A 47,226-nucleotide genomic window follows, 5' to 3' on the forward strand; every position below is an offset into this window, starting at 1 on the left:
CGTCAAACTCCTCGTCCTCGAAGTCTTCGTCAAATTCTTCTTCTACAAAGTCTTCGTCAAACTCCTCGTCCTCGAAGTCTTCGTCAAATTCTTCTTCTACAAAGTCTTCATCGTCGGCTTGGGCGATCGAACGACTCTCTCGATCGATCTCTGCCGTGCGATCGCGTCCAGCCATGGCCGGTTGAATCCCGAGTGCTAACACAAACGAAGCGAGGGTTAACACAGAAGTTATTAAAGTTAGGTTTTTGGCATTTTTTATCACAAATCTATCCTCACAAACGAGAAATAAATTAAAATTTCATTGAGTCTAATCGAGAAAACTCAGTTTGACAAGAGGGGTTCAGAAAGACTCGATCGAGCCTTCAAATCTTTCTCGAAATCCGGACTTTGTTATCAAGATAGAAAACACTTAACCGTCGAACAAACGGCTTTCCGTGACAGTTGAGGCGGTCGATCGACCCCAGTTCGAGTTTTGTCTTCCAAAAGCGACGAGGGGGGCATGGGGCGAGTGAGTTCGAGGCGATCGGTCTCCCCGACCGATTCTCCCTAGATTACCCTAGAGGGTGTTACCCCTTAATTGCAGATGATTTGCATCGACGGTGGACGATCTTCGCTCAGAAGACGGATACGCCGGGAAAAGCTGGGAAACAGCGCGAGCGATCGCAGTCATGGAGCGAACATCTTCGTCAGGTACTATGACCCACATCCCCCCAGACTCGCCAACTGAGCCAAAAGCCACGTTGTTACTCGTCGACGATCGACCGGAAAATTTACGGTTGCTCTCGCGTATGCTGGCGCGGAAAGGCTACGAAACCCGCAGCGTCACGACGGGAAAAATGGCGTTGGTGGTAGCCGAAACCGAACCGCCAGATCTGATTTTACTGGATATCAATATGCCGGAAACGGATGGGTTCGAGGTCTGTAAGCGTCTGAAAGCCAATGCCAAAACCGAAGGTATTCCGGTAATTTTCATCAGTGCGCTGGACGACGTAATGGATAAAGTCAAAGCCTTTTCCTCGGGGGGCGTCGATTATATTGCGAAGCCGTTTCAGTTTGCGGAAGTGTTGGCGCGGATTGAAAATCAGCTCAAACTCAAACGACTGCAAGAACAACTGGCCGAACAAAACGCCAAGCTGCAACAGGAAATTCACGATCGCTCTCGCGCGCAGGCGGCTTTACGGGAAAAAGAACAGTATTTACGACTAATTCTCGATAACATTCCCCAACAGGTGTTTTGGAAAGATACCAATTTAGTCTTTCTCGGTTGCAACCAAAACTGGGCTGACGCGGCGCAACTGAGGAGTCCCGATGATGTGGTGGGAAAAACCGATTACGATATGTTTGCCGATCCTGCGATCGCCGAGCAGTTTCGCGAACAAGACCGCCGGATTATCGAGTCCGACACGCCAGAACTGCACGTGGTCGCCACCAAGCAAAAAACTGGCCCCGACGGTAAACGGGTGTGGCTGGATATTAACAAACTGCCCATTCACAACGAAAGAGGGGAAGTAATCGGGATTTTAGGAGTTCTTGACGATATTACTCAGCGGAAATTGGCTGAAGAAGCTCTAAAAGCGGAAAAGCAGAAATCCGAACATTTACTGCTCAATATTTTGCCGCGAGCGGTGGTCGATCGCCTCAAACAACTCGAAAGTGCCATTGCCGATCGCTTTGACGACGCCACAGTGTTGTTTGCGGATATCGTGGGATTTACAGCCCTATCCTCCCGAGTTTCTCCAGTGGAAATTGTCAATCTGCTCAATCAAATTTTCTCGATTTTCGATCGACTCGCCGAAAAACATGGGTTAGAAAAAATCAAAACCATCGGCGACGCTTATATGGTAGCCGGAGGACTTCCCGTTCCCCGAGACGACCACGCTGAAGCGATCGCTAACATGGCTTTAGATATGCTCGACGCTATCGAAGCCTTTCAGCCCTATGCCGATACGCCAATTCAAATTCGCATCGGTATCAACAGCGGCGCAGTGGTGGCGGGGGTCATCGGCATTCGTAAGTTTATTTACGACCTTTGGGGGGATACCGTCAATGTGGCCAGTCGCATGGAATCGACAGGAATTCCGGGGCGCGTTCAAGTGACGGGGGATACTTACCGTCGTCTGGTCGATCGGTTTATTTTTGAAGAGCGAGGTTTAGTCTCTGTTAAAGGAAAAGGAGAAATGACCACTTATTGGCTCGTCGGACGGAGATGAGGAGATAGGGAGAGGGGGAGAAAATATCCACGATCTCGATCGTACCATCATCCCATCAGCGAGTTAGTATAGTTCGATTGCGGCGATTTTCGTGGCAAATTCCTGGTTTATCGATCGATGACTCTCGAACCCCAACCCACTGCGGTCGTTCTCATCGTAGACGACAATCCCACGAATCTTAGTGTTTTGGCGGCTCATTTAGAAGCGGCGGGATTTTCGCTGCGCGTAGCTCAAGATGGGGAAAGTGCGCTGCGCGTGGCGGCGTTACAGCTTCCGGATTTAATCATTCTCGATATTCTCATGCCGGGAATCGACGGGTTCGAGACCTGCCGTCGGTTGAAAAACAATCCCCTGACGCGGGAAATTCCCGTGATTTTCATGAGTGCGCTTTCCGATTCTGTCGATAAAGTCAAAGGTTTGTCATTGGGGGCGGTCGATTATATTACGAAACCGTTTGAACGGGACGAAGTGCTGGCGCGGTTACAATTGCATTTAAAAATGCGACGCTTGACACAGGCGCTGGCTGATCGAAACCGTCGTTTACAGGAAGAAATTCGCAACCGCCGCCAAGCTGAAGGGGCTAGCCGCGCCAAAAGCCAGTTTTTAGCGAAAATGAGCCACGAACTGCGAACCCCGTTAAACGCGATTTTAGGGTTTAGCCAGTTAATGGAACGGGACGAAACACTGACGGCGGAACAGCAAGAGTATTTACGGATTATCTGCCGCAGCGGCGAACATTTGCTGACGTTGATTAACGACGTGCTGGAACTGTCGAAAATCGAGGCGGGGAAAGTGTCGTTGAAGGAAGCCCCCCTGGAGATCGATCGACTGTTGCAGGGGTTACAGGAGATGTTGATGTGGCGTGTCCAAGCCAAGGGGTTGAGTTTCGAGGTGTTCTGTAGCGACGACGTACCGTCTTGCGTGCGCACGGACGAAGGGAAGTTGCGCCAGGTGTTAATTAACTTACTCAGTAACGCCATTAAGTTTACGGAATCTGGGGGTGTGACGTTGCGGGTGGGGGCGACGCCGCAGAGTGGCGATCGAGTGCAGTTGTATTTCGAGGTGGAAGACACCGGCCTCGGTATCCCCCCGGAGGAGTTAGACATGATTTTCGAGGCGTTCGTGCAAACGCAAACCGGGTATCGATCGGAGGAAGGGACGGGGTTGGGGTTGCCCATCAGCCGCCAGTTGGTGCAGTTGATGGGGGGAGATATCGCCCTCGACAGCGTTCGAGGCGTGGGGACGATCGCCCAGTTCGATATTGCGGTGACGGTGGAAACTCAAGCCATATCGATCGAGGAGGATTCCGAAACGCCAAAACGCCGCGTTGTCGGTTTGGCGGTCGATCGCCCGGCGCCGCGTTTGTTAGTCGTCGACGATCGCCGAGAAAGCCGCCAGTTTTTGGTGAAATTGCTAGAGTTGACGGGGTTCGAGGTGCGAGGGGCTGAAGACGGACAGGCGGCCATCGAACAATGGAAAGCGTGGCAACCGGATTTAATTTGGATGGATATTCGGATGCCCGTGATGGACGGTTACGAGGCCACGCGGCAGATTAAAGCGCAACAGAAGGCAACGGGTTCGGCGAGTCCGAGAGCGATCGTTGCACTGACGGCTAGTGCGTTTGAAGAAGAGCGAGCGTCGGTTTTAGCAGTCGGTTGCGACGATTTCGTTCGCAAGCCCTTTCGGGAAGAGGAAGTTTTCGAGAAAATCGCCCGATATTTGGGGGTTTCTTATCTGTACGAGAGGGTAGATGACGATCGATCGGACGTCGCGCAGAAGATACCGGAACTGACAGCGGAGGATTTGGCCGCGATGCCGCCTCAGTGGTGCGCCCAGTTGCGACAGGGAGCGATGTCGGCTAACGAAGCGGTCGTTCGGGCGTTAATTGGAGAGATTCCGGAAGAGTTGGCATTTTTAACGGAGACGTTAACGGTTTGGGTGAACGATTTTCGCTTCGATAAAATTTACGACCTCGTTCCCGAGGAAGAAGGTGAACCGGAAACCGACAGCGATTTTACGAAAAAACGCGCAACTTAGAGAATTCTGGCAATTCCGTAAGATTTCGGTTTGCCGGAGGTCGATCGATCGGGTAGGGTCGGCTCAAATTGTTTGACCCGTCTCGGGGTTGCATCTATGTCGATCGAGCCACATTGTCAGGGGGCGTCCGGATTTACCGTTGTTGAAACATTGGTGGTGGTGACGCTGATTGGCATTCTCACAGCCATCGTCGCACCGGGTTGGCTGGCGTTCGTCAACCGACAGCGACTCAGCGACGCCAACGAAAGCGTCTACCTGGCCTTCCGTACTGCCCAAAACCGCGCGACAATGCAGAAAAGCATTTGGCAGGTTAGTTTTCGAGAACGGGAGGAACGGATCGAGTTTTCCGTTCATCGGGCCGATGGCGATCCCGTTTATTGGGACAGTTTGTCGCCGCAGGTTCGTTTTGACGAAGACAATACGACTTTACGGGAATCTGGAGGCTGGCGGCGGGTTCGCTTTGACGAACGGGGTCGCACTCACGGACAACTCGGCCGCGTCACCCTCGTGAGTCGAGACGGCGATCGAAACAAACGCTGTACCATCGTTTCGACTTTGTTGGGGGTGGTGCGGAAGGCGCAAGACGAACATTGCGATCGATAGAACCCCTCGCAGCGTCCCATAACAACGCCGTTACGGGAAATTATACGGAATCCGAATCTCAAACATTGAGGGCGTTTCCTTACGCCATCGGTGCAATCTCTCGAATTTCTATCGAATGGATTTTTATCATATTTTTGGCTTATTGTCAAGATTTTGCCAGTCAAAAAATCCCCTAGCGATCGCACGATCGCTAGGGGATCGAAACAGTAGATTAAGCCTTCGGTTCGCCGTTGATGGTTTCAACTTTTAAGACGGCTTCTTCTTGAGAATATTCCTCGAGTTCGATGGGGGTAGGTTGGACGCCCCAAATTTGCTCGCAGTATTCCTTAATGGTTCGATCGCTGGAAAATTTACCCATGCGAGAAGCGTTGAGAATCGACATTTTCGTCCAACTCTCTACATCGCGATAGGCTTTACTGACCTGTTCTTGGCATTCAATATAAGACTGATAGTCTGCCAACAGAACATAGGGATCGCGACCGAGTAAATCGTCCACAATAGGTTTAAAGCGATCGCGCTCTCCCGGTGAAAAATCGCCTTTCGCAATTCGATCGATCGCCCAACGCAGCTCCATATTATTGTCATAATACTCCATCGGATCGTAACCGCCGGCCTTGAGTTCGTAAACCTCTTTCGCCGTCAATCCAAACAAAAAGAAGTTCTCTTCTCCCGCTTCTTCGCGAATCTCAATATTCGCACCATCGAGAGTTCCAATCGTCAGCGCCCCGTTCATCGCAAACTTCATATTACCCGTTCCCGAAGCTTCTTTTCCAGCCGTAGAAATCTGCTCCGACAAATCCGCCGCCGGATAAATTCGCTGACCCAGAGAAACATTGAAATTGGGCAAAAACACCACCTTCAACCGTCCGCGAACGTCAGGATCTTTATTCACCACTTCCGCCACGGCGTTGATGAGTTTAATGACGAGTTTCGCCATAAAATAACCCGGCGCAGCTTTCCCGCCAAAAATAAACGTGCGCGGCAAAATATCGATATTAGGATTGCGTTTAATGCGGTTGTAGAGCGTGATGATGTGCAGCACTGCCAAATGCTGGCGTTTATACTCGTGAATCCGTTTCACTTGCACGTCGAACAGCGAATTCGGATCGACATCAATATTGCGCGTCGCTTTAATATAACTCGCCAAACGCTGCTTGTTGATGTGTTTGATTTCCCGCCACCGCTGACAGAATTCCGCATCGTCGATGAAGGCTTCTAACTTGCGGGTTTCATCTAAATCCTTCAGCCAGCCTCGGCCGATTTTATCCGTAATCAACGACGCCAGTTCCGGGTTGCTCAAGAGAATCCAGCGGCGAGGGGTGACGCCGTTAGTTTTGTTGAAGAATTTTTCCGGCCAGAGAACGGCGAAATCGCGCAGGGTGTCGCTTTTGAGCAGTTCCGTATGTAACGCCGCCACGCCGTTGATGGCGTGAGATCCCACACAGGCTAAATGCGCCATGCGAACTTGTTTTTCGTAGCCTTCCTCAATAATCGAGAGACGCGACGCTCGTTCGTCGTCGCCGGGGAACCAAGTGCGCACGTCTTCGAGGAAGCGGTGGTTGATTTCGTAAATCAGTTGCAAGTGACGGGGAAGCAGACGCTCGAACAGCTTGACCGACCAGCGTTCGAGGGCTTCTGGGAGTAAAGTGTGGTTGGTGTAGGCGAAGGTTTGTTGGGTGATGTTCCAGGCGGTATCCCAGTCTAAGCCGTGTTCGTCGAGTAACAGGCGCATGAGTTCGGCCACGGCGACAGCGGGATGGGTATCGTTGAGTTGGATGGCGAACCGTTCGTGGAAGTTTTCCAGGCTGTCTTGGGTTCGCAGGTGAATGCGAATCAAGTCTTGCAACGAGGCTGAGACGAAGAAGTACTGTTGCGCCAGACGCAGTTCTCGTCCTTGGGGGGTGTTGTCGTTGGGGTAGAGAACTTTGGAGATGGTTTCCGAGTCGATTTTTTCGGCGACAGCGCGATCGTAGTTTCCGGCGTTGAAGGCGTCGAAGTTGAATTCTTCGCTGGCTTCTGCTTTCCAGAGGCGCAGGGGGTTGACGGTGTTGGTGTCGTAGCCGGGAACGGGGGTATCGTGGGGAATGCCGATGACGGTGCGATCGGGAATCCAGCAAACGCGATAATTTCCTTTGGGGTCGTGGTAGATTTCGGTATGGCCGCCGAGTTTGACTTCAACGGTATCTTCAGGACGGGCGATTTCCCACGGGTTGCCGAACCGCAGCCAGTTATCGGGGACTTCTACTTGCCATCCGTCTCGAATCATTTGATGGAAGATGCCGAATTCGTAGCGGATACCGTAGCCGATGGCGGGAATTTCCAGGGTGGCGAGGGAGTCGAGGAAACAGGCAGCCAGACGCCCCAAACCGCCGTTTCCGAGGCCGGGGTCTTCTTCTTGTTCGATGAGTTCGTCGAGGTCGAGGCCGGAGTCTTCGACGACTTGACGGACTTTTTCGTCCAAACCCAGGTTGACGAGGTTGTTACCGAGATGTCGCCCCATGAGGAATTCGGCGGACAGGTAACAGACGACTTTTACGTTTTCTTCGCGGTAGGTGCGGGTGGTTTTGATGAAGCGGTGGAGGAGTCGATCGCGCACCATGTAGGCGAGGGCGCAGTAGTAGTCTTTAAGAGTGGCGATCGATTCGTCTTTTCCTTGTAGGTAGAAGAGATGGTCGGCAAAAGCCCGTTTGAGGGTTTCCAAGCTCATGCCCGTGCGATCGTCTTCGATGCGGACTTGGGCGTTATCTGTAGAATAGATGACTTTATTCATAGTTGCGTGAGAGTTCGATCGACAATCGTTAGCGGTTCGAGTCGGAGATTATTATAAAGTCGCCCGTCAAGTAGGAGATTCCTTCGATGGAAAGTTAATAGGAACTTCAGACTTGGCGCGAATCTGCTGGGCGAGATCGGTTGTACCCAGTTCCATCCATCCCGAAGCTTCTAGGGGCGTTGCCGCCTCCGAAGACACCGAACCCGACCGCAAGGCTTGCCAACTTTGATGTACCACGGGAAAGGCACTGACAGCAATTAGGGCAGAAATGCCGAACCCCACAGCCGTATCGACCCAATGCCAATCAAAACAGTAAATGGCGATCGCGGCGGCGATCGCCCCCACCGACCCCAACAGATCGGCGACAATATGTAAAAATGCCCCCCGTAGGTTCAAATCGCGCTGGCTGTCGCGGTGCAACAAGGCTGCACTGATGCCGTTTACCATCAAGCCTAAGATGGCAACGCCCAACATGGGCAAACTGAGAATCTCTGTCGGCGGGGCGTGCCAGTGATGTAAGGCTTCGACGGCGATTAAAGCAGCCATGACAAACAGGCTGAGTCCGTTAACCAAAGCCGCCCAGATTTCCCGTTTTCCGGGGGATTGCGTCGGTCGTCGCAGCTTCCAAGTCGCCCACAGTGCCAACGCCAAGGCCAAACCATCGATCGCCATATGACCGGAATCCGCCAGCAGAGACAGGCTGTGACTGAGGCGACTGGTTATCCATTCGAGGAGGGCAAAGCTCAAGGCTAGGGCGATCGATACTTGTAGGGTACGGCGTTTTGTCGTGACGGAAACGGGCAAACAACAGGCACAAATGGATGGTAAATCGTTCATGGATGCTGGGCGGGGGGAGGGAATCGGAGAAGTCGAGGTTGTATGGTTCTCCTCTGTTCTCGATCCCCAGTTCGATCGAAAAGTTCCGGACAATTGCTGTTTTTGAGATCGCGGCTTTCTGGCGAAAAACTTGGGAGATCCCCGGCATCTTGGAGATGCCGGGGATCTCGATAGAGAACCAAACCGCCGAAACTATTCCCGTTGCGTGCCTTCCGGCAGCGACGGACGACCCTGATAGGGCATGGGAATATATTGCACCGACGGCCGCCCCGTCATCGGTTGCGGGTACAAATCCATCAAACTGTAGATTTCCGAGGGAAGTCCTTCCGTCACGGGCAATCCCATTTCTTTAGCTTCTTCGACGGAAATGGGGTAATCGTGGGTGACGACTCCCGTAGTCAGAGTTTCGACGATTCGATCGATCTTCTCAGGATCGACTTTCTGCTTCGGAAAATTGTCTTCGAGGAGAGTTCTCACGAATTTCTGCACCTGGCGAATCGCCTTTCTCGCCATATCCGCCGTCATAAGGGTTTGGTCGTCTACTGCGTTGATGGGTTTGTCGTCGAGAACCTTCAACACGCTGGCCGCCGCCACATTTCCCAACTGAGGATCGACCGGTCCCAACACCGCGTTTTCGTCCATTACGATTTCGTCGGCAGCCATGGCTAACATGGTACCGCCACTCATGGCATAGTGGGGAACGAAAACCGTCACTTTTGCCCGGTGACGCACCAACGCTCTGGCAATTTGTTCGGTGGCCAAAACCAAGCCTCCCGGTGTGTGCAGAATCAAATCGATGGGAACGTCGGGAGGCGTCAGGCGAATCGCCCGCAGCACTCGTTCGGAATCTTCGATATTGATGAAGCGAGAAATGGGAATCCCCAGCAAACTAATGGATTCCTGGCGATGAATCATCAAAATGACCCGACTGCCCCGCCGTTGCTCGAATCCTTGAATTGCCGCCAAACGGCGAGCTTCGGTAATGCGTCTTTGGACGAGGGGTTGCAGCGACGAGATAAAAATGAAGATTAAGAACAGGTTGAAAAACATAGATGTCTTGACTGTTGCCAGGGGCGGTGAGACTTTCCCGATTGGCTTGATTCTATCGTGTCTGCACGAAAAAGGGGCGATGCCTTGCGATCGCCCCCGAGATGCAAAGATTGAGATTTGATAGGCGTTCGGGTTTGCCGTTTAGAAGGTCGGACCGAGGCTAAAGTAGAAGGAAAAATCGCCTCGATCGCTCACCCCTGCCGTCATGCGAACGGTTTCGACAATCGGAACGATGGGAAAATCCACGTTTAAGAAGTGAAGTCCCACGCTGAAACCGAAGCCGTCGCCGGGTTTATCGCGGACTTCGGCCGGTTCGCCGATGACGTTTCCACCCGTACCCAAATCCGAAGCGTATTGCACCGCCACCAAACCGCGCATTTTCTCAAACAAGCCGTCTTCCCAGGAGAAAATAGGAAAGCGGTATTCCAGGCGACCTTGGAGGAAACTTTCCGCCGTTCCCACGTCTCCCGTAGTGAAGCCGCGCACGGAGTCGAAACCGCCCAAGTTGAAGGCTTCGTAGCCCGGTACATCGCCAATGATGGCGCCGCCTTGAAGGCCCAGAATCAGGGTGTGGGGCGCGTCGTCGTTGAGGGAGATGTATTGAATGTACGCGCCGCTGAGACGGTTGAAATCGACGCTGGAATCTCCGATGGAAACGGACTGTTCGGTGCCGAACTGGAACAGGTTGCCTCGGATGGGAAATCCGTATTCGTCGCGGGTGGTGTTGTCTTGCTGGGCGAAGAGACTCAGTAACAGCAGGTCGTCTTTACCGTTGTCGCTGACAGAGAGACGGTTTCCCTCTTCGTCAACGGCGTAGAGGTTATCGGTAAAGGCTCGGTTTTGAATGCGAATTTTTTGATAGCTGATTCCCGGCATCAGGACGGTATCGCCGTCGCTGCTAATGGGGATAAAGACTTGTCCTTCAAAGCCGAGGCGGTTGACCCAGGGTTCGTGTTCGTCGCCGATGGGAAGGTAGACTTCCCGCACGTCGTCGTCGTCTTCGTCGCTGAGGAAGGCGTTGTCGCGGGTGTTGGTAAAGCCACCCCGCAGGCGATATCCCACTCGGTACTCGTCGCCGACCAGTGCCGCTTGGGTGTAGGTGAGAGCGCCTCCGGCGATGTATTCGCCCCCTTGACCGGACAGGACGAGCGATCGACCCCCTGCGGTACGATAGCCCAGTTGCAGGCCGCCGTAAACGCCTGGGGCGTTGGAGATTCCCACGTCACTACTCCCGAGGAGCAATCCGTAATCGATGCTTTCGAGGAGTTCTGTATCGTAGACGATGGGCGATTGGTTGGGAATCGGCCCTTTGAACGATTGAATAATTGAAGGTTCGTTAAATTCAAAGAACAGACCGCCTGTGGTTCGTCCCCGTCTCGTCTCGTCGCCACTTTGAGCGACGGCTTCGCTCTCGGTTTCGGCTTCGGCGAGAGATTCTTCTGGATTCGGTTCGGATTCAGGTGTAGATAGGTTCAGGGCGTCGGCGCGGCGGAGGTCGCCGGGATTGGCGCCTTGTTGCTCGAAAACGCTTTCTAACTGTTTGGTTGTCAGCGTTCTCTGGATGTTGGAAGCGGGTTTGACATCGGGTTCGATCGATTTGGCTTCTTTGGCTTCGACGGGACTCGTTAGGGCTGTCCCTAACGCAACGGCGAGATAACCCCAGATTGGCGGCGATAATGGTCGGCTTTTCATGATTGCACTCCCCTAACCGTGGCTAATATGGCTCCGTAACGCTTTTTACGCGCCCGTGGTTCGATAACTCTATTCACGATATTAACGGGTCTGCGTCGTTGGGGAAACAAATTGAAAGATTCGGTAAAGTTTTCGCCTCCAGGCGATCGCCACAATTGTTGGCGAATTATAAATATTTATAACAATCTCCAAAATTCAAAGCTTTGGTTTTGCGATCTAAAAATTATATTTTTTATGCATAAAAATACTATTTTTTGTTATATAAAATCGCTTTTATTAAGCAATAGAAACAAAATTTACCCAAAAAACACTAAATAAAAATTTGCAAAAAAAGTCAGCACAAAACCCCGAACTTCTTAATAGCTCGGGGTTTTGAGTGCGTTTAAAGTCGTATTCCAAATCGGAGTTCTTGTCAGATTGCAATCCTTGAAGGAGAGGTTCTCAATCCCAAAAGTTCAAAGGCGATCGCTCTTTTGGCCTTTTGATAAATCGGTCGATTTCTGCGTTTTTTGACCGCAGGATTTTAACAGACTATCAATGAGAAATTAAATGGGAGAGTCGATCGAAAATTTCTTGCAAGCGGGATCGATCGGTTTGACCCAATCCCATTTCCAGCAGAGAAACCCCCAGTTCGACGGCGTCGTCGGCTTCGAGGATGAAATCGAGTTCCTCCGCGCCGCAAGCCATGTCCGACGTTCCCGATTGCGGTTGCACTTTAAATTCCAAGTGAACCGAGGATTCGCCGGGATCGGGAGAGGTTTCGAGGCGGGAAATTCGATCGCCCGTCACCGTGGTACTCGTGATGTTACTGGTTAAGGTAATCCCGTGGGTTTTTAACGGATGGGTCGTCGCGCGAACAGTCATAGTGACTTTTTCTCCTAACGCTCTCAATGCCACTATATAGCTAGTCAGTAATATTGGGTAGAATTTGTTAGGAATCTTTAATCTCCGATCGAGCCTCAGAGAAGTTGCGCTGTTAGGACGATCGCGGAAAGGCTTCGACGGGATACCCTTTGGGAATCGAGGCGATGAGTTGCTGGGTATAGGCTTGCTGGGGTTCCCGGTACACGCGATCGGCGGCACCGATTTCCTCAATTTTGCCGCGATTCATGACCATAATTCGATCGCTCATAAACTTAACCACGCTCAAATCGTGGGAAATAAAAATATACGTCAGTCCGAACTCCCCTTGAAGTTCCTTCAACAAATTCAACACCTGCGCCTGCACCGAAACATCGAGGGCGGACACCGACTCGTCACAAATCACGAACTTCGGATTCAACGCCAACGCGCGAGCGATACAGACTCGCTGTCGCTGTCCCCCCGAAAACTCGTGAGGATAGCGGTTCGTGCAATCGGGACTCAACCCCACCCGTTCCAACAACCACGCCGTTCGTTCCCGCCGTTCCGTTTCGCTGCGTCCGAACCCGTGAATCCTCATCGGTTCCAGAATCGCCGCCCCCACGCTCATCCGGGGATTGAGGGAACTAAACGGATCTTGAAAAATCACCTGCATATCCCGACGCAAAAACCGCAACTGCTTCTGCGTCAACTTCGAGACATTGCGCCCTTCAAACAACATATCGCCGCTCATGGGTTCCACCAAGCGCAGCAAGGTACGAGCGAGGGTGGTTTTCCCACAACCGGACTCGCCCACCAAGCCCAAAGTTTCCCCCGGATACACCTGAAACGAAACGCCGTTGACGGCCATCATGTACCGTCGCGCCCGTCTGAACAAGCCTCGAACGGGGTAGCCCACTTGTAAATCCTTGACTTCTAACAGGGGCGTTTGACGTTGCAGGTGAGCCAGTCGTTGCGCCATTTCCAAATCCGACACGATCGCCTCTTGGGGAACGGGGGATTGAGACGAAGGAGGCGTCGTCGCCTCAGCCGAAGACGGTTGCGTTTCCTGGGATTCCTCGCGACGAGCTTCGGGAATGTCCGATTCTGTAGCGGTTGACGCTGAAGGGGTTTCTTGGGTTTCTCGTAAATTGGCTTCGCCGTTTTCCACAGCCAGACTTTCCATAAAATCCGCCACGGTGGGAAGAAAGCGCAGGCGTCGCTCGGGCTGGGGACGACAGGCGAGGAGTCCTTTGGTGTAGGGATGTTGGGGACGGGTAAAGATGTCGCGCACCGACCCCGTTTCGACGATTTTTCCGCGATACATTACCGCCACCGTATCGGCGATTTCTGCAATCACGCCCAAGTCGTGGGTAATGAAAATCATCGACATTTGATGGCGTTGGCGCAGTTCCCGCAACAGGTTGAGGATAGTGGCTTGAACGGTCACATCGAGGGCGGTGGTGGGTTCGTCGGCGATGAGGAGTGCGGGATCGCAGGACACGGCCATGGCGATCGTCACCCGTTGCAGTTGTCCGCCGGAGAGTTGGTGGGGATAGCGATCGAGCATCGCCTGTTTGCGCCGTTCGATCTGTTTGAGAACGTCCCGTTTGGGAGGTTTATCCCCGGCGGTTTGGCGCAATTCTTCGATCGCTTGTTCTCGCAAGCTGTCCTCGTCGGGGAGAAGTTGCACTTCTTGCAAACGGGCGATCGCCTGTTGTTTGGCTTGTTCGGTCGTAACCTTTTGATGGAGTCGAATCGCCTCAATCATTTGAAAACCGATGGTATACACCGGATTGAGGGCGCTCATGGGTTCTTGGAAAATCGTAGCGATGCGCCCCCCTCGGTAAGATTGCAGGCGTTTCGGTGACAGACGCAGCAAATCGACAGGGGGAAGATTGGGAAACAGGGGGTCGGAAAACCAAATTTCGCCGTTCGTCACGCGGCCGGGGGGCGTCGGAACCAGTCCCATGACGGCCAGAGACGTGACCGATTTACCCGATCCCGACTCGCCGACAATTCCCAGGGTTTGACCTCGTTGCACTTGTAGGTCGATCCCGTCCACCGCTCGAACGAGTCGATCGTCGGTTTGAAATTGAACTTGTAAGTGGCGAACGTCGAGGACGGTATCGTTCATGGGAAACTTTTGAGATGAAACGGTATTGAGAGTTCAGGAAAATGATAAAGAGGCGGTTAAATGTCCAGTATCGCAAACTCTCTCATCTTTATCAGCCACTTCCATTACATCGGTTTTTGAGATACCCGTGGGTGATGCAAGAGATCGGTGGGGGTGGTGCGTGACGCGGGAATTCCATTTTCCGGATTTCCGCCACATTTTTGCGCCCGCGTCACAGCACCCTACGATTCATCACCCTACAATTCATCCCCTCGTCCCATCGTCCCATCATCACCCGGGGTCTCACTGTTCGCTGTAAAAGTCGAGTACACTAGAAATCGAGTTCGATCGCACGGTTTGTTAGCCTTAACCGGTATGTCTACTCTCATTGGTTTAGTTCTCATCGCGGTTTATGCGGGCGGAGTCTGGAAATTCTGGCAAGGATTCCACCGCACCAATTTCGAGCGGGGGTTGGGAAACCAAATTACCCTGTCCCTGTTGTGGCCGGTTCTCGTCGTCGCCAATAAGTCCTATCGCCAAAACTTTACCAAAGCTCTGAAAGGGGGACGGTAAGAGGTGGGTTGCTGAGCTGGTTTACAAAATTGTCTAATGTCTTTGTCCGATCGCATCGATCGCGTTGCTAAACGCTACAACCGAGAATACAGCGGCGAAGCTGTCGATCTTCCTGATGAAGTGGAAGCGATGCCCGTTTTTCGCGAGTGGACGACGGGAAAACTTCAACAGCGTATCGCCTCGCCGTTTTGGGAAATTGCCAAACCGAAGAAAAACCAACGCTGTCTCGATCTCGGCTGTGGCGTCAGTTTTTTGATTTATCCCTGGACGAGTTGGCAAGCCTTATTTTACGGACGGGATATCAGTTCGGTGGCTGGCGACGCCCTCAAATCCCGCGCCCCCCAACTCAACTCTAAACTCTTCAAAAGCGTTACCCAAGGCGGCGCCCACCATCTTGAGGATTACGAGGACGATTTCTTTGATTTGGTGATTTCTACTGGGGTCAGTTGTTACTATCCTCTCGAGTATTGGGAACGGGTGATTAACAGTGTGCGCCGCGTCCTCAAACCCGGCGGACAGTTTATTTTCGACGCGATCGATCCCGATTCGGAACTGGCGGAAGACTGGGCGATTCTGGAAACCTATCTCGGGGCGGAAGTGTTTCTGGAACCGTTGAAGGATTGGGAAAAATTGGTGCGATCGACCGGAACTTCCCGGCTGAGAACGAAACCGGGAGAACTATTTACGCTCTACGGGGCGCGATGGTAGCGAGCTTGAGAAACCGGGTATCTCTACAATACCCGGTTTTTGAGAGTTAACGGGAGACAGTTAACCGGAAACCAACTGTTCGATCGCTTCGGCTTGCGTCGGTAAGGTGGCGGTGATGACTTCGCACCCCTCTTCGGTTACGAGAACATCGTCTTCAATGCGAATTCCGCGCACGTCGGCGAAAGTCGCTAACCGTTCCCAGTTGACCGCATCTTTGTATTTTTCCCGGTTCGCCGAATCGTTGAGAATGCCGGGAACTTGGTAGAATCCGGGTTCGATCGTCACCAGCATGGACGGTTGCAGGGGACGGTGCAAGCGCAGGAAACACAAACCGAATCGATCGCTTCGCGCCCGGTTTTTCTCGTATCCCGCGTAATCTCCCAAATCCTCCATATCGTGAACGTCCAACCCCAGTAAATGACCGATCCCGTGGGGGAAAAACAGAGCGGTGGCGTCGGTTTCCACTAAACTCTCAGGATCGCCTCGAAGAATACCCAAATCAACTAAGCCTTCGGCGAGGGTTTTGGCGGCGAGTAAGTGAACGTTGCGATATTCGACGCCGGGACGAACCGCTTCGATGGCGCGATCGTGGGCGGCCAGCACCACATCGTAAATCGCCCGCTGCGTGGGGGAAAAGCGCCCGTTGACCGGCCAGGTGCGGGTAATATCAGACGCCCAACCATAGCGGGTTTCCGCCCCCACGTCCGCCAGTAACAAGTCTCCGGCGTCGATGGGATTGTGATACGCCTCGTTGTGCAGCACTTCGCCCCGTACTGTGACGATACTGTTGTAGGAACAGGTCATGTTGTGGCTGAGGATGACCCCTTCCATCGCCCCCCGCACCTGGGCTTCCCAATGGGCGGTTTTGGTGGCGGCCATTCCCGCTTTGTGGGCTTCCACCGCCACAGCCGCCGCCTGACGCAACTCCACCAACGCCCCCGCATCGTGAGTCAGGCGCAGTTGGACGATGGCGCGGACGAGTTGACGATCGATCCCTTGCAGTGAGTCGAGAGGGGAGATCGATCGCTCTAACACCAAAGCTTGCTGCTGTCGTACCGAAGCGTCCAGAACGGCGATCGTGGCGGCGTTTTGGGCGCGGGCGGGCAGTTCCGACAGGGGAAACGCCGCATCGGCCCCGATGGTACGGGCGATTTCGTGGCGTTTGGGCTGTTCTCCGTGCCAGAGGGCGTCTCCCGGTTCCGGGTCGTCGAGAAACAGTTCTAATTTACCCCCTTCGAGTCGAATGGCGGCGTTTTCCAGGGGAAGCCCTGCGAAGTAGAGGAAATGACTGCTGGCGCGAAAGGGGTAGCGGTTGGCGGGAAAGTTGCGGGATTTACTGCGTCCGGACCAGAGGACGACGGGAAAATCGACTCGTTCGGCGAGGCGCGATCGCCGTTCGCGCAGGGTGGTTTCGAGGGTGCGATCGCGTAACGTGGAGGAAGGATAGTTACTACCAAGCAGCATGGCACTCTGTATCGACTCGCTGTTTTGTGGGCTATTTTTTTAATTTAACCAATTTAGGGGGGCGATCGATCTCGGCTTCTCCCTGGGACTGTCAAACCAGGCTACTCAAAGGTCAAAAACCAGATATCTACCGTTGAAGATACCCGGTTTCTGACTCTACTGGCTTTCTTGGAAATTCAGTTTTTTGAAGGGGTCGATCGCCCGCCACTCCTCCTGACTTATCGTTAATTTTTCGCCGTTTGACTCGAGGCAGTTTCCACCAATTCCGGCGAAGACTCCCCACGCACCGCCCGGAACATTCCAAAGCGACAAAGTCCCGCACCAAACGCCAGCCGCATTAACAGGATCGTCGGCACTTCTCGCACAGATTTAACAAACCCAGAAACTCCATATTTCAACCAGCCTTGCGGTCGAATAATGCCTTGCCAAATGGAATCGATCCAAGAGGGAAGTGTTTCTTCTGTCCAATCGTCTGTTGTCACGGAACCTTCAACCAATCCGGTTTCTTCTAACAGTTCTGAAAACCCTTCAATACTGGCAAATTCCGGATGCGACCACTGATCTAGGAGTTGTTTCATAACAATTCTCTCCCAGAAATTCAAGGGTTTTTGGCGAGCGTCTCGTTGGTTCCAATCTGCCACAACGAGAATCCCACCGGGTTTCAAAACCCGAATTAATTCTTTAGCAAAACCGGCTTTGTCGGGCATATGTGGACCGGCTTCGATCGACCAGACCACATCGAAACTTCCATCAGGAAAGGATAGCGACATGGCGTCGTCTACTTGAAATTTAGCGTCTACCTCTTCCGGCGTTAATTCCTGGGCCCGTTTGACTTGTTGGGGGCTAATGGTAATTCCCGTGACCGAAAAACCGTATTCTCGGGCTAAAATTCGACTGCTTCCACCGATACCGCAACCCACATCTAAAACTGTGGTTCCTTGCGGCAGATTTTCCAAACCGCCCCAACGAACCATTTCACGGACGAAATCGGCTTTAGCTTCCAGAAAATCTTTGCGTTGCGGCGGGGAACCGTAATGACCCAGGTGAATGTGTTCGCCCCAGTAAAATTCTAAAATCCCGTCTTCAGTCCATTCGTCGTAGGAGTTGGCGACGGATTCTGAGGATTGGTAGCGGCGAGCTGTTGTAAGATAGAGGATTAGCGCGAGGGCGAGGAGTCCGAAGAGGATTCCTGATGTAATTAAAATGACATTCATGGCGATTTAATTTGGAGATTCAATGTTGAGCGATCTCTATTTTGTCACGTTTTTTTGAATTCGACGATTGGCAGAGGCTCTGAGGGAAAGAACTCTCTTTTTTGATTCTGTGTATTATTGTAAATAATAACACTATTTTTAGGCAAAATATGTTAATGCGCCCCTAAATCTAGCTGGATTCAGGGAAGTTCGGCCGCACAATTGAGACTGACTGCCCGTCAAAGATGCCAAAGATCCAAAAGATCCCCGGCATCTGCGAGATGCCGGGGATCTAGAAGTGAGATCTAGAAGTGATATCCCGTCTTGAGTTAATCGTCGTAGGAGTTGACGACGGATTTGGAAGACTGGCGGCGGCGAGCGGTTACAAGATAGATAACCAAGGCGACAGCGAGATGTCCCAGCAGGATGGCGAGGGTAACGAAGAGGGTAGGAATGGCCATTTAATTTTGAGATTCAAGTTTGAGTCGATCGCTATTTTGTCGAATTTCAAAAATTCGACAATGGGGAGAAATCCTGACGGAAATAACTCCCTTTGAGAATTGTATAGTCTTGCAAATAATAACACTATTACTTTCCAAAATATGTTATACCAATTTTCAATAACGCTGCCATTGATGAAAGCATCAAATTAACCCGTCTTATCGTTCCTACGCTCGGCGTGGGAACGGGAGTTGAGGCGCTCTGCGCCCCGTGCTTGACGACTCGACGCAGAGCGTCCGAAAGGTGCGTCCCTACGCAGAGCGTAGGAACGATGGAAATAATAACACTATTACTTTCCAAAATATGTTAAACATCCGAAAAATATTGCCCGATCTAGGGGGATTGGCCAAGGGTCGGGAAATTGACGGCTTGTCAAAGATCCCCGGCATCTTTAAGATGCCGGGGATCTAGCCAAGAGAGCGTCTCTAGTGGACACTCCCACGAATTCAATTAGTGGGAGTGTCAAAATTCCATTGTTCCGGAAGCTCGCGCTCAAAGAAAAAACCCCTAGCCCGCGAGGAGCCAGGGGCGATCGTCAGGGTGCATCTACCATTCCAAACTACGAGGCCGGGCGGGGGAGATCGGGATAATTTCAGTGAAATTGAGGTGAAAAATTCTCTCGTCCGCAACCCTGCACCGGTCGAGGGTCGATCGACGCGCGTTCAGCGTAACGATAGGATAAAGAAAGATGTAACCCTCGAAATCCCCTATTTCCGCGAGATGCGAATTCTCCTCGTAGACGACGAAGTCGAACTGACTGCGCCCTTAGCCCGAGTTCTCCAACGGGAAGGATATACCGTCGATGTGGCCGACGACGGCGAAGGAGGCTTGAAACTCGCTCGCAACGAGTCTTACGACTTGCTGGTACTGGATTGGATGTTACCGAAACTGAGCGGGTTAGACTTGTGCCAGAAATGTCGGGAAGGGGGAGATACGACCCCGGTGTTGTTCCTCACGGCCAAGGATACTCTCGACGATCGCGTGTTGGGTCTGGATGCGGGGGCGGACGATTATTTGGTCAAACCCTTTGAACTGCGGGAATTGCTGGCGCGAGTGCGGGCCTTGCTGCGGCGATCGTCCCGTTTCGAGACGCAAGAGGTGAATTCTGGGCGGTTGCGGGTTGAAGACTTGGAACTCGACTGTGACAACCAACTGGCGTACCGCAACGGACGCACGATCGAACTCTCGGAAAAGGAAACGCGCCTGTTAGCGTATTTTATGGAACATCCGGGGCAACTGTTGACCCACCAACAAATTCAAGAGCATTTGTGGGGAAGCGAGACGCAACCGAGTAGTAACGTCTTGGCGGCATCGATTCGCCTGTTGCGTCGTAAAGTGTCGGTATCGGGAGAAGCTCCCCTGGTACATACGGTGTACGGTAAAGGCTATCGGTTTGGCAACGGGCCGGATTGATTGAATCGATTTTGGGTGGGACTCCGACGCCACTGAGTTCGACTGTAATCTTACCGACGGGGACTCTGTGGGATATCCGGAAGCGAAATAGAGAAATTTAGCCGACAATGGATGTAGACACGACCCTGCTTCATATTGCTTCCGCGAACGAATATCTTGCAACCCAGACTGCTCATGCCCAGAAACGCCGAGTCACCCGAAGCCAGTCCTAGAACGGCTGATATTTTGGCGTCTACTGAGACTTGGCTGAAAGCCGTTCTCGACCAAACGTTCGACGGCATTTTTATCCTAGACGTGCAACGGTCGGCGACGGAAACGGACTACGTTCTGATTAACAGGAATCCGGCTCTGCGTCGGATGTTGCTTCTGGAAGACGAGGCGCTCGATCGCTCGATCGATCTCTGTTTTCCCGAACTCATCGCCTGTGAAACGTGGGAACAGTGCGATCGCTGTCGGGACAAAAAGCAAGCCCTCTCTTACGAGGTGACGTGGCAGCGGTACGGACAACCGACGACGCTCTTGGTGTCTCTCTCTCCGATTTTGGACAAACAGGGTTGTGTCCGACAAATCGTCGGTCTCTGTCACGATACCAGCGAACGGCGGCGCGTCCTCAAAGAAGCGCGACTGCTGCAAACGATTACTCTGGCGATGGTGGAATCGCGAGATTTCACGGCGGCGTTGGGGGTGGCGTTGCGGAAAATCTGTCAAGTGACCCTGTGGGATTACGGTGAGGTTTGGATTCCCACTCCTGACGGCCAGCAACTCGAAAGTCGGTCGGCGTGGTACAGCAATTCTGACCCCGACAGTGAAACCTATCAGAAAGACTGGCATTTTCGGCAATTGGCGCAAGACCTGACTTTTCCCGCTGAAGCCCGCTGGTACGGTCAAGTGTGGTCGATCGATCGGGTGGATTCCCACTCAGAAGGCAGTTTAGACCCGACCTTAGATCTGTTGCGAGTCGAAAGTGCGATCGCCCACGGGTTTTCGGCGGGTTTAGTCATGCCTCTGTTGGTGAAAGGGGAAGTGTTGGGGGTTCTGGTGTTCTTCGTCCGCCAAGCCCAACAAGCGGACCAGCAAAAAATTTCTCTGGTGTCGGCGATTACCGTTCAACTCAGTGTTGTTCTCCATCACAAAAAATATCGCAATATTTTCGAGAACGCGGTTTCGGGCATTTACCAACAAACGCCAGAGGGTCGCTACACGATGGTCAACCCCATGCTGGCCAGTATCTTCGGTTACGACGATGCAGAGGAATTCGTTTCGGCGGCGAACCGACCGGAGGTCGAGTTATACGTTAACCCAAGCGATCGAACCGCCTTTTTCGAGAAAGTTCGCTTTCACCCTGAAGGTAGCAGTATTGAAACTCAAGTCTATCGGCGCGATCGATCGAAAATTTGGATTCGCGAAACCGCCCGCATGGTCTGGGACGGCCACCAACGCCCCATCGCCATCGAAGGCACCGTCGAAGACATCACCGTTCGCAAACAAGCGGAACTGCAACTGCACCACCGAGACGCGCTGTTACAGGGAACCTCTCGCGCCCTGCAAACCCTCATCGCCCAGGGAAACCGCAGGAACGTCATTCCCGAAGCCTTAGCCATCGTCGGGGAAACTACGGGGGTCGATCGTATCGGCGTCTACGAATACACTGAATCGAGTCAGGTTCCGCCAACTGTCACCCTCCGCTACGAGTGGCACAACGATAATTTAACTTCTCGACAAAATCGCCTGGCCTCCCAAGAAGAAGAGGGCGACGACGAGGTATTTACCCTGTTACCGGAGGACTACCAAGTTCTCGACAGCGGACGCTACGTTCACCGAACTGTCAGCCAAAGTCCCGAACCGCTGCGATCGACCTTAGCCGCTGAGAACATCGCCGCCTTTCTGCTGTTACCCATCGTCATCGAAGACGAACACTGGGGCTATTTGAGTTGGGAATGCGTTCAAACGCACCACTTGGTTTCCGAGAGCGAAATTTCCATTCTCCAAGCCGTCGCCGCCAGTATCGGCGGCACCATCCAACACCAACGCACCGCTGAAATCGTCCAATATCGAGCCTTTCACGACCTGCTGACGGGACTCCCCAACCGCCTTCTGTTCGACGAACACCTTCAAACCGCCCTCGCCCGCGCCAAACGCAACGGCGATAAAGCGGCGGTCTGTTTTCTGGATCTCGATCAGTTCAAAACCATCAACGATACCCTCGGTCACGCCATCGGCGACAAGCTGTTACAACAAACTAGCCATCGCCTTCGTCGCTGTTTGCGTCAGTTCGATGTCATCGCCCGCTGGGGGGGCGACGAGTTTATCCTTTTGTTACCGCAATTGCGCCAAATCCAAGACGCCGAGAAAATCGCCCGTCGTTTGTTGAAAGTCCTCGAACCGCCGTTTGAGATTGACGGACACCAGCTTTACGTCAGTACCAGCATCGGCATCGCCATTTATCCTTCCGACGACGAAGATGCCGAAACTTTGGTCAAACAAGCCGACATTGCTCTTTATCGCGCCAAAGACGCCGGACGCAACAACTATCAGCTTTACAGTCCGTCGATGGAAGCCCAAGCCTCGAAACGCCGTTTGGCTATTGAGAGTTTGCGAAAAGCCCTGGAACAGAACGAGTTTCGGCTGTACTACCAACCCCAGGTGACGGTAGAGGGGGCGATCGTGGCGTGGGAAGCCCTGTTGCGGTGGCAACACCCTAGACGAGGCTTGCTGTCGCCGTCGCAGTTTTTACCGATGGCGGAGGAAAACGGATCGATTGTGGCCATCGGCGAATGGGTTCTCGAAACCCTCTGTCGGCAAATTCAAAGCTGGAACGCGGCGAAATTGCAGGTTGGCAAAATTTCGGCGAACCTTTCGACTTACGAACTGCAAAACCCCAATTTAAGCGATCGTCTGGCGGAGTTTTTAGAGGAGACGAGTATCGATCCGAGTCAACTGGAGTTAGAAATCCCCGAAACGGTTGCCCTGCAAGATACGAAAATCGTGCGAGAGCGAGTTCAAACTTTTCAGAAAATGGGGGTTTCCATCGCCCTCGACGATTTCGGAACCGGGTATGCGTCGTTGAGTTCTCTACCGATTTTCCCGATTCAAACTCTCAAAATCCATCAAAACTTCGTCCACACCTTGGGGGAAGACAGTTATAACGAAGCGGCGATCGCGGCTATGGTGGCGTTAGGAAACGCCCTCGAACTTCGCATCGTTGCCGAAGGGGTGGAAACTCAAACGCAGTTCGATCGACTTCAACAACTCGACTGTCCCCAAATGCAAGGGTATTTTTTCAGTCATCCGATGTCCGTCGAGGAAGCCACGCAAGTTATGGCTGACGGTATTTGAGACTTTCTAAAAAACCGGGAAAATCAAGATTCCGTTTCGGTATCGATTTCGACATCTAAGGTCTCTTCGTCGAACCGAAGGTACAAAATATTCGGCTGACAGCAAACCTGACAGTCTTCGACGTAAGATTGCTGGGAACCCGCACTCCAATCCACAAACGTGGGATTCGTCTCGCCACAATAGGCGCAAACATACTCTGCCGAACTCTCCAACGCTATCCCTCCTCATCTCCTCATCCCATTATCCCATCAACCTCTACATTCTCGTTGCGTGACCTCGTGGCGATAGCGAAACATATCCCGAAGCCGTTCTTCAACGAACCATCCCATTAGCGTTTCAGAAATTGGCGATCCTGGCATTTGATAGGCGATCGAATCCGTCAACCGGGTTTTTCCGTCTTCCTCGCTGAATTGGTGTCGGTGCGTCCACGACTCCATCGGTCCTTCGGTTTGTTCGTCTGTAAACAGGCGATATTTTTCGAATTCCGTATGACGCGCCACCCAGCGCAGGGGAATCGGTCCCAAGTAAATGTTAAATTCGCTAATTGCCCCGATGTTGAGTCCTCCTTCTCGGCGGACGACTTCCACAGGTTGCCACGGCGGAGTGAGGAGTTGCAGGATATCTTGACGTTCGTGGAAGTTCCAGACGACTTCGACGGGGGCATCGATGAGGCTGCTGTAACGGAAGTGGAGCATGGGTTAGGCTTGGGTAGGGTGCGATTCTTAGATCGATTCTTTGACAACTACAGTAACGCAATCGATCGGCGGTTGACGAAAATGCGATCGACCTCTGCGATCGTACTTCTACCAAACACCGCTACCCTGAATTAAAGACCTTATTGCATTTCAAGGATATTTCAATGACCGATAGCCCAACCACCGCTTACAATGTCGAACATTACAATGTCGAACAAGCTGTTCTCGATCGCTATCAAGCCGGGGCGCAACAAGTCGAAGCCAGCTTGTGTTGTCCCACGGAATACGAAACGCACTATTTAGAGGTTTTACCCGACGAAATCCTCGAAAAAGACTACGGATGTGGCGACCCCTCTCGCTACGTCAACCCCGGTGAAACCGTCGTCGATTTAGGCTCGGGTGCGGGAAAAATTTGTTACATTCTTTCCCAAAAAGTCGGCGAAACTGGCCGCGTTATCGGCGTCGATTTCAACGACACCATGTTGGCGCTGGCTCGGAAATATCAAGCTGAGATTTCTGCGAAAATTGGATACCACAACGTTGATTTTGTCAAGGGCAAAATTCAAGATTTAGCCTTAAATTTAGAAAAACTTCAAACTTGGCTAAACGCCCATCCCGTCAAGACCCTGGAGGATTTAGCCGCCTTAGAAACCGAGCGCGATCGCCTGCGATTAGAAGAACCCGCCATTCCCGACAACAGCGTTGACGTAGTGGTGTCCAACTGCGTCTTGAACTTAGTGCGTCCCCAAGACAAACAACAGTTATTTCGCGAGATTTTTCGAGTCTTGAAACGGGGCGGACGCGCTGTCATTTCGGACATCGTGTGCGACGAAACGCCGACCGAAAAAATTATCAACGACCCAGAACTTTGGAGCGGTTGCATTTCCGGCGCGTTCCGAGAAGAAGGCTTTTTAGAAATGTTTGAAGAGGCGGGATTTTACGGAATCGAAATTTTATCCCGTCAAGAAGACCCCTGGCAAGTTATCGATGGCATCGAGTTTCGATCGATGACCGTTCGCGCCTACAAAGGGAAAGAAGGAGACTGTTGGGAACGCCATCAAGCGGTGGTTTACAAAGGTCCTTGGAAACAAGTGCGGGACGATGACGGCCATGTTTACCATCGCGGTCAACGGATGGCAGTTTGCGATAAAACCTTCCAAATTTTGACGAATCCGAACAGTCCTTATCAACAGGATGTGATTCCCATTTTGCCTCATCAAGACATTCCTTTAGAACAGGCGAAAAAATTCGATTGTCAACGTTCGACCGTTCGCAGCCCTCAAGAAACCAAGGGTGCCAACTATCGAGAAACCCGCACCCACGACGCGCCTGTTTGCGGCGAGAGTTCCGGGTGTTGTTGAGTTTTTCTGAATCGTTAACTCAGCTTTTCCATCACTCGTAACACTTCCGCCACACTCCACGCCTGGGCGAAACAGCCCCGAGGCGTGTGAGGGGGGTCGCCGTCGAAAATCTCGCTGAGGCTGCCGAGGCCCGCCGCCGAGAGATGTTCTCTCATCGGTTCGAGGAAACTCCGCGCCTCGGCTGCGTTGCCGTAAACTCGGAAATGGGCTTCGGCAAAAGGCCCCAACAACCAAGCCCACACCGTCCCTTGGTGGTACGCCCCGTCACGCTGCCAGCGATCGCCCCCGTAATAACGACGGTACTGGCGATCGTCCGGGGAGATCGATCGCAACCCGTAAGAGGTGACGAGTTTCTGTCCCACCAAATCCACCACTGACTTCGCCCGTTCCCCCGTCAACACCGCATGGGGCAAGGACACGGCGAAAATCTGATTCGGCCGTAACGTGGCGTCGTCTCCTTCTGGACCGTCGATCGCGTCGTAACAGTAACCTCCGGGGGCATACCAAAAGCGATCGAACCCCTCCCGCGTCCGTTTCGCCAACCCTTCGTATTCCGCTGTGGGTTTGTCCAATGCCGCCGCCAACTCCACCATCGTCGAGAGAGCGTTGTACCATAGGGCGTTGACTTCCACCGCTTTCCCCTGGCGAGGCGTCACCACCCAGTCGTCCACCTTGGCATCCATCCAAGTTAACTGGACGTCCGGTTCCCCGGCGTACAACAAGCCATCTTCATCGACATGGATGTTGTAACGAGTGCCGCGACAATGCCAATCGATAACCTCCTGCAACGCCGGGAACAACTCGGCAATAAGGGCGTTGTCTCCCGTCGCGAGTAAGTACGATCGCAACGCCTGAAAATACCACAAAATCGCATCGACCGTGTTATACGCCGGTTTGCGACTGCCATCGGGGAACAGATTCGGCATCATGCCGCGATCGAAATATTTAGCAAACGTCCGCAAAACCGGCCGTGCCAGTTCCGGCCGTCCCGTTGCCACTGTCAAACCCGGCAAACTCACCGCCGTGTCCCGTCCCCAATCGCTAAACCAGGGATAGCCTGCAATGACCGTTTTTCCGGCAGGATCGTCCGCCAAGGGTCGATCGACCACGAATTGGTCTGCCGCTAACGCCAACTGTTCCAACCAAGAGGATTTCCCACTGCGGGCGACAAAGCGATCGCGCAACCCTTCCTCATAGTCGTAGCGGCGTTGAAGTGCCGCCTCCCCGTCAATACCAACGTGGTTTTCGGTACTCGCCACCACCGTCAACGACTGTCCCGGTTCCAACATCGCCTCCAACGTGGCCGCATGTAGGTGATTTTCCCAACTTCCCGTTCCCCGATACCGTTCCATCGCCAAATCGAACTCCCGATACCAGCGATGGTGAGGCGTCCAAGTTCCCTCACCTCGCAACCGCAGCGGAACCGCACCGCCGAAGGCTACCACGTCGATGCCCCCTTCCACGGTCCACACCTGCCAGTTACCCACCACCGACGCCCCATGATGGTCTCGAGTATTCGCGAACGCCTTTAACGACAGATGAAACGGGGCAGAAGCCCGATCTAAGCTGTAACGAATATAAGTCGTATTCTGTCCCTGTTCCATCCAAACTCGCTTCGACAGTCGGGCATCCGCCACCCCAAACTGCCACACGGGAACTGTCCCTTCGAGATAAAACCGTTCCAACTGTAAATACCCCGACGGCGCCACCGTTCCGTCCGCCCAGCGGTTCGTGGCCAGGTCGATCGATCGACCCAAATACGCCGCCGTCTCGTCCAACTTCACCAACATCAGCGTCCGTCCTAACGGCGGTTCCAACGCCGCCACTAACAAACCGTGATAGTGGCGCGTCAACAGCCCCGGAACCGTCCCGCACCCATAACCGCCGATGCCGTTCGTTACCAGCCACTCCCGGGTTTGCGCCAATTCCAGATTGCCGCAGATCTCTCGTCCGAATCCCACCATATCCTCTCTCTCCGTCGAAGCCGTCCAGAGCGATCCTACAGGCTTTTGGAGGGGGAGATGGGGGGATGATGGGATGATGGGATGATGGGATGAGGAGAGGGGGAGATGGGGAGATGGGGGGATGATGGGATGATGGGATGAGGAGAGGGGGTCAAGACGCACCGCCCCCAATCGGGTGATGGGAAGAATTGTCAATTCTCCTCAATTCTCCTCAATTCTCAATTCTCCTCAATTCTCCTAATTCCGTCCGCCGGAATAAGGATCGTTGACGAAGCCGAGTTCGTAGAGTTGGCGGTAAGCGTTTTTGCCCAACTCCCGCGTCGGGTTTTGAGACCCCACGATTTCCACCAGTAGCGGAACCGCCAGTTCGGGCTGGTTTTGGGCGCGATGTAATAACGCCAGTTGGTACGTGGCTTCGTCCCGTAACTGCGCCGATTCTAGGGCGAGGCGTCGTTGTTGTTCGTAAATGCTGTTTTCGATGCCCGAAAAACTTCCGGCTAACTGCTGGTAGTAGTTCGAGAGGCGATTTCCCAGTTCTCGGGCTTCTTGTAATTTCCGGGCGGCGGCGTCGTAATTTTCAGAGGTCACTGCGTCGTTGGCCTGTTCCATTAACGTGGAAACGCCGCTGAGACTGAGAATCGAGTTGGCGAGAGGGGCGGGGGCGTCGTTTTCTGGTTCTGGGGTTTCGGCGGTGTCTTGGCTGTCAGTGGGATTGGCAGAATTTTCGGCGTTTTCGTCGTCGCCTTCTTCTGCGTCGATTTGAATGCCGAAGGGCGATTCGACAAAGCCCAATTCGTAAAGTTGGCGATAGGCGCGGTTGCCCAGTTCTCGGGTGGGGTTCTGGGAGGCGACGATTTGCACCAGTAAGGGAACGGCGAGTTCGGGTTGTCCTTGGGCGCGATGTAACAGGGCTAGTTGGTAGGTGGCGACATCCCGCATTTGGGCGGCTTCTAACGCCATGCGTCGCTGTTGTTGGTAAATGCGGTTGTCGATGCCGGAAAATCCGCTGGAAAGCTGTTGGTAAAAGGACGAAAGCTGATTGCCCCACTGTCGGGCTTCTTGCAGTTTGGTGATGGCGCGATCGAAATCTTCGACGGCGATGGCGTCGTCGGCTTCGTCCGTCAGCCGAGTCAGCCCTTGCAAGCTGAGGGCGCTGTCGTCCATGGGAAGGCGCGGTGCGGCGGCGGTTTCCTCTGCCGGGAGTTCGTCAGCCGCCTCGGGAAGGTCGATCGATCCGGGGGTTTGTCCCCAAGCCTGCGGCGTGGCGAACGTCGCCGCTAGAACCAGGAGAAATGTTGAGGTTCGAGAGTATCGAAAGCGGCGGAATCCATGAGTTGGAAATAACATTTGAACCTTCACCTATGAAGTGCCAAGGGCGATCGAACGGCGACGTTATGGAACGACCGACGAAGTGTTACAGCTTTGGTGTCGCGATTTTTTTAACAAATCTGTAACAAAGGCGTATATTAACATTTCTCTGGGCGAGCTTTCCATCCGGAAATGGCGATCGATCCATCCCGTTCGTCGAGTAAGATAGCGATCGAGTCGGTATCGATGGCCAATACAGGCAGGGGGGAAGTCGTGGCTGAAGATTTGGGAACGACGCTACAACGAGGCGGCGAAACTTTATCCCTCAATAAAGCGGTCGATCGCTTCACGGTTCGTCCGCAATCGCCCGCTGTCAGTGAATTGTTATTGTCCCAGGTTCGCGCTTCGTTCTGCGGCCGGGTTCCGGTAGGGTCGCGGGAAGAAGCGGTATTACTCGAGTTTAATGTCGAAGACCCCGCCCGACTGGAAGCGGCGATGGACAGCACGCGGGAGTTAGAGGACGTGGCCTTTGTCAGTCACGTTTACGAAATTCACAACAATCCCGGCAGCTTTGTATATTTAGCTGACGACATCACGGTGATGTTAGACGAAAGTCTGTCTCAAGGCGACCGAAACGCCCTCGCCACCGAATTCGGACTCGAGGAACTGCGCCCCCTGGAAGGGTTGCCCGGTGCTTTCGTCTTCCGCGTTACCAAAGACGCCACCGCCAACCCCATCAAAATCACCAACGCCCTGCTTCGACGGGACGAAATCCTGGCGGCCGAACCCAATCTCGTGATTCGCTCTTCCCCCACCTACCGCCCCAACGACGACTTCTATCCCCGTCAGTGGTATCTACATCACGACGGGGGGTCTTGGCTGTCTTCTAACTCCCATATCGAGGCGGAAAAAGCCTGGGATATCACTCGAGGCGATCGATCGGTGGTGGTTGCTATTACGGACGATTCGATCGATATCGACCATCCGGACTTTCAAGGGATGGGAAAAATCGTCGCCCCGCGAGACTTGCGCGGCAAAGACTTCCTGCCCCTCCCCGAAGCCCAAAGCGACAACCACGGTACCGCTTGCGCGGGAGTCTGCCTCGCTGAAGAAACGGGCAGCGGTATCGTCGGCGTCGCCCCCCGCTGCGCCCTGATGCCGATTCGGACGACGGGCTATCTCGACGACGAGTCCATTGAAGAACTCTTTGATTGGGCGGTCGATCGCGGGGCGTCTGTTATCTCCTGTAGTTGGGGCGCCAGTGCCGTCAACTTCCGCCTCTCTATGCGTCAATACGCCGCCATCGCCCGGGCTGCCAGCAAAGGCCGCGACGGTAAAGGCTGCGTCGTCGTCTTCGCCGCCGGAAACGCCAACCGCCCCATCCGAGGCACTATCGACGAAAGGGACTGGCCGCAAAACGTGGTTTCTGGGCTGACGGCATGGTTGAGCGGTTTTGCCACCCATCCGGACGCGATCGCCGTCTCCGCCTGCACCAGCCAGGGGCGCAAAGCCGCCTATAGCAACTGGGGCGACGAAATCTCCGTTTGCGCCCCCAGCAACAACGCCCCTCCCGGTATTTGGTTGCAACAAACGGGATATATCGGCACTGCCCCCGCCGTCACCCAAAGTCTCCCCGGATTGGGCGTGTTCACCACCGATCGCGTGGGAAGTGCGGGATACGCCCGGGGGGACTACACCGCTGGATTTGGCGGAACCTCCAGTGCTTGCCCCGTGGTGGCGGGTGTGGCTGCCCTCGTTCTCTCGGTCAATCCCCACTTAACTGCCGCCCAGGTGAAGGACATTCTCCAGCGATCGGCGGATAAAATCGTCGATCCTGAACCCGATCCTCAACTGGGTAAGCGGTTGGGGACTTATGACAGTCAGGGACATTCCCCCTGGTTCGGTTACGGTAAAGTCAACGCCTACAACGCGGTTCTGGCGGCGAAGCAGATGCGAGAAGCCCCTCAGACGGTGACGAAACGGGTTCGAGGGACTAACGATCGCGCCGTCAGAATTCCCGACGGCGATCTCGATGGCGTTTTCAGTCCGATTCGCGTTCTCGATGATTTAGCGATTATCGAACTGGTGGTCAATCTGAATATCGAACATCCCTATCTGGGGGATTTGGAACTCTATCTCGTCGCCCCCAACGGCGAAAAAGCATTGTTACAAGGTCGTGGTGTCGGACGAAAACCCGGTTTGACGGCTACTTATTCCACGACAGACACCCCCTCGCTGAACAAGTTTCGCGGCAAGTCTGCGAAGGGGATTTGGAACCTCCAGGCGATCGATGTCGCCCACGGTGATACGGGAACGCTCCAAAGTTGGCAGTTAACTCTCGGAATGGGTTAGTCGAAACGGACACCTCTTACTTTTTTTAAAAGAGCCGATTCTCTAGACCCTCATCCCCCAATCTGCAACTCTGCCACCTTGGGAGATGGGGAAACCGATTGAATTAAAGCTTGTGAAAGGAATCAAAAAATGCCGTCACGGCTTCTAAAGATGCAGATTCGTTGAGCTGACTGACTGCCAAAACATAGAGTCGATCGCTCTCGATAATTAAGCGAAAGGAAATGGTTTCTTCCTCGTTTTGAAACCTCAAGTCTTTGGCAGTCAAACCGTTAACCGAAAGATTTCGATCGACCGTCATTTCAAAATCGCTTTCTCGCTCCAACAATCGATCGCGAACCTTCCCTAACACCTCCGCGTCGCTGCCCAACTGACTGAAATCAAACGGTTCCGAGTAAGCTGCCACGTACCGCGCTGATTCCGGGTGCATTGCCAAAATGTCAAATTCGAGGATTCCGGCTTCCGTTTCCACGGTTTCTGTTTCTTGAACTACGGTTCCGTAAGGTATCCAAATCGAAAATCCTCCCTCTCGGAAGAGAACCCGCTGCCACATTAAATTTTCATCCGAAACCGTCAAGCTTGGTGGATTTTCTCCAACTCGACTCAGTTGGTGAATTTCTTCCTCAAACGCCTCGTATCCTCGCTCGAAAAAATTGGGGCGGTTTATCAAAGAATGAAATTGAGCGAGTCCAGCGGTTGCCACGGGGAACGTTGCGAGAAGGGCAACCAAACTCACGTTGGTAACTTTCATTTTACAACTTGCATGATGGGATCTCGCCCATCGATCTTTTCGAGAAAATTTCAAGAAAAAAGGTCGATGCGTCGAGGTCTGTTCTCACAATTCCATATTAACCCCCCCTTGCGAAAACGTCCCCTTTCGGCTGTGGCCTCGAAACGCTCCCGATAGAAGTGAGGACTGGTGAATCGCCCTCTCTCACTTGCAGTTCTTTGGCAACTCGATCGATACTACAATGTCGAGCGCGATCGCTCGCACTCGACCCACTCACAAGGACACACAAATCCTATGCGTCAAATCGTTCGTACCGAAAACGCTCCCGCCCCCGTCGGACCCTACAACCAAGCAGTCCTCGCCACGGGACAAATGCTCTTCGTCGCCGGACAAATTCCCCTAACCCCCGATGGCGAACTCGTCGCCTCCGGAGATATCGCCGGACAAACCGAACAGGTATTCGCCAACCTCGAGGCGATTCTCAAAGCAGCGGGGGCGAGTTTCGCCGATGTGGTCAAAACCACGGTATTTCTCGACGACATGAACGACTTCGCCGCCATGAACGCTGTTTACGCCAAATATTTCGACGAAACCAACGCCCCGGCGAGGGCGGCGGTGGAAGTGTCGCGACTTCCGAAAGATGTTCTGGTGGAAATTGAATGTATCGCGATGGTGTCGGCGTAGCTTCTATTTTGCGGTAAAGGGGGTACAGTCGCCGCCTAAACCGTTGGCGATCGCACAGGTATTCGACACCATCATTTTGATATACGAGTCGCCCTCGCTTCCTACTGCACCGATAGAATCCGAATACAGTTCCGGTTCGGCGAGGGTGACACCCGCTTCTTCCGCCACCGTCGAAATCAACTGTGGGTTAATGGTGGTTTCGGCGAAAATTGCCGGAACCCCCGTTTCTTTGACGTTTTCCACCAATTGCTGCACTGTTTGGGCGCTGGGCTGTTCTTCGGTACTGATTCCGATGAGGGTTCCCACTACGTTCAACCCGTAAGCACTGGCGTAATACTGAAACGCATCGTGAGTTGTAATCAAGTTGCGCTGGTTTTCGGGAATCGTGGCGATTTGAGTTTCAATCCAGGTATCGAGTCGTTGCAGTTCTTCGGTTAAGGCGGCGGCGTTTTCCGTGTAGGTATCGGCGTTTTCGGGATCGCGTTCCACCAGAACCTCTCGAATCACCTCCACCATGACGATCGCATTTTCAACGTCTCCCCAAACGTGAGGATCGGGTTCGGTTTGTCCCTCATACTCGAAATTGAGGGGTTGGACGGCTTCTCCAACGGGGACTTTTTCGGCGTCAGTTCCCACCCCTTCGATGAGTTTGATTAAGGCGGGTTCTAGATTGTAGCCGTTATAGAAAATGACATCGGCGTTTTCCAAGGCGATGCTGTCTTGGGGAACGGGTTCGTAAACGTGAGGATCGGCGCCGGGTTCGAGAATTCCCTCGCCATCGATGGCCTCGCCCCCCACGCGATCGACCCAATCGGTCATAATCGTACTGGTGGACACCACGTCGAGGCGATTGTCATCCCTGGGAGAGAGGGATCGATCGTCGCATCCCGCCAAAATGGAGAGAGTTGACAGTACCGCAACACCCAGTTTTTGGGAAACGCTGAGGGAAATTCTCATGCTACTTTCACAGTTGCCTTCATTTTTCTTTCATAAATATCTCATATTTGTTTCATTTTTGCGGTAAACTGACAACAGCGCCGTTTGAAACTGCAACTATGCAAGACTTACATCTCTATCCCAGCAACCCTTGGAGCGATCGCCTCGAAACCGCTGTCGCTCAAGACCTCGCCCCCATCCACATCCAGGGGTTGAGCGTGTCTTACCGAGAGGTCGAAGCGTTGCGAAACGTCAATTTAAAGTTGCAACCGGGAAAACTCATCGGAATCGTCGGTCCCAACGGCGCGGGAAAAAGTACCTTAATGAAAGCCTTACTGGGGTTGATTCCCTCCGCTACAGGAACGGTACGCCACGGAAGCCAACCCCTGACGGAACAGTTAGAACGAGTCGCCTATGTTCCCCAGCGTTCGGCGATCGATTGGACGTTTCCCGCCACCGTCTGGGACGTGGTGATGATGGGACGCATTCGTAAAACCGGGTGGTTTCGTCGATATTCCGCCGTCAGTCGCCGCATCGCCTCAGATGCGCTGGAACGGGTGGGGATGTCACCGTTTGCGAAACGTCGCATCGGCGATTTGTCCGGAGGACAGCAGCAACGGGTATTTTTGGCGCGATCGCTGGCGCAGGAAGCGAGCGTATTTTGTTTTGACGAACCGTTTACGGGGGTCGATCGCAAAACGGAAACTATCCTCTTTCAAATTTTCCGAGAACTAGCCAACGCCGGACATATCGTGTTAGTCGTCAACCACGATCTCGGCGAGTCCATCACGCATTTTGACGAGTTGATTCTCCTCAATCGCGAACTCATTGCCGCAGGCGATCGCCCGTCGGTCATGACTGCTGAAAATATGTATCGCGCCTACGGTGGAAAAGTCCAATTTTTCAGTCATTAATCCTGTTTTAAGTGAGGTTTTATTTCCAGATTATCGGTATTCTAAACATATCGAAAATCTAGAAAATCCTCTTTTTTATAGTGTTTTTAAATCAAAAAAATCACTCACTTTTGTAAAAATATGAGTTTGCGGTAGGTTGGGTGGAGCAATAGCGAAACCCAACAATAGTTCAATTCAGTGTAGAGACTCCGACCTGATAAATTTAGATTTTTGAGATGCACCCCTCTTCTTGTTTTTTTATAATAAAAACAACGCAAATTAAAAACCCATCAAATTAGAACATTATTCACATTAACGTTATTCACAGTATGGATATCTTAATCGAGCCGTTGCAATATGCCTTTATGCAACGCTCCCTAATCATTGCCATTTTAGTCGGCTTAGTCTGTGCGTTGGTAGGAAGCTACCTCATGGTACAGCGCCTCGCGTTGTTGGGAGATGCCATCAGCCATTCCGTATTACCGGGATTGGCGATCGCATTTTTGCTCGGATTTAACATCTTCATCGGTGCCTTTATCGCCGGGATTTTAAGCACCGTTATTATCACCTGGATACGCACGCGATCGACCATCAAAGAAGACGCCGCTATGGGGATTGTCTTCTCCGCCTTTTTCGCCCTGGGAATTACGCTAATCACCACCATTCAAAAAGACAACAAAATCGACCTCAATCACTTTTTATTCGGCAACATCTTAGGCGTCACCGCCTCCGACGTGCGAGATACTGCAATTATTGCCGTCGTGGTAGTTCTCAGCGTCATATTACTCTATAAAGAACTGCTGTTTTACAGCTTCGATCCTTCCGGTGCTAAAGCCGCCGGATTGCCCGTCAATCTCCTCAATTTTGGCTTGATGGTACTCATCGCCTTAACCGTAGTCGCCAGTTTAAAAGCCGTGGGTGTCATTCTAGTATTATCCTTGTTAATTACGCCCGGTGCGACAGCGTATTTACTGGTTCCGCGATTGCATCAAGTGATGACAGTGGGGGCAGGAATTAGTATTTTTTCCAGCATTAGCGGGATGTATTTAAGTTATTACTATAATTTACCCTCTGGCCCCGCTATTGTGTTAGTCGTATCGGGTTTGTTTGCACTGGCGATATTGTTTAGTCCGTCGCAAGGGGTGTTGACTCAGCGTCGCCAGAAAAAGACAGAAAGCCATTGACACTCTTCCACCTAAAAGCGTGCAGGGTAGCGGGGTGTTCCGGCATCGCTCGAGATGAGATTTGGGCGCAAATCTGCACATCGCCAGAACGCACCGCCCCCATCGATTGCCATCGATTGTAATTGTAATTCCCGTACCGCTTAAAAAATATCTTTCCGTTTCTGTTGCCACCACGCCAACCCCAAATAAACCGCCGCGTGCAATCCCAAAATTGCCCAGTTTAATCCTAAATTTGCCCAAGTCGGATCGTAAACCGGGGTCGCTTCAAACGGTTGCGGAATCGTACTGCCATCGGGTGCCATCATGGGTTCGGGAACCATTGCGTTGACGTCCACTAACGCCCCGTAAGCCCCCACCGACCAGCGACTTAACATCAACCACGAGACGAATTTTCCCGCTCCTTCCATTTTAAATAACACCCCGGAAAAGATGATTTGAGGTAGTAGCAACAGCGGAAGTGCGGTATTGGCTTGGGTTTCGTTTTTCACGAAACTGGAGACCGCTAACCCCAAACAGCCACTCGTCAACAGGGTGAGAAACGCCGTGACGCTGAACCCCATAAACCAGGAAATTAAACTCGGTTCGGGAGATTTAAAACCGATTAAAACTACCGCCACCATTAAAAAGGTTTGCACTAAAGCGAGGAAGGCTAACACCAAGGTTTTGGAACCGAGGTAGGGAAACAACCCTAAGTTAACGAGTCGTTCGCGGGCGTAAATGGCGGCTTCTTTGACGATGGTTTGTAACGAACCGGACAGTCCTACCCAAATCGCCGCGCAGGTGAAGACGAAGAGAACTCGCAACGCCAGCGGTGCCAGGGTAGGATCGTCTTCGACGCCGAGAACTAGGGGGTCGCGATCGCCGATGGCGAGGGTAATCAGGGCGATACCGATGGGGGCGGTGAGAAGAGACAGCGCCAGGTTAAAGCGATCGGCGAGTACCAGTTGACTGTCCCGTTGCAACAGGATGGAAAGCTGTCGCCAGGGAGAGGGTTTGACTTGTTTGGGGCTGCCATCGGATTGTCCTTTCTGTGGATAGAGGGTTTGGGTGGTGTCGTGGCCTGAATTTGACTCCTGAACAAAGAGAGTGTCTTGGATGTAAGTTTTGTGATAGGGATGTTGTTTGAAGCGATCGCTCCAGCGTTTGCAGTGTTCTTCAATTGAAAGACCTTGGTTTTCTTCGGGGGGCGTTTCCAATTCGTTGTAAATATCGGCGAAATCGTTCTGTCCCACTTTGAAAAATGTCGGGGCGTTTTTCGGAGACCCGAAATAACAAAGATTTCCCCCGCGTCCCATAAAGGCGATTCGATCGCAGAGGGTAATGTTAGCGGTGGCGTGGGTGACGAGGGCGACGGTTCGACCTTCCTGGTGCGCCAATCGCTGCAACAGTTGCATCATTTTTTTGTCCAACCCCGGATCGAGTCCCGAGGTGGGTTCGTCGAGGAAAAACAGCTTGGGATCGGCGAGGAGTTCCACGGCGATGCTGACTCGTTTGAGTTGTCCGCCGCTGAGGTTGCTGACGAGGGTATGGCGTCGATCGATCAGTTCGATGTCTTCGAGGGTTTTACGAACCACCGCCTCGATGTCGGTGTCTGGGGGAAGGCGCAGTTGTGCGGCGAAGCTGAGAACGCGATCGACCGTCAGGTTACGGTGAACGATATCTTCTTGGGGAACGTAGCCGATTTGCGTGCGGTAAATGTTGAAGTTGCGCCGTAAGTCTTCACCGTTGAGACACACCTTTCCGCCGGATAGGGGTTGAATCCCCAGCAGGGTTTTCAGCAACGTGGATTTTCCCGTCCCGCTTCCGCCGACGAGGGCGATGAGTTGACCCGGTTCGAGGGGCATGGAAATGCGGTTGAGTAGGGTTTTGTTGCCGTGTTCTTTGTCGGGAACGATGCGGGTGACTTCTGAGGCGTCGAGGCGCAGTCGATCGCCGCGATCTTGCAGCGTGAGGCGATCGCGGCGCAATACTAACGCAAACGGTCCGATACGGATGGTGCAACCGTCAGGAAGGCGGATCGATCGATTGACTTTTTGGTCGTTAACGAAAACGCCGTTGGTACTGTAATCCGTCAAACGATAGCCGCCGCTGGCGTCGGCGTCGATGATGGCGTGTTTGCGCGACACCACAGGCGCGTCGAGGACGAGGTTGGCGTTGGGATCTCGCCCCAGGAGAACGGAATGGTTTTTCAGGTCGATCGATTTCGTTCCTGCGGTACTGACACTCGCCGATTGAGGATTGTTGGGATTGTGGTATGTCACTCGGACGAGGGTGGCGGGATTTTGACCGATTTGCAATTCGATTCCGTCTCGCAGTTGATAGGGTTCTGTGATTCCTACCCGGCTTTGACCGACAAACAATCCGTTTTGACTGGGTTTGTGGTTTTCTACACTGTCGTAAATTTCGTATTCATCGCCGTTGCGGACGAGAGTGGCGTGGTAACGAGAAATCGCCCCCCAGTATGGGTTGGTTTCCACTTTGAGATCGACATCTTCCGCCCGTCCGAAGGTCAGGCGATCGCCGCTGAGCATAAATTCACGAGTTTGTCCTTGGCTGTTCAGTTCCAGATAGGGGTTTGAACTCGCGAGAACCGTGGCTCTATCTTGACTGTAGGTCATCTTTTTTTTACGGGGAACGGGGAACAGGAAATTACTTAAAAGAACGTAGCTTTAAGTAGGTTGTGCGGACCTCCGTGGAACCCACCAGCCACTCGTACAAGGAACGCAGCCTGCAATAGGTTAAACCAAAAAAACAAAAAACATACGATTTTTTATCGTTTGATTTTATCAAAAATCATGAATTTTTAGAACCCCGAAATTTTGAAATTCCGGGGTTCTGGCTCCTACCGAAAACTAAAGGAAGGAGATAATGAGGTGAGGATAAAATTTCCCGATCCTACCATCATTCCGATCGTACCCTTCGATAGACTCTGGATTATTGGACTAACTTGGTTCCGCAATTAAAACAGAACTTAGAATTTGCCGGATTTTTCGTGCCGCAATTGGTACAAAATACCGTTGAATTTGCAGTTGAATTTTCCGCAGGCGTTACCGGAGTCGGCGGTGGCGTTTCTTCCACAAAAGGCTGAGGTTCTGGTGGTGCTTGAACTTGAGGAGTTGGCTGAGGTTTCGGCTGAGGTTTCGGTGGCTGATGGGGTTGTAACTTGTAGGTTTCGATGATGCCTTTAATAATGGTATCTTCCCGCTTGTATTCGGGAGAGTCTTTCCCACCTTCTAACTCGAGAGAACGCTTGTCGAGATAGTCCAGAAATTGCTGATATAATGCCATTTTCTCATCGGCGTTTTCGGCGGAATTGAGAATCGCGTTGACTTGTTCTTCAATCGCTTCGCGATCGCGGCGACAGGCGGCGACTTCCAACACTTGTACCGCTTCTTCCCAAGTGGCGGCGATATCGATGTTTTCGTCTCCCGTGGGGGTCGATCGCGTGTAGCGAATGACGTTTTCTTTGGTCTTTTGGTTCTGTTCGATGCGCAAAACCCCTAAGATTCGCGCCAACAAGACGATTTTAAAAATGGCAGGATTTTCGGGAAAAATATCCCAAAACGGCGCTTCTTTTTGAATGTGAACGGGAATCGGCAGTTCGCGAGATTCGCCCCGCAACTGCGCTCGTTTGGCTTCGATGGTAGACCCTTTCCAATCTTGATAAGAATGGCGTAAATCCTTCATTCCATCGATGCAACGGAGGGAAAAGCCACCTGTTTCTTGAACGAAGACAATGCGGTGGCGTTCGTTTTCGCCGAGAGGGGTAATCGAGTCGTCGCTTCCGATAAATTGCTGCATCCGAGGGATGAGTTTTTGTGCGGCGGCGTTGGAGGTATTTTTACCGCCGATGAGGGCAACTTTCTGGTTAGTGGCGGGTTTGAATTGGGCGTCTTTTCCGTCGAGAACCGCTTTGTCGAGTAAGATTAACGGTTTGGATTTGTTATAGGCGATGCGCATTTGGTTCTCGATGGTGGCATCGTCTTTATAGGCTTTAAAGAGGCGATCGCAGGCAGCCAGTTCTCGTTTAATTTTGCTGTTAGCGGGGGCTTTTTCGACGACGCCTTTCGCTTCTTGATAGACGATTTCTTGGAAATCCTCGAGGCGCACTTCTTCGACTTCGGTAACGTCGAACAAGCGCATATATTCTTCAACGTCGCGATTTTCTTTCCACAGGGGACTGGCGATTTTGAGAACGTCTTCAGAAATCGTACCGCAGATGCGATCGAGTCCCAATTCTTTTTGCGAAAGGGCGCCGTCTGCACTTCCTGCTAACTGTTCGAGGAAGTCTTGATAGAGGGCGTTGAGTTCTTGGCGATCGAATAATTTAATCCCGTTAATTTCCAAAGAATCAGCACTGTCCGCGTCGGCTTTGGCTTTGCGATCGAACGTATCTCGCAGTTGTACTAACCGCTGCGTAAAGCGATTCAACCGCCGTTCCAAAACCGTTAAATGTTCCTGCAACCGTTCGAGAACCTGCAACCCTGTCGATCGCGCCGTTTTTTGGACGATGGACATCAACACCCCTTCCAATCCAGACAATACCATTTCGCCGTATTCTTGCATCTGAGATTGTTTAGTAATGCCGAATTTATCCTTGAATTCATTAATCTGTTGCAACCCGTATTCGTACTGGTCTTGCAAGCCTTTTTCCCGACGTTCCCAAACCTGCTCTCGTTCTCGTTTGAAGCGTTCGATCGCGTCGTCAAAAACCTGACGCACCGTCACAATAAAATCGTTAGCAAATTTCGGACCCCGCGTGCGATCTTCCACAATCCGATAAAACTCTTCTTCGAGTGCTTGACGACCGTGTTTAATCAAATCGTCTCGGTTGCTGTACATCTTTTTAATATAGTCCCCATGTAACCGCTCGTTGGGACTCTGCGATCGAAAATGATCCGTAAGATACTCGTCCACCTTCGGCTTAATATAGCCATCTACGAAATTGAGGATTTTCCCCTCTTCCCGTCCGATCATCTTCACCCCTTGCTGGGTGCATTGCAGCAAGTTGTCAGAGGTGATTTCGTTGCGCAAACCGTTCACCCACTTCGACACCACGTTTAAATAGGATTCGTCCTTCGCCAACATCAAATCCGTCAGCAATTCCCCTTCTGTCAAACGCATTTTCTTGAGCAAATCTCCCCGCACCAAATCCAACATCGCCGCCGGAAGAATTGCCTCGTCATTCAACCACCAATTCACCACATCTTTCGCCAAACGATGGGACAGGGAAGCACGAATTTGACTGATGGGAATTTCTACCGTGGATAATCCGAAACTCATGAAGTTTTTCGGATACCCCCGTCCGCCGGGGTCAGTGGTTGCCCAGGCGCTTTTAATATTGTCGCGAATCGAGCGTTTGTGAGGGGCAAAATCAGAGGTTAAATCGAGAAAAATGTTTTGAGCGATGGTTTCGCGAATGGCATCGAGGCGGAACTCTGTTTCGCCGTTTTTCGTCCCCACTAAATAGGTAAAATCAAAGGGCGGAAGTTGGCTGCGAATTTCCCCCGAGGCACTGCTGCTAAATTGAGACGCATACAGGGTACGATGGTCGGAAAAGTAACTCAGTTCCATCATGGCGGCGTAGCCGTTGGCTAACACGCGATCGCCCACATTAATCCCTGCAAAGGCGTTTGGCATGGGAACGATCGCCGTCACGAGGGCGCTTCCTTCTCCTTTCAGCCAGTGGCGCACGCAATATCCCGTATCGATAATCATGCCGCTTCCAGTCCCCCCGGAAAGCGACCCGGTTAAAAAGACGTTGACGGCGTTGGTACTGACTTTAATGCCATAAGTATCCAACATGAAGTTTTCGTGACCTTTGATGCGGTTGCAGGCATCTCGGAATCGCTGTTGGATGTCGTAATAGTTACAGAAAAAGGCGAAACGACCGCAGGCGCGAATCTGTCCGGCACCGGCTTCTAAGGAACTAATGTTTCGTTCGAGTTCGCTGGGAAACCAAGAGTTAATCCAGGGGTAGTTATCCATGTTCGAGATGATTTCCCGAACTTGTTTTCCTGACACTCGCGCCCAGTATTTTTCGTTGTCTTTGAAGGGCGTTCCCGCTGCTTCGGGATTGGTCACTTTGTAGTCTTTATCGGTATCGATCGCCAGAAAGCTGACAATGGGAAATTTGTCGAGGCTGCCGTAAGTTTCTTCGACGAGACGACGCACTCGAGAAAGGATTTCATGTCCGGTTCCACCAATGCCGATTAAGACGGTGGGAACCATGCTCTTTTCATCGACGACTCCAGCCATGTTTTGTTCTCCTTAATTGAGTGGGTGTATGGGTTTATGTATGTTGAAGATTGGCAGTGTAATGTTTGTTTTTTTAAAGCTACCAAAAGCCAGTTTTTGGGGATGTTAAATAACATCTACATAACATCTTTTTTGGTTTCTCCAAAGTGTAGATTTATCGGCTCGGTTTGTTTAGACTGAATCGAGCTGTTGTTGGGTTTCGCTATCCCTACACCCAACCGACTTTTAAATCCTCAATAACATCTTTTTTTTGCTTCTCCTAAGTGTAAATTTATCAGTTCGGTTTGTTTAGACTGAATCGAGCTGTTGTTGGGTTTCGCTATCCCTACACCCAACCTAGGTTCAATGATTGGACTTTTGTTCGATTTAAAAAACATTTAAAACTAATTTAATGGCAACAGTAAAAATTAACATTGTCCAAAAACAACTGTGAGAAACAGCAACTCTTCCAGCCCGATTCATCGACCAACGAAAGCGATTTTGGAACAGCCAGCGATCGAGCGGCAAAGTCAACAGCCAGACGAAGGAAATCAAAACCCCCGCCCCCCAAACGATCGCCCACAAGGGACCGTACAGTTGACTGAAGAAAAAACTCTCTTGAAAAAAAGCATCGATTCGATCGCCCTCGCCAAACCGATACATTCCCCCTGTCTCCCCCACCGCCTCCCGTAACGCCCTCACGTCTCGCCCCACAGACATGGCGTGTAGCGTCACGTTCTCTTCTCGCGCGCGATCGATAAAATAGTCGGCAATTTCCACCTCTCCATCGGTGACAATCACCAACTCGCGGCGGCGGTTCGGTTCTTCTTTGAGCCGTTCGATGCCCCATTTCAACGCCAGATTGAGATTGGTACTGTTCGGTAACACCTCGGCGGGGAGGCTTTCCTCGGCGAGGCGGCGGTGCAATTGCGATCGAACCTCGTCAATATTGCTGGAAAACTCGTCTGTTAACGGCACCACCTCCGCCGCAAACCCCATCGCCCGAACGGTATTGTCGTTTTCGGCAGACTCGGCGAATCGATCGAGATAGCGATCGACCGCCGCAATCGCCTGATAGGACAGGGTTCCCGGTTGGTTGAACTGTTCGGGTTCGGCGTTATAAGTACTCCCGCTGAGATCGACGGCTACCACCACCGCACTCGACCCTCCCCATCTCAACCATCCCGACATCGCCAGCGCACACAAGCACAACACCAAACTGGCTAGGGGAAAAATAAAAATACGATGCGACCATACCGGACGGCGGCGCGATCGAAAATGATACGATCGCACCATCGAGGCGTCAGCAGGAGGACGAGGCTTCAACGGAGTTGGAGAAGAAGAGACCACAGGACGATTTAGAAAGGTTGGTTGGGAAACAGAGGATAGGGCAGCTCGTTCGGAAGCGGAACGCGCAACAGTTTCAGCAACACGCCCAACGTGGCCACCGTCCAAAACAAGGCGTTACCCAACGCCAGTTGTCCCGCAAAGTTCCAGGGCATCCGCATCAACCCCTGAAACACAATACGATCGAGCGGCAACGTCACCGTCCACATCAGGGAAATCCAAAACGCCCCCAACCAAAACATCATCCATTTAATGTTGTTGCCCCAGCCGAAATCGAAAAAGCGGAACAGGGCAAAGCCGATGAGCGAGACGAACAGAAACACCAGCGGAATCTGAAAAATCGGCTCCAGCCATATCGAACGCGATCGAGACATAAGCACTTGTTGGGTAATCGTAAACCTTGAACGCGAGGAGACAACAGGATTTTCCCTGCGTCTTCCCCGCCTGCATTAATAATCTTCAATGGGATCGAAACGATAGTCCGACCCTCTCGGTCCCCCTTCGCCGCGAACCGCTTTCACCAAAGGAATACCGTTGCGGAAAACGTCGAAATCCGCCGCCACGCCGGAAATGGGTTCCCCCCGTCGCAGTTGTTCGGCCACACCCGCGCGATCGAGTCCCCCATCTCCTTCGTCGTTCTGGGCCCGTAACGCGCCAGCGATGGCTTCCGTGGCGTCGAAAGACGTCGCCGTGCGCCAACTCACCCGACCGCGCCACATGGCTGAAGCTTGCATGGCGAACGGATCTTCCGGCGTCCAACGCCAGGGAATTGCCAACACCAAATCTTCGATGGCGTCCTCTCCCTCAATCAGAATCGTGGGACTGAACAGTTCGTCCGCCCCCAACATCAACAAGGGTCGATTTTGTTCGGCGTTGGCTTGGGCGATGGAAATCGCACTGGTGAGACGGTCTTTCGTCAACGCCATAAACGCCACGTTCGCCCCGGCTTGGGTGGCGCTGGTAATGGTGTTGTCTGCGTTGACCCCCGACAGAGTGGGTAAGTCGCTGGTAATATCGAGGGGCGTCACCGACACCCGTTCTTCCTCCATCGCCGTCACGAAGCGGTCTTTCAGGCGCTTGCTATAGTCGATGTCGGAGTTGAAAAACACCGCCACCACGGGATCGACCATCAGTTGACTTCGAGCGTAATCGATGAGGGTTTTGCTGGTTTGAGTCAGATACCCGTCCAGCATTTGCCCCGATCCTTCTTGATAGGGCAGCACTTTCAGAATCGACTGACCCCCCGGCGACATGGACACGCTCATGGTCAGGGGCGAGAGAACAGTTAAACCGCCGTCTTGATAGACTTGCACCGCCGCTTGGGAAAATTCATCGGAACCGTGACCCAAAACCCCCAAAATCGCCGGAGAATCGACTAAATCTTGGGCGAGGTCGATGGAGGTGTCTGAGTCTCCCACGTCCACCAGCGCCACTTCCATCAAACAACTGGGGGTGGGCGTCTCGTTGTTGAATTGGTCTTGAGAAAGCGCCACCCCCCGCAGGATTTCTTTGGCTTCGTCGGGACTGGTGCTGATGGGAATCGCCACGGCGATGGTGCGGGGGGCGCCTTTGCTCTGTTTGCGGGCGCGGGCGTTGTTGAGATAAATCTTGGTTTCGGGATCGTTGGGGTCGGCGTTGGCGGCCAGTTGGTATTTTTCGATGGCTCGCTGCCAATCTCCCTCAGCAAAGGCTTCTGCGGCTTCTTCTTTTTGAGAGATGCTTTGGGGATTGGTCGGCGGAAGCAGGATTTTTTCCCCTTGGGAAATGTACTCACCGTTGGTCGCGCTTTGGCTGACTACATCCGTACTGCTGACGGTGAGGCAGTTTCCGCCCCCTTGAGCCGTTCCGGTTGAGGGTTTGGAGCCTCCGCCACCGCTGGTTGCGAAGACGATTCCGCCGAGAACAGCGGCGGCGCCCGCTGCGGCTGCGGCGGGAACGAGCCATTTGGGGAGTTTTTTACCGCCGCCACCCCCTCCCGCTACGTCGTTTCGGGTTAAGCTACAACCGCTCGGATGGGTGCAAAACTCTCCGAAGTTTTGATGGGGTGAATGTTCTCCGGCTGAACCGGGATTCCCGTTTTTGTCTTTCCCCGTACAAGTCCAAGGTTTGGGCGAACTCAAGGTCTGCGATCTCCTAGTGAAGTCGGCTCTCGGTTATATTACCGAACGTATATTAGTGAAAAATCGCTCGATATCGATCGAGTGGTAGAAGAAGTTAATACAGTCTTTGCAACCCCAGCGAGGGATTGTGAAACGCTTCCTGTTTTATTGGGTCTCCTGCGAGCGTTTTTTGCGGTTATCCGTTCTTGGGAAACAGCGATCGAGCCTTGTCTCGATCTCTGTCTCGATCGCTCTCAAAAAGCCTGGGGAGTTCAACGGCCAACGTCGCCGTTCGATCGCGGGCGCGAACTTCGAGTTTTTAATCGTCTGGGTCGTCGATTCTTACTCTCGAAATCCCTGCGACATCGCGCAGTTAATTACAGATCGGATCGAGTCGATCGCTGTCCGCATTTTCGAGACAACGGTTTTCTGGGTATATAGGATGATACCTTACTTATTACCTTAAGTCTAGACTTCTCGTCAAGCTCTTTTATGAATATTTCGTGAAGTTTTTATAAAAAAATACTAAAGATTTACTAAATCGAACAACTATCGAGCCGGACATTTAAAATTATTAATAAAATTATTAAAAAGCGCCGGCAAGAGATTAAAATTTTTGGGAATCCTGCCTCATCCTCTTAACTTCTAGAGCCAGAAGAATTTGAGTTCTTCAGTTTTACTACAGTGCCGCACTCCCCGCAACTGAAATGTCTGGCGTCCCGGTCAAAACGACTCACCACAGAGGCACAGAGGACACCGAGAGAAAAATTCGATCGACTTACTGAGGAATCTACTAACACAAAATAATAGGATTGGCAAGCGATTTAAACATTTTTTTACTCAGTAACTTAAAAAACTTAAAAAAAACTCAAACATATTAAGAAAACCAAACAAGACTGAACGTTCTAAAAAAAACTTTAGATTTATTGACATGAAACTAAAAAGTCAAGATGCTATTTTGGGAATAAAAGATCGAAACTGGAAACAGAATCAGTTCCCTCGCTCGGGGTGCATCTCAACAATGTAAATTTATCAGATCGGAGTCTCTGCACTGTCTCTGCACTGAATTGAGCTGTTGTTGGGTTTCGCTATCGCTCCACCCAACCTACGGCAAACTCATATTTTTACAAAAGTGAGATGCACCCCTCACTCGACTCCCAACCTCCAACTATCAATTACCAACTATCAACTATCAATTATCGATGGATGCCCCACCTCTGCTAAACCAACGTTACGACATCCTCCACGCCCTTGGAAGCGGAGGGTTCGGCGAAACCTTCCTCGCCGAAGATACTCAAATGCCCTCCGGTCGTCGCTGCGTCGTCAAACAACTCAAACCCGTCACCGACAATCCCGAGATTTACCAACTGGTTCAAGAGCGATTTCAACGAGAAGCCGCCATCCTTGAAGAACTCGGAAGCCACCACGGGCAAATCCCCGCCCTTTACGCCTATTTCCGAGAAAACGATTTGTTCTATCTCGTGCAAGAGTGGATAGAAGGTCAAAGCCTAGCTGAATACATTTGCACTCACGGACCGATGCGGGAAAGCAGCGTGCGGGCGATGTTGACGAGTTTGCTGTCGGTTCTCGAATATGTCCACAGCCGACAAATCGTCCATCGGGATATCAAACCCGATAATATTATGTTGCGATCGAGCAACTTGGAACCGGTGTTGCTGGATTTCGGGGCGGTGAAGGAGACCATGGGAACCGTAGTCAGCCAGTCGGGAAATCCCACGCGATCGGTGGTGGTGGGAACGCCGGGATTTATGGCCAGCGAACAAGCCATCGGTCGTCCGGTGTATAGCAGCGATTTGTATGCATTGGGGTTGACGGCGATTTTCGCCCTGACGGGAAAAACGCCCCAGGAATTTCCCACAGACCCCGCGACGGGAAGTCTTCTCTGGCGTAACGACGCCCCCAATATTACGCCCAGTTTTGCGAATGCGATCGATCGTGCCATTCAATCTCATGCGGACCGACGCTTTCTCAACGCCCGCGAAATGCGCGACGCCCTCAATACGGGGTCGAACACCGCCCCTCCGGTTGCTATGGGGACTTCGCCGGGTTCGACGATCGTTTCAGGACCTCCGACG

The 47,226-nt window shown here is 52.4% G+C and carries 34 protein-coding genes; 13 read left to right on the top strand and 21 right to left on the bottom strand.

Annotated features, from left to right (window positions below; all coding sequences use genetic code 11):
- The coding region (locus ACP5D4_RS06920) for a hypothetical protein (RefSeq protein WP_428010896.1) at positions 1 to 202 on the bottom strand (202 nt) is incomplete at its 3' end.
- 493 nt (positions 203 to 695) lie between these two features.
- Between ACP5D4_RS06920 and ACP5D4_RS06925 the strand changes: the two genes are divergently transcribed.
- The 3 genes from ACP5D4_RS06925 (at position 696) to ACP5D4_RS06935 (ending at position 4,850) form a co-directional block, all read left to right on the top strand.
- Positions 696 to 2,210, top strand: a complete 1,515-nt coding sequence (locus ACP5D4_RS06925) for an adenylate/guanylate cyclase domain-containing protein (RefSeq protein WP_428010897.1) — start codon at positions 696 to 698, stop codon at positions 2,208 to 2,210.
- A gap of 117 nt (positions 2,211 to 2,327) precedes the next feature.
- Positions 2,328 to 4,247: a response regulator gene (locus tag ACP5D4_RS06930; RefSeq protein ID WP_428010898.1), complete on the top strand. Its 1,920-nt coding sequence runs from the start codon at positions 2,328 to 2,330 to the stop codon at positions 4,245 to 4,247.
- Between the two features lie 96 nt (positions 4,248 to 4,343).
- Positions 4,344 to 4,850: a prepilin-type N-terminal cleavage/methylation domain-containing protein gene (locus tag ACP5D4_RS06935; RefSeq protein ID WP_428010899.1), complete on the top strand. Its 507-nt coding sequence runs from the start codon at positions 4,344 to 4,346 to the stop codon at positions 4,848 to 4,850.
- Positions 4,851 to 5,061: 211 nt separating this feature from the next.
- Here ACP5D4_RS06935 and ACP5D4_RS06940 read toward each other — a convergent pair whose 3' ends face one another.
- The 6 genes from ACP5D4_RS06940 to ACP5D4_RS06965 form a co-directional block, all read right to left on the bottom strand.
- Complete coding sequence (locus ACP5D4_RS06940; RefSeq protein ID WP_428010900.1) at positions 5,062 to 7,620, bottom strand: glycogen/starch/alpha-glucan phosphorylase; 2,559 nt, start codon at positions 7,618 to 7,620, stop codon at positions 5,062 to 5,064.
- Between the two features lie 66 nt (positions 7,621 to 7,686).
- Positions 7,687 to 8,457, bottom strand: coding sequence for a cation diffusion facilitator family transporter (locus tag ACP5D4_RS06945; protein ID WP_428010901.1), 771 nt, complete (start codon positions 8,455 to 8,457; stop codon positions 7,687 to 7,689).
- A 192-nt stretch (positions 8,458 to 8,649) separates the two neighbouring features.
- Complete coding sequence (locus ACP5D4_RS06950) at positions 8,650 to 9,624, bottom strand: SDH family Clp fold serine proteinase (protein ID WP_428010926.1); 975 nt, start codon at positions 9,622 to 9,624, stop codon at positions 8,650 to 8,652.
- 24 nt (positions 9,625 to 9,648) lie between these two features.
- Positions 9,649 to 11,199 carry a BamA/TamA family outer membrane protein gene (locus tag ACP5D4_RS06955; protein ID WP_428010902.1) on the bottom strand — a complete coding sequence of 517 codons (1,551 nt, stop codon included), beginning with the start codon at positions 11,197 to 11,199 and terminating at the stop codon, positions 9,649 to 9,651.
- A gap of 534 nt (positions 11,200 to 11,733) precedes the next feature.
- Positions 11,734 to 12,063, bottom strand: coding sequence for a hypothetical protein (locus ACP5D4_RS06960; RefSeq protein WP_428010903.1), 330 nt, complete (start codon positions 12,061 to 12,063; stop codon positions 11,734 to 11,736).
- A 112-nt stretch (positions 12,064 to 12,175) separates the two neighbouring features.
- On the bottom strand, positions 12,176 to 14,176 hold the full coding sequence (locus ACP5D4_RS06965; RefSeq protein WP_428010904.1) for an ABC transporter ATP-binding protein: 2,001 nt from the start codon (positions 14,174 to 14,176) through the stop codon (positions 12,176 to 12,178).
- A 354-nt stretch (positions 14,177 to 14,530) separates the two neighbouring features.
- Between ACP5D4_RS06965 and ACP5D4_RS06970 the strand changes: the two genes are divergently transcribed.
- Positions 14,531 to 14,728, top strand: coding sequence for a hypothetical protein (locus ACP5D4_RS06970; protein ID WP_428010905.1), 198 nt, complete (start codon positions 14,531 to 14,533; stop codon positions 14,726 to 14,728).
- Positions 14,729 to 14,764: 36 nt separating this feature from the next.
- Positions 14,765 to 15,436, top strand: coding sequence for a class I SAM-dependent methyltransferase (locus ACP5D4_RS06975; protein ID WP_428010906.1), 672 nt, complete (start codon positions 14,765 to 14,767; stop codon positions 15,434 to 15,436).
- 60 nt (positions 15,437 to 15,496) lie between these two features.
- Here the strand turns inward: ACP5D4_RS06975 and ACP5D4_RS06980 are convergent, their stop codons facing one another.
- The 3 genes from ACP5D4_RS06980 to ACP5D4_RS06990 all read right to left on the bottom strand — a co-directional run bounded on the left by ACP5D4_RS06980 (position 15,497) and on the right by ACP5D4_RS06990 (position 18,554).
- Positions 15,497 to 16,900, bottom strand: coding sequence for an aminopeptidase P N-terminal domain-containing protein (locus tag ACP5D4_RS06980; protein WP_428010907.1), 1,404 nt, complete (start codon positions 16,898 to 16,900; stop codon positions 15,497 to 15,499).
- Positions 16,901 to 17,124: 224 nt separating this feature from the next.
- The gene (locus tag ACP5D4_RS06985) at positions 17,125 to 18,114 is read right to left on the bottom strand and encodes a methyltransferase domain-containing protein (protein ID WP_428010908.1); all 990 of its coding nucleotides are present in this window, start codon (positions 18,112 to 18,114) and stop codon (positions 17,125 to 17,127) included.
- 308 nt (positions 18,115 to 18,422) lie between these two features.
- A complete protein-coding gene (locus ACP5D4_RS06990; RefSeq protein ID WP_428010909.1) occupies positions 18,423 to 18,554 on the bottom strand; it encodes a hypothetical protein in 132 nt (43 codons plus the stop codon).
- Positions 18,555 to 19,314: 760 nt separating this feature from the next.
- Between ACP5D4_RS06990 and rppA the strand changes: the two genes are divergently transcribed.
- Positions 19,315 to 20,007 carry a two-component system response regulator RppA gene (gene rppA / locus ACP5D4_RS06995; protein ID WP_428010927.1) on the top strand — a complete coding sequence of 231 codons (693 nt, stop codon included), beginning with the start codon at positions 19,315 to 19,317 and terminating at the stop codon, positions 20,005 to 20,007.
- A 174-nt stretch (positions 20,008 to 20,181) separates the two neighbouring features.
- Positions 20,182 to 23,343, top strand: a complete 3,162-nt coding sequence (locus ACP5D4_RS07000) for an EAL domain-containing protein (RefSeq protein ID WP_428010910.1) — start codon at positions 20,182 to 20,184, stop codon at positions 23,341 to 23,343.
- Between the two features lie 23 nt (positions 23,344 to 23,366).
- Here the strand turns inward: ACP5D4_RS07000 and ACP5D4_RS07005 are convergent, their stop codons facing one another.
- Together ACP5D4_RS07005 and ACP5D4_RS07010 are read right to left on the bottom strand one after the other, a co-directional pair.
- Entirely contained in the window at positions 23,367 to 23,555 is a 189-nt protein-coding gene (locus ACP5D4_RS07005) for a CPXCG motif-containing cysteine-rich protein (protein ID WP_428010911.1), read from the bottom strand.
- 36 nt (positions 23,556 to 23,591) lie between these two features.
- On the bottom strand, positions 23,592 to 24,038 hold the full coding sequence (locus ACP5D4_RS07010; RefSeq protein ID WP_428010912.1) for an SRPBCC family protein: 447 nt from the start codon (positions 24,036 to 24,038) through the stop codon (positions 23,592 to 23,594).
- 158 nt (positions 24,039 to 24,196) lie between these two features.
- Between ACP5D4_RS07010 and ACP5D4_RS07015 the strand changes: the two genes are divergently transcribed.
- Positions 24,197 to 25,399, top strand: a complete 1,203-nt coding sequence (locus ACP5D4_RS07015; RefSeq protein WP_428010928.1) for a methyltransferase domain-containing protein — start codon at positions 24,197 to 24,199, stop codon at positions 25,397 to 25,399.
- A gap of 14 nt (positions 25,400 to 25,413) precedes the next feature.
- On the opposite strand, the gene ACP5D4_RS07020 is transcribed toward ACP5D4_RS07015, so the two are convergent.
- Positions 25,414 to 27,363 carry an amylo-alpha-1,6-glucosidase gene (locus ACP5D4_RS07020; RefSeq protein ID WP_428010929.1) on the bottom strand — a complete coding sequence of 650 codons (1,950 nt, stop codon included), beginning with the start codon at positions 27,361 to 27,363 and terminating at the stop codon, positions 25,414 to 25,416.
- A gap of 237 nt (positions 27,364 to 27,600) precedes the next feature.
- Positions 27,601 to 28,710, bottom strand: a complete 1,110-nt coding sequence (locus tag ACP5D4_RS07025) for a hypothetical protein (RefSeq protein ID WP_428010913.1) — start codon at positions 28,708 to 28,710, stop codon at positions 27,601 to 27,603.
- Positions 28,711 to 28,917: 207 nt separating this feature from the next.
- Here ACP5D4_RS07025 and ACP5D4_RS07030 point away from each other — a divergent pair, with 207 nt between their 5' ends.
- The gene (locus tag ACP5D4_RS07030; protein ID WP_428010914.1) at positions 28,918 to 31,023 is read left to right on the top strand and encodes a S8 family serine peptidase; all 2,106 of its coding nucleotides are present in this window, start codon (positions 28,918 to 28,920) and stop codon (positions 31,021 to 31,023) included.
- A gap of 103 nt (positions 31,024 to 31,126) precedes the next feature.
- On the opposite strand, the gene ACP5D4_RS07035 is transcribed toward ACP5D4_RS07030, so the two are convergent.
- Entirely contained in the window at positions 31,127 to 31,771 is a 645-nt protein-coding gene (locus ACP5D4_RS07035; RefSeq protein WP_428010915.1) for a hypothetical protein, read from the bottom strand.
- Between the two features lie 273 nt (positions 31,772 to 32,044).
- Here ACP5D4_RS07035 and ACP5D4_RS07040 point away from each other — a divergent pair, with 273 nt between their 5' ends.
- On the top strand, positions 32,045 to 32,434 hold the full coding sequence (locus ACP5D4_RS07040; RefSeq protein ID WP_428010916.1) for a RidA family protein: 390 nt from the start codon (positions 32,045 to 32,047) through the stop codon (positions 32,432 to 32,434).
- Between the two features lie 3 nt (positions 32,435 to 32,437).
- Here ACP5D4_RS07040 and ACP5D4_RS07045 read toward each other — a convergent pair whose 3' ends face one another.
- Positions 32,438 to 33,391 (bottom strand): metal ABC transporter solute-binding protein, Zn/Mn family, encoded by a 954-nt coding sequence (locus ACP5D4_RS07045; RefSeq protein WP_428010917.1) that lies wholly within the window; start codon positions 33,389 to 33,391, stop codon positions 32,438 to 32,440.
- A gap of 98 nt (positions 33,392 to 33,489) precedes the next feature.
- Here ACP5D4_RS07045 and ACP5D4_RS07050 point away from each other — a divergent pair, with 98 nt between their 5' ends.
- Both ACP5D4_RS07050 and ACP5D4_RS07055 read left to right on the top strand, forming a co-directional pair.
- On the top strand, positions 33,490 to 34,284 hold the full coding sequence (locus ACP5D4_RS07050; protein WP_428010918.1) for a metal ABC transporter ATP-binding protein: 795 nt from the start codon (positions 33,490 to 33,492) through the stop codon (positions 34,282 to 34,284).
- A 308-nt stretch (positions 34,285 to 34,592) separates the two neighbouring features.
- On the top strand, positions 34,593 to 35,447 hold the full coding sequence (locus ACP5D4_RS07055) for a metal ABC transporter permease (RefSeq protein WP_428010919.1): 855 nt from the start codon (positions 34,593 to 34,595) through the stop codon (positions 35,445 to 35,447).
- A gap of 140 nt (positions 35,448 to 35,587) precedes the next feature.
- Here ACP5D4_RS07055 and ACP5D4_RS07060 read toward each other — a convergent pair whose 3' ends face one another.
- The 5 genes from ACP5D4_RS07060 to ACP5D4_RS07080 all read right to left on the bottom strand — a co-directional run bounded on the left by ACP5D4_RS07060 (position 35,588) and on the right by ACP5D4_RS07080 (position 45,151).
- Positions 35,588 to 38,065 (bottom strand): FHA domain-containing protein, encoded by a 2,478-nt coding sequence (locus ACP5D4_RS07060; protein ID WP_428010920.1) that lies wholly within the window; start codon positions 38,063 to 38,065, stop codon positions 35,588 to 35,590.
- A 316-nt stretch (positions 38,066 to 38,381) separates the two neighbouring features.
- Entirely contained in the window at positions 38,382 to 41,705 is a 3,324-nt protein-coding gene (locus ACP5D4_RS07065) for a tubulin-like doman-containing protein (RefSeq protein WP_428010921.1), read from the bottom strand.
- Between the two features lie 366 nt (positions 41,706 to 42,071).
- Complete coding sequence (locus ACP5D4_RS07070; protein ID WP_428010922.1) at positions 42,072 to 43,010, bottom strand: vWA domain-containing protein; 939 nt, start codon at positions 43,008 to 43,010, stop codon at positions 42,072 to 42,074.
- Positions 43,011 to 43,042: 32 nt separating this feature from the next.
- Complete coding sequence (locus ACP5D4_RS07075) at positions 43,043 to 43,405, bottom strand: hypothetical protein (RefSeq protein WP_428010923.1); 363 nt, start codon at positions 43,403 to 43,405, stop codon at positions 43,043 to 43,045.
- A gap of 75 nt (positions 43,406 to 43,480) precedes the next feature.
- Positions 43,481 to 45,151 carry an ABC transporter substrate-binding protein gene (locus ACP5D4_RS07080; RefSeq protein WP_428010924.1) on the bottom strand — a complete coding sequence of 557 codons (1,671 nt, stop codon included), beginning with the start codon at positions 45,149 to 45,151 and terminating at the stop codon, positions 43,481 to 43,483.
- A 1,181-nt stretch (positions 45,152 to 46,332) separates the two neighbouring features.
- Between ACP5D4_RS07080 and ACP5D4_RS07085 the strand changes: the two genes are divergently transcribed.
- The coding region (locus tag ACP5D4_RS07085; RefSeq protein ID WP_428010925.1) for a protein kinase domain-containing protein at positions 46,333 to 47,226 on the top strand (894 nt) is incomplete at its 3' end.

Source organism: Baaleninema sp. (genome assembly GCF_049974805.1).
In the GTDB taxonomy this organism is placed as follows: domain Bacteria; phylum Cyanobacteriota; class Cyanobacteriia; order Cyanobacteriales; family Geitlerinemataceae; genus Baaleninema.

Excerpts from the sequence above, each read along its gene's own strand:
- ACP5D4_RS07030 (WP_428010914.1), top strand. The coding sequence starts at position 28,918 with ATGGCCAATACAGGCAGGGGGGAAGTCGTGGCTGAAGATTTGGGAACG.
- ACP5D4_RS06945 (WP_428010901.1), bottom strand. The coding sequence starts at position 8,457 with ATGAACGATTTACCATCCATTTGTGCCTGTTGTTTGCCCGTTTCCGTC.
- rppA (WP_428010927.1), top strand. The coding sequence starts at position 19,315 with ATGCGAATTCTCCTCGTAGACGACGAAGTCGAACTGACTGCGCCCTTA.
- ACP5D4_RS06975 (WP_428010906.1), top strand. The coding sequence starts at position 14,765 with ATGTCTTTGTCCGATCGCATCGATCGCGTTGCTAAACGCTACAACCGA.
- ACP5D4_RS06990 (WP_428010909.1), bottom strand. The coding sequence starts at position 18,554 with ATGGCCATTCCTACCCTCTTCGTTACCCTCGCCATCCTGCTGGGACAT.
- ACP5D4_RS07065 (WP_428010921.1), bottom strand. The coding sequence starts at position 41,705 with ATGGCTGGAGTCGTCGATGAAAAGAGCATGGTTCCCACCGTCTTAATC.
- ACP5D4_RS06965 (WP_428010904.1), bottom strand. The coding sequence starts at position 14,176 with ATGAACGATACCGTCCTCGACGTTCGCCACTTACAAGTTCAATTTCAA.
- ACP5D4_RS06930 (WP_428010898.1), top strand. The coding sequence starts at position 2,328 with ATGACTCTCGAACCCCAACCCACTGCGGTCGTTCTCATCGTAGACGAC.
- ACP5D4_RS06960 (WP_428010903.1), bottom strand. The coding sequence starts at position 12,063 with ATGACTGTTCGCGCGACGACCCATCCGTTAAAAACCCACGGGATTACC.
- ACP5D4_RS07025 (WP_428010913.1), bottom strand. The coding sequence starts at position 28,710 with ATGTTATTTCCAACTCATGGATTCCGCCGCTTTCGATACTCTCGAACC.
- ACP5D4_RS07045 (WP_428010917.1), bottom strand. The coding sequence starts at position 33,391 with ATGAGAATTTCCCTCAGCGTTTCCCAAAAACTGGGTGTTGCGGTACTG.
- ACP5D4_RS07055 (WP_428010919.1), top strand. The coding sequence starts at position 34,593 with ATGGATATCTTAATCGAGCCGTTGCAATATGCCTTTATGCAACGCTCC.
- ACP5D4_RS06935 (WP_428010899.1), top strand. The coding sequence starts at position 4,344 with ATGTCGATCGAGCCACATTGTCAGGGGGCGTCCGGATTTACCGTTGTT.
- ACP5D4_RS07060 (WP_428010920.1), bottom strand. The coding sequence starts at position 38,065 with ATGACCTACAGTCAAGATAGAGCCACGGTTCTCGCGAGTTCAAACCCC.
- ACP5D4_RS06970 (WP_428010905.1), top strand. The coding sequence starts at position 14,531 with ATGTCTACTCTCATTGGTTTAGTTCTCATCGCGGTTTATGCGGGCGGA.
- ACP5D4_RS06955 (WP_428010902.1), bottom strand. The coding sequence starts at position 11,199 with ATGAAAAGCCGACCATTATCGCCGCCAATCTGGGGTTATCTCGCCGTT.
- ACP5D4_RS07035 (WP_428010915.1), bottom strand. The coding sequence starts at position 31,771 with ATGAAAGTTACCAACGTGAGTTTGGTTGCCCTTCTCGCAACGTTCCCC.
- ACP5D4_RS07020 (WP_428010929.1), bottom strand. The coding sequence starts at position 27,363 with ATGGTGGGATTCGGACGAGAGATCTGCGGCAATCTGGAATTGGCGCAA.
- ACP5D4_RS07000 (WP_428010910.1), top strand. The coding sequence starts at position 20,182 with ATGCCCAGAAACGCCGAGTCACCCGAAGCCAGTCCTAGAACGGCTGAT.
- ACP5D4_RS06940 (WP_428010900.1), bottom strand. The coding sequence starts at position 7,620 with ATGAATAAAGTCATCTATTCTACAGATAACGCCCAAGTCCGCATCGAA.
- ACP5D4_RS06980 (WP_428010907.1), bottom strand. The coding sequence starts at position 16,900 with ATGCTGCTTGGTAGTAACTATCCTTCCTCCACGTTACGCGATCGCACC.
- ACP5D4_RS07075 (WP_428010923.1), bottom strand. The coding sequence starts at position 43,405 with ATGTCTCGATCGCGTTCGATATGGCTGGAGCCGATTTTTCAGATTCCG.
- ACP5D4_RS07040 (WP_428010916.1), top strand. The coding sequence starts at position 32,045 with ATGCGTCAAATCGTTCGTACCGAAAACGCTCCCGCCCCCGTCGGACCC.
- ACP5D4_RS07010 (WP_428010912.1), bottom strand. The coding sequence starts at position 24,038 with ATGCTCCACTTCCGTTACAGCAGCCTCATCGATGCCCCCGTCGAAGTC.
- ACP5D4_RS06985 (WP_428010908.1), bottom strand. The coding sequence starts at position 18,114 with ATGAATGTCATTTTAATTACATCAGGAATCCTCTTCGGACTCCTCGCC.
- ACP5D4_RS06925 (WP_428010897.1), top strand. The coding sequence starts at position 696 with ATGACCCACATCCCCCCAGACTCGCCAACTGAGCCAAAAGCCACGTTG.
- ACP5D4_RS07050 (WP_428010918.1), top strand. The coding sequence starts at position 33,490 with ATGCAAGACTTACATCTCTATCCCAGCAACCCTTGGAGCGATCGCCTC.